Origin of the sequence: Meiothermus sp. CFH 77666, assembly GCF_017497985.1 — a bacterium.
Classification (GTDB): domain Bacteria; phylum Deinococcota; class Deinococci; order Deinococcales; family Thermaceae; genus Meiothermus.
In genome coordinates, this window is sequence record NZ_JAGDFV010000025.1 from 1 (window position 1) to 52,127 (window position 52,127).

44 protein-coding genes and 1 rRNA gene are annotated in these 52,127 nt (G+C 60.4%); 26 read left to right on the forward strand and 19 right to left on the reverse strand.

Features of this window, described 5'->3' with window-relative positions:
- The first annotated feature begins 202 nt into the window (after window positions 1-202).
- The 5 genes from J3L12_RS12520 to J3L12_RS12540 all read left to right on the forward strand — a co-directional run bounded on the left by J3L12_RS12520 (window position 203) and on the right by J3L12_RS12540 (window position 4,689).
- A complete protein-coding gene (locus J3L12_RS12520; protein ID WP_208015398.1) occupies window positions 203-1,105 on the forward strand; it encodes a M23 family metallopeptidase in 903 nt (300 codons plus the stop codon).
- A 161-nt stretch (window positions 1,106-1,266) separates the two neighbouring features.
- Window positions 1,267-1,659, forward strand: a complete 393-nt coding sequence (locus J3L12_RS12525) for a polymer-forming cytoskeletal protein (RefSeq protein ID WP_208015399.1) — start codon at window positions 1,267-1,269, stop codon at window positions 1,657-1,659.
- A gap of 80 nt (window positions 1,660-1,739) precedes the next feature.
- Window positions 1,740-2,708: a M23 family metallopeptidase gene (locus tag J3L12_RS12530; RefSeq protein WP_208015400.1), complete on the forward strand. Its 969-nt coding sequence runs from the start codon at window positions 1,740-1,742 to the stop codon at window positions 2,706-2,708.
- A 95-nt stretch (window positions 2,709-2,803) separates the two neighbouring features.
- Entirely contained in the window at window positions 2,804-3,658 is an 855-nt protein-coding gene (gene accD, locus J3L12_RS12535) for an acetyl-CoA carboxylase, carboxyltransferase subunit beta (RefSeq protein ID WP_208015401.1), read from the forward strand.
- Between the two features lie 83 nt (window positions 3,659-3,741).
- Complete coding sequence (locus tag J3L12_RS12540) at window positions 3,742-4,689, forward strand: acetyl-CoA carboxylase carboxyltransferase subunit alpha (protein ID WP_208015402.1); 948 nt, start codon at window positions 3,742-3,744, stop codon at window positions 4,687-4,689.
- 88 nt (window positions 4,690-4,777) lie between these two features.
- Here the strand turns inward: J3L12_RS12540 and J3L12_RS12545 are convergent, their stop codons facing one another.
- The 4 genes from J3L12_RS12545 to J3L12_RS12560 all read right to left on the reverse strand — a co-directional run bounded on the left by J3L12_RS12545 (window position 4,778) and on the right by J3L12_RS12560 (window position 8,335).
- Window positions 4,778-5,011, reverse strand: coding sequence for a galactose oxidase-like domain-containing protein (locus tag J3L12_RS12545; RefSeq protein ID WP_208015403.1), 234 nt, complete (start codon window positions 5,009-5,011; stop codon window positions 4,778-4,780).
- On the reverse strand, window positions 4,977-6,608 hold the full coding sequence (gene phnE, locus J3L12_RS12550; RefSeq protein ID WP_208015404.1) for a phosphonate ABC transporter, permease protein PhnE: 1,632 nt from the start codon (window positions 6,606-6,608) through the stop codon (window positions 4,977-4,979). Before phnE ends, J3L12_RS12545 begins: the two co-directional genes overlap by 35 nt.
- Window positions 6,605-7,363: a phosphonate ABC transporter ATP-binding protein gene (phnC, locus tag J3L12_RS12555; RefSeq protein WP_208015405.1), complete on the reverse strand. Its 759-nt coding sequence runs from the start codon at window positions 7,361-7,363 to the stop codon at window positions 6,605-6,607. Before phnC ends, phnE begins: the two co-directional genes overlap by 4 nt.
- Before the next feature lie 96 nt (window positions 7,364-7,459).
- Window positions 7,460-8,335, reverse strand: coding sequence for a phosphate/phosphite/phosphonate ABC transporter substrate-binding protein (locus J3L12_RS12560; protein ID WP_208015406.1), 876 nt, complete (start codon window positions 8,333-8,335; stop codon window positions 7,460-7,462).
- 175 nt (window positions 8,336-8,510) lie between these two features.
- On the opposite strand from J3L12_RS12560, the gene J3L12_RS12565 reads away from it, so the two are divergent.
- Window positions 8,511-9,197, forward strand: coding sequence for an HAD family hydrolase (locus tag J3L12_RS12565; RefSeq protein WP_208015407.1), 687 nt, complete (start codon window positions 8,511-8,513; stop codon window positions 9,195-9,197).
- Here J3L12_RS12565 and J3L12_RS12570 read toward each other — a convergent pair.
- The gene (locus J3L12_RS12570) at window positions 9,180-10,262 is read right to left on the reverse strand and encodes an N-acetylmuramoyl-L-alanine amidase (protein WP_208015408.1); all 1,083 of its coding nucleotides are present in this window, start codon (window positions 10,260-10,262) and stop codon (window positions 9,180-9,182) included. The two genes, J3L12_RS12565 and J3L12_RS12570, sit on opposite strands and share 18 nt — an antisense overlap.
- Before the next feature lie 254 nt (window positions 10,263-10,516).
- On the opposite strand from J3L12_RS12570, the gene J3L12_RS12575 reads away from it, so the two are divergent.
- The 5 genes from J3L12_RS12575 (at window position 10,517) to J3L12_RS12595 (ending at window position 17,328) form a co-directional block, all read left to right on the forward strand.
- Entirely contained in the window at window positions 10,517-11,140 is a 624-nt protein-coding gene (locus J3L12_RS12575; RefSeq protein WP_208015409.1) for a hypothetical protein, read from the forward strand.
- Between the two features lie 39 nt (window positions 11,141-11,179).
- The gene (locus J3L12_RS12580; RefSeq protein WP_347708896.1) at window positions 11,180-12,913 is read left to right on the forward strand and encodes a hypothetical protein; all 1,734 of its coding nucleotides are present in this window, start codon (window positions 11,180-11,182) and stop codon (window positions 12,911-12,913) included.
- The gene (locus J3L12_RS12585; protein ID WP_208015410.1) at window positions 12,910-14,043 is read left to right on the forward strand and encodes an LptF/LptG family permease; all 1,134 of its coding nucleotides are present in this window, start codon (window positions 12,910-12,912) and stop codon (window positions 14,041-14,043) included. The genes J3L12_RS12580 and J3L12_RS12585 overlap by 4 nt, the downstream gene beginning before the upstream one ends.
- A gap of 75 nt (window positions 14,044-14,118) precedes the next feature.
- Complete coding sequence (locus J3L12_RS12590; RefSeq protein WP_208015411.1) at window positions 14,119-15,255, forward strand: DegT/DnrJ/EryC1/StrS family aminotransferase; 1,137 nt, start codon at window positions 14,119-14,121, stop codon at window positions 15,253-15,255.
- Window positions 15,256-15,300: 45 nt separating this feature from the next.
- Complete coding sequence (locus tag J3L12_RS12595; protein ID WP_208015412.1) at window positions 15,301-17,328, forward strand: M3 family metallopeptidase; 2,028 nt, start codon at window positions 15,301-15,303, stop codon at window positions 17,326-17,328.
- Window positions 17,329-17,433: 105 nt separating this feature from the next.
- Here the strand turns inward: J3L12_RS12595 and J3L12_RS12600 are convergent, their stop codons facing one another.
- The 12 genes from J3L12_RS12600 to J3L12_RS12655 all read right to left on the reverse strand — a co-directional run bounded on the left by J3L12_RS12600 (window position 17,434) and on the right by J3L12_RS12655 (window position 32,077).
- On the reverse strand, window positions 17,434-19,032 hold the full coding sequence (locus J3L12_RS12600; RefSeq protein WP_243455215.1) for an NAD(P)-dependent oxidoreductase: 1,599 nt from the start codon (window positions 19,030-19,032) through the stop codon (window positions 17,434-17,436).
- 18 nt (window positions 19,033-19,050) lie between these two features.
- On the reverse strand, window positions 19,051-20,241 hold the full coding sequence (locus J3L12_RS12605; protein WP_208015413.1) for a DegT/DnrJ/EryC1/StrS aminotransferase family protein: 1,191 nt from the start codon (window positions 20,239-20,241) through the stop codon (window positions 19,051-19,053).
- Window positions 20,242-20,666: 425 nt separating this feature from the next.
- Window positions 20,667-21,611 carry an MraY family glycosyltransferase gene (locus J3L12_RS12610; protein ID WP_347708897.1) on the reverse strand — a complete coding sequence of 315 codons (945 nt, stop codon included), beginning with the start codon at window positions 21,609-21,611 and terminating at the stop codon, window positions 20,667-20,669.
- A 12-nt stretch (window positions 21,612-21,623) separates the two neighbouring features.
- Window positions 21,624-22,778 (reverse strand): glycosyltransferase family 4 protein, encoded by a 1,155-nt coding sequence (locus J3L12_RS12615; RefSeq protein WP_208015414.1) that lies wholly within the window; start codon window positions 22,776-22,778, stop codon window positions 21,624-21,626.
- The gene (locus J3L12_RS12620; RefSeq protein WP_208015415.1) at window positions 22,778-23,917 is read right to left on the reverse strand and encodes a glycosyltransferase; all 1,140 of its coding nucleotides are present in this window, start codon (window positions 23,915-23,917) and stop codon (window positions 22,778-22,780) included. The genes J3L12_RS12615 and J3L12_RS12620 overlap by 1 nt, the downstream gene beginning before the upstream one ends.
- On the reverse strand, window positions 23,914-25,110 hold the full coding sequence (locus J3L12_RS12625; RefSeq protein ID WP_208015416.1) for an O-antigen ligase family protein: 1,197 nt from the start codon (window positions 25,108-25,110) through the stop codon (window positions 23,914-23,916). Before J3L12_RS12625 ends, J3L12_RS12620 begins: the two co-directional genes overlap by 4 nt.
- A gap of 1 nt (window position 25,111) precedes the next feature.
- The gene (locus J3L12_RS12630; RefSeq protein ID WP_208015417.1) at window positions 25,112-26,209 is read right to left on the reverse strand and encodes a glycosyltransferase; all 1,098 of its coding nucleotides are present in this window, start codon (window positions 26,207-26,209) and stop codon (window positions 25,112-25,114) included.
- A gap of 15 nt (window positions 26,210-26,224) precedes the next feature.
- Window positions 26,225-27,394: a glycosyltransferase gene (locus tag J3L12_RS12635; RefSeq protein WP_208015418.1), complete on the reverse strand. Its 1,170-nt coding sequence runs from the start codon at window positions 27,392-27,394 to the stop codon at window positions 26,225-26,227.
- The gene (locus tag J3L12_RS12640) at window positions 27,391-28,644 is read right to left on the reverse strand and encodes an oligosaccharide flippase family protein (RefSeq protein WP_208015419.1); all 1,254 of its coding nucleotides are present in this window, start codon (window positions 28,642-28,644) and stop codon (window positions 27,391-27,393) included. The genes J3L12_RS12635 and J3L12_RS12640 overlap by 4 nt, the downstream gene beginning before the upstream one ends.
- 277 nt (window positions 28,645-28,921) lie before the next feature.
- Complete coding sequence (locus J3L12_RS12645; protein ID WP_208015420.1) at window positions 28,922-30,028, reverse strand: type IV pilus twitching motility protein PilT; 1,107 nt, start codon at window positions 30,026-30,028, stop codon at window positions 28,922-28,924.
- Window positions 30,029-30,385: 357 nt separating this feature from the next.
- Window positions 30,386-30,925 carry a hypothetical protein gene (locus tag J3L12_RS12650; protein ID WP_208015421.1) on the reverse strand — a complete coding sequence of 180 codons (540 nt, stop codon included), beginning with the start codon at window positions 30,923-30,925 and terminating at the stop codon, window positions 30,386-30,388.
- 444 nt (window positions 30,926-31,369) lie between these two features.
- Window positions 31,370-32,077, reverse strand: a complete 708-nt coding sequence (locus J3L12_RS12655) for an NTP transferase domain-containing protein (RefSeq protein ID WP_208015422.1) — start codon at window positions 32,075-32,077, stop codon at window positions 31,370-31,372.
- 68 nt (window positions 32,078-32,145) lie between these two features.
- Here J3L12_RS12655 and J3L12_RS12660 point away from each other — a divergent pair, with 68 nt between their 5' ends.
- The 5 genes from J3L12_RS12660 to J3L12_RS12680 all read left to right on the forward strand — a co-directional run bounded on the left by J3L12_RS12660 (window position 32,146) and on the right by J3L12_RS12680 (window position 36,636).
- On the forward strand, window positions 32,146-32,349 hold the full coding sequence (locus J3L12_RS12660; RefSeq protein WP_208015423.1) for a DUF3248 domain-containing protein: 204 nt from the start codon (window positions 32,146-32,148) through the stop codon (window positions 32,347-32,349).
- Window positions 32,350-32,781, forward strand: a complete 432-nt coding sequence (locus J3L12_RS12665) for a DUF3809 family protein (RefSeq protein WP_208015424.1) — start codon at window positions 32,350-32,352, stop codon at window positions 32,779-32,781.
- 131 nt (window positions 32,782-32,912) lie between these two features.
- Window positions 32,913-33,590 (forward strand): metal-dependent hydrolase, encoded by a 678-nt coding sequence (locus J3L12_RS12670; RefSeq protein WP_208015425.1) that lies wholly within the window; start codon window positions 32,913-32,915, stop codon window positions 33,588-33,590.
- 40 nt (window positions 33,591-33,630) lie between these two features.
- Window positions 33,631-34,494 (forward strand): serine/threonine-protein kinase, encoded by an 864-nt coding sequence (locus tag J3L12_RS12675; RefSeq protein WP_208015426.1) that lies wholly within the window; start codon window positions 33,631-33,633, stop codon window positions 34,492-34,494.
- Between the two features lie 216 nt (window positions 34,495-34,710).
- Window positions 34,711-36,636 (forward strand): AMP-binding protein, encoded by a 1,926-nt coding sequence (locus J3L12_RS12680; RefSeq protein WP_208015427.1) that lies wholly within the window; start codon window positions 34,711-34,713, stop codon window positions 36,634-36,636.
- Between the two features lie 326 nt (window positions 36,637-36,962).
- Here the strand turns inward: J3L12_RS12680 and J3L12_RS12685 are convergent, their stop codons facing one another.
- Window positions 36,963-37,313 (reverse strand): hypothetical protein, encoded by a 351-nt coding sequence (locus J3L12_RS12685; RefSeq protein WP_208015428.1) that lies wholly within the window; start codon window positions 37,311-37,313, stop codon window positions 36,963-36,965.
- A 692-nt stretch (window positions 37,314-38,005) separates the two neighbouring features.
- Between J3L12_RS12685 and J3L12_RS12690 the strand changes: the two genes are divergently transcribed.
- Window positions 38,006-39,652, forward strand: a complete 1,647-nt coding sequence (locus J3L12_RS12690) for a dynamin family protein (protein ID WP_208015429.1) — start codon at window positions 38,006-38,008, stop codon at window positions 39,650-39,652.
- Between the two features lie 396 nt (window positions 39,653-40,048).
- Here J3L12_RS12690 and J3L12_RS12695 read toward each other — a convergent pair whose 3' ends face one another.
- The gene (locus tag J3L12_RS12695; protein ID WP_208015430.1) at window positions 40,049-40,465 is read right to left on the reverse strand and encodes a universal stress protein; all 417 of its coding nucleotides are present in this window, start codon (window positions 40,463-40,465) and stop codon (window positions 40,049-40,051) included.
- A gap of 338 nt (window positions 40,466-40,803) precedes the next feature.
- On the opposite strand from J3L12_RS12695, the gene J3L12_RS12700 reads away from it, so the two are divergent.
- From J3L12_RS12700 to J3L12_RS12740, 9 genes are all read left to right on the forward strand, one after another.
- The gene (locus J3L12_RS12700; protein WP_208015431.1) at window positions 40,804-41,166 is read left to right on the forward strand and encodes a response regulator; all 363 of its coding nucleotides are present in this window, start codon (window positions 40,804-40,806) and stop codon (window positions 41,164-41,166) included.
- Between the two features lie 50 nt (window positions 41,167-41,216).
- On the forward strand, window positions 41,217-41,687 hold the full coding sequence (locus J3L12_RS12705; protein ID WP_208015432.1) for a chemotaxis protein CheW: 471 nt from the start codon (window positions 41,217-41,219) through the stop codon (window positions 41,685-41,687).
- Between the two features lie 33 nt (window positions 41,688-41,720).
- Window positions 41,721-42,455, forward strand: a complete 735-nt coding sequence (locus J3L12_RS12710; protein WP_347708898.1) for an MHYT domain-containing protein — start codon at window positions 41,721-41,723, stop codon at window positions 42,453-42,455.
- The gene (locus J3L12_RS12715; RefSeq protein WP_208015434.1) at window positions 42,452-44,716 is read left to right on the forward strand and encodes a methyl-accepting chemotaxis protein; all 2,265 of its coding nucleotides are present in this window, start codon (window positions 42,452-42,454) and stop codon (window positions 44,714-44,716) included. Before J3L12_RS12710 ends, J3L12_RS12715 begins: the two co-directional genes overlap by 4 nt.
- Window positions 44,717-44,730: 14 nt before the next feature.
- A complete protein-coding gene (locus J3L12_RS12720) occupies window positions 44,731-47,049 on the forward strand; it encodes a methyl-accepting chemotaxis protein (protein ID WP_208015435.1) in 2,319 nt (772 codons plus the stop codon).
- Between the two features lie 8 nt (window positions 47,050-47,057).
- On the forward strand, window positions 47,058-49,814 hold the full coding sequence (locus J3L12_RS12725) for a response regulator (RefSeq protein ID WP_208015436.1): 2,757 nt from the start codon (window positions 47,058-47,060) through the stop codon (window positions 49,812-49,814).
- Between the two features lie 92 nt (window positions 49,815-49,906).
- The gene (locus tag J3L12_RS12730) at window positions 49,907-50,644 is read left to right on the forward strand and encodes a DUF4388 domain-containing protein (protein ID WP_208015437.1); all 738 of its coding nucleotides are present in this window, start codon (window positions 49,907-49,909) and stop codon (window positions 50,642-50,644) included.
- Window positions 50,645-50,819: 175 nt separating this feature from the next.
- Entirely contained in the window at window positions 50,820-51,773 is a 954-nt protein-coding gene (locus J3L12_RS12735) for a response regulator (RefSeq protein WP_208015438.1), read from the forward strand.
- A 259-nt stretch (window positions 51,774-52,032) separates the two neighbouring features.
- Window positions 52,033-52,127 (forward strand): 23S ribosomal RNA (locus tag J3L12_RS12740); the annotation flags it as partial.

Below are 52,127 nucleotides of genomic sequence, written 5' to 3' on the forward strand. Positions count from 1 at the left end.
GATCAGCAGCAGGTCTTGCCAGCGATGATGGGTTTTCAAGTACTCGCGGGAATCGGGTATCTGGGCTAGATACGGCAACGGACTGGGGATGGAGACAGCTTTCATATGTGATTATGATAAAAGCCTGCAGATGAGAGCTTTAACGTAACGGATTAAAGCTCTCTTGACTTTTGTTACACCTCTGCGTTACTTATAGCACCTGATGCCGCTTCGCCGTCACCCCGTGCGGTACACCCTGTGGTTAGCCCGAACCGGCGCAGCCCCGCGAACCTTATCGTTACCGGTGTGGATTCCGGTGGTAGTAATCGTGGCGTTGCTGGCCTGGAGCGGACTGAATATCTGGCTCTGGCAACGCACGGCTGAGATGCGCAACCTGCAAATTCAGCTCGTTAGCCTCTCAGACCAGGCCCGCAAACTTAACAATCAACTTGCGGCTGAACGCACCCGCAATAATGCCCTGAGTCAGGATGCCCAGAGCATCCTCAGGCAGTTGCAGGTATTGGAAACCGAGATTAACACCCTACGCGAGCGGGCCGGAATGCCCAAAATCAAGCTCGTACCTACCCGCAACGAAAGCGGGGGGCGTGGCGGCGCCTCGGTTCCTGTGGAACTCGAGGATGTTCTCAAGTACGCCAGCCAGCAGACCGCGGCCTTTACCCAAAAGCTGAGCGAAGTCTCCCCTGCCCTCACAGAAACCCTCCAGCGGGAAGCCGCCATGCCCTATGGCTACCCCCTTCGGGGGCACACCCGTATCACCTCGCACTTTGGCTACCGCCGCAGCCCTTTTGGCTGGGGTTTTGAGTTTCACAACGGGATTGATTTCCCCGCCTCCTACGGCACCGCCGTACGGGTAACCGGGGCCGGAGAGGTGATTGAGGCAGGCTGGAAAGGGCCTTTTGGTCTGGCCGTGGTGGTGGATCACGGCTATGGCTACCGCACCCTGTATGGTCATCTGTCCTCTATTTCGGTACGGGTAGGGCAAAGCCTCGAGCGCGGCGACCTGGTGGGGTTGGTCGGCTCGACAGGTCGCTCCACCGGCCCGCACCTGCACTACACGGTCTTCCGCAACGGCGACGAAGTGAATCCCGCCGCGTATCTGGACTGAGCACACAAGATCAAGGTCAAGGGTTTTTGTGTTAACTGTGTGCTGGACGCAATAGTTGTACAAAATTTATAGACAGATTCCGCAGGGTATGATCCAGGGGTTGGTTTGCAAGGGCTCACTTGAAAGTGAAAAGTTCGCAGATGAAAGCAGGGGTGTAGACTATGGCGGTGTTAGGCGGAGGACGTAAACCCAACCCAGCTGCGCTCACCTACGTGAGCGAGGGCAGTGAGATTGAAGGCAACCTGAAGGCGGCGGGTAGCGCCCGCATAGATGGGAAGGTCAAGGGTTCGATCATTGTCGAGGGCGACCTCGAGGTCGGGAGCAACGCCCACATCGAGGGCGAACAGGTGAGGGCTAACAACATCATCGTGCATGGGCAGATCAACGCCCAGGTCATCGCCAGTGGCAAACTACACATCACCAAGAGCGCACGGGTGGAGGGCGATGTGCGGGCCATGTCGCTCGATGTGGAGGCAGGCGCGGTTTTCGTGGGTCGCAGCCAGACCGGCGAACCCAGGGCTTTACCCCAGAGCACCAAGGCCGGTAATAGCTGAGAGCCGAAGAGCAAAAGCTGAGTGAATCCTGGTCAGGCATCACCTGGCCCTGCCTCCTTCCGAAGTAGGCTGGTAGGGTCATGGCGAAAGAGCCTCACCCCCTTGCCTCGAGCGTCACCCTGACAGTACCGCTCTGGGTGGTGGCTATGCTGCCGGTCTTGCTGATTGCGGCGGTGCTTTTTTGGTGGGATCGAAGTTTTAGCGAACGCACCCGTCTGGCCGCGCTGGAAACCCAGGCCCGCAAACTGAGTCTGGAGCTCGAGGCCGAAAAAAGCCGCAACGAGGCCTACAGCATCGAGGCGGTACAGCTGCAGCAAAGCCTGAAGGTGCTGGAGGCCGAAATCAACCGCCTGCGGGTTAAGGCGGGCTTGCCCAGAATTCGCCTGGTGCCCGAACCCGTCCAGCCCAACCAGGCGCCTCCCAGGCCAGAAAATGCCCCCAGGGGTGCGGGCGAACCCATTGAGCTGGGCGAGTTGTTGCTTAGCCTGCGTTCCCAGATAGGGGGTTTTGCGGCGGAGCTCGAGGCCACAGCCCTGGCCCTCCATAACCCCCTCCCCCCCGACCCCAGCCCAGGCCGCATTTTTCGTCGCGCCCCCCCTCCCCTGGCCCGTATACCCCAAACCCCCGACCCGGCGCAGTTTATACCCACCGGCCTGCCCTTGCTGGCCGAGAGCCGTCTCACCTCTACCTTCGGCTACCGCGCCAACCCCTTTGGCGGAGGAGCCTACGAGTTCCACAACGGCGTAGATTTTGCTGCCCCCGAGGGCACGCCGGTGTATGCCACAGCCTCCGGTACGGTGAGCGAGATGGGCTGGAACCCCATCTTTGGGCTGATGGTACTGATTGACCACGGCAACGGCCTGCACACCCTGTACGGCCACCTTTCGTCGTCGTATGTTGAAAAAGGTCAGCAGGTCGAGCAAAGCCGCCTGATTGGGGCTGTGGGCTCTACCGGGCGTTCCACCGGGCCGCACCTGCATTACACGGTTTATCGCTACGGGGTAGCGGTTGACCCCATGCCTTATGTGGGCGATGCCTCTGGCCGGTAGTTTTGCGCGGAACGATTTTTCGGCAAAAATTTGAACCCCGTTCAAGCAGGGGGGGTTTCGCCCCTTTCTCATTCTGCGGTATAAGATAGGGCGTTATGGCCTTAGAGCGGCTTTTCCGCCGTCGCCGGGCTCAGGGCGAGGCGAGGGATATTCCCGAGCTATGGGTCAAGTGCCCCAAGTGCGACGCGCAAATCTACAAGAAAGACCTCGAGACCAACCTGCACGTCTGCCCCAAATGCAACCACCACCTGCGCATGTCCGCCGACAAGCGCATCGAGATGCTCGCAGACGTGGGCACCTTCGAGCAGATCACCGGCCTCAAACCCGCCGACCCCCTGGGCTTTGTAGACACCGAGCCCTATCCCAAGCGCCTCGAGCGCTACCAGAAAGAAGCCGGGCGCCCCGATGCCATCGTGGGTGGGCGTTGCACCATTGGCGGTGTGCCCAGCGTGCTGCTGGCCATGGACTACGCCTTTGCAGGGGGCTCGATGGGTAGCGTGGTGGGCGAGGAAATTACCCGTGGCATCGAGCTGGCCGCCCAGGAAAACCGGGCAGTGGTGATCGTCTCGGTCTCGGGGGGAGCGCGGATGCAGGAAGCCGCTCTCTCGCTGATGCAGATGGCCAAAACCACCCTGGCGCTAGACCGGCTCTGGGCCCAAAAACTGCCCTATGTCTCGATCCTTACCGACCCTACCACGGGCGGGGTAACGGCCAGTTTTGCGGCCATTGCCGACGTGATTCTGGCCGAACCCGGCGCCTTGATTGGCTTTGCCGGGCCGCGGGTCATTAAGCAGACCATCCGCCAGGACTTGCCCGAAGGCTTCCAGCGTTCGGAGTTTCTGCTCAAGCACGGCATGGTAGACCAGGTCGTAGACCGCCGCCAGCTCAAAGAAACGGTTGCGATGGTGCTCAAGCTACTGCATCCCAGGACGGTGAACCATGCTGGATAGGGGTCAGGGGTCAGGGGTCAGGGGTCACAGTATTACCCTCGACCCAGGGTGGCCGACGTCCAGCACGCCCGAAGGGGGTGTCCATGCCGCTTGAGTTTGAAAAGCCCATCGAAGAGCTCGAGGCCAAAATTGCCGAGCTCGAGGGGTTCGCCGCCAGCAGCGGGGTAGACCTCTCGGGGGAGCTACAAGTCCTGCGCGAGCGCCTCGCTCAACTCAAATCGGAAACCTTCGATAACCTCTCGCGCTGGGAGCGGGTGCAACTGGCCCGGGCCCCTGGCCGCCCCACCACCCTGGACGTCATCGGCGGCATCATGACCGATTTTGTCGAACTATCGGGAGATCGCACCTTTGGTGAGGATGCCGCCGTGGTAGGGGGGCTGGCCCGCCTGGAAGGCACCTCCGTGGTGGTGGTAGGCCACCAGAAGGGCCGCGACACCAAGGAAAACATCAAACGCAACTTCGCCATGCCCCATCCCGAGGGCTACCGTAAGGCCATGCGCCTGATGGATCTGGCCGACCGCTTTGGCCGCCCTTTTATCGCCTTTATTGATACCCCCGGTGCATACCCCGGCATCTCCGCAGAGGAGCGTGGCCAGGCCTGGGTGATTGCCCAGAGCATCCAGCGCATGGCCCGCCTTCGGGTGCCGGCCATTGCGATCATTCTGGGCGAAGGAGGTTCGGGGGGCGCCCTGGCCATCGGGGTGGGCAACCGCGTGCTGATTCTGGAAAACGCCTGGTACTCGGTGATCTCCCCCGAATCCTGCGCGGCCATCCTGTGGCGCGACGCCAAAGAGGCCGCCAAAGCTGCCGAAGCCCTCAAACTCTCGGCCCCCGACCTTCTGAGCCTCGGCATCGTAGACCGCATCATCCCCGAACCCGGCGGCGGCGCCCACCGCAACCCCGCCGCCACCCTGGCCAACATCAAGCAAGCCCTGCTGGCCTCGCTGGCGGAACTCAGGAGCCTCGGCCCGGAAGAGCTGTTCGAAGACCGTTACCGGCGTTTCAGGGGCTTAGGGCGCTACCAGACCTGAACTGACCCGCCAGGAGCCCTCTGGTTGCAAAAGCACTGCAACCAGCAGCCCCAGGTGGGTTGACTCTGGGGCTGTTGATGGGCAATCTTTATGGGCCGACCCGCACGATCCGGGCCACCGAGGGCACCCCGCTGGCATTAATGACAGACACCATGTAGAAGTTGGGCGGTGCCAGGTTGGCATTGGCCGGCGCGGCTACGGTCAGGCTGGTGGTATCTCTGGACTGGATCGAGAGGGTCAGGAAGCGCTGGGTGTAGTTGAAGGCGTGGGTGGAATCGCCGTCACGTTCAGACCAATCGGCTGCGCAGCCACGAAGAAGCAAAGTCAATGATATTCACCACAATCACAATCGCAATCACTCCCACGATCATCTGGTCGTACTGCCCCGAGGCCATCTTTTCGTTGATGAAGTAGCCGATGCCGCCGGCCCCTACCAGCCCCAGCACCAGCGAGGAGCGGAAGTTGATCTCGAAGTTGTAGATGGTATAGGACACAAAGAGTGGCAAAACCTGGGGCAAAATGGCCCAGCGCACCACATTCACACCCGAGGCGCCGGTGGACTCGAGAGCCTCCACGGGCCCCTTGTCGGCGTTCTCGATAGCCTCCGAGTACAGCTTGCCCAGTTCGGTGAGGGAGTGGATGGCAATCGCCATCACCCCGGCAAAAGGCCCCAGGCCCACCGCTGCTACCAAAATCAGGGCAATAATCAGGGTAGGCACCCCCCGCAGCACGTTCAAAAAGAGGCGGGTCACATAGAACACCGAGCGCATCAGGGGCGTACCCGAGGTCACGTTGCGGGCCGCCAGAAACGAGAGGGGCATGGCAAAAACGGCGGCCAGAAAGGTGCCTACCAGGGCCATCTGCACCGTGACCGCAATCTGGCTCAAGACCTCCTGCAAGGGATAGCGCTCCGCGCCAGGGTCGGCCAGCAGGGGGGGCCAGGCTTTGTCGGCAAACTGCTGCAAGAAGGGCCAGCCCACCACCAGCTTGTTCAGATCGAACTCGGTGGCATCGAAAGCCGGAATCAGAAAGCTCGCCACCAGGGCAATCAGGATGCCGGCGCGAAAGTCGTCGGGCTCTTGCAGGCTGGCGTTGCGCAGTTGCATGAGCCCGGCCCCCAGCATGAGCCCCGCCAGGAAAAAGACCGCAAAAGCCCCGTACTGAGTGGTAGCCGGCTGCACCAGGCGGTAGCCTTCGCTCGAGGCTTGCTGCGGAATGGCCCCTTGCAGGTCGGCCAGGCTCCGAATGGGTTTCAGCTCGTCCTGGCCCAGTTCCTTGCGGATGGCGTTGAGTTCGGGTAGCGCCCGGTTGTAGGCGTCGGCGATTTCTTGCTGGGTGGTGGGCGGCGTGGGAAAGAGCAGCTTGTAATAGCCCAGGCTCTTGGGCAGGTAGGCCCCACCCCCCTGGGGCGCGTGGAACCACAGGAAGGCCAGCACCCCCGCCACTACCGCCCCGATCAGGATGGGAACCCGCTGCTTTGGGCGACTGAAGGACAGCAGGGCTACCGAGCCCGCCACCCCCAGGGCCAAGAGCAGCTCAATCAGACCCTCGACCGGATAGAGTTTAGCGATCTGCACAGGCTTGGCGTACCACCAACCGGCGGCCGCAAGGGTCGCGGCACCGCCCAGCACCCCGCCCAGCCCTGCCGCCTGCCCACCCCGACGGGCCAGCAGCAGCGCGAGCAGCACCCCCAGCGGAATCAAGAGCAGCAGCGGAAGGGTGGGCACCAGGGCCAGCAGGGTGGGGTCTACGGTATCGCGGCTCAAAAAGCCCCGGGCCCGGCTGAAGGGGAAGGCCGCAAAGACCACCAGCAAGGCCAGCCCGGCGCCAATTATCCAGCGGCGCATGGAACCCTTGGCCACGCCCGCCAGCACCGCCAGCAATACCCCCAACAGGGCGTAAAGGAGTAGCTCGTTCATGCCAGCATCTCCTTGCGTTCGTAGAGGTCGTCCACCATGTCCTCGGAAAGCTCTGCGGGCAGTCCATCGAACACCACCCGCCCCCGCTTGAAGGCAATAATGCGTTTGGCGTATTTGAGGGCCAGGTCGAGGGCGTGAATGTTAATCACCACCGTTACCCTGTCCTGCTCGTTGAAGCGCTTGAGGGTACGCATCACCTCCTCCGACAAAACCGGATCGAGGTTGGCGGCGGGCTCGTCGGCCAGCATCAGGGTGGGTTGCTGGGCCATGGCCCGGGCAATGGCCACCCGTTGTTGCTGTCCTCCCGAGAGCGAGTCCACTCGAGCGTTTTCCTTGGCCGCCAGGTCCACGCGCTGAAGCTGCTCTCGAGCAATCCGATAATCCACTTCGTTGTAAAGGCCCAGCAAACCGCGCCAGGTCGGGAGGTAGCCCAGGCGGCCATGCAGAACGTTGTCCAGGGTGCTCAGGCGGTTGACCAGGTTGAACTGCTGAAAGATAAAGCCCACGGTGCGGCGGTACTTTTGCAACTCGCGCTTGGGCAGCCTGGTAATGTCGGTGCCATTCACCACTACCGATCCAGTGGTGGGAATTAAGAGCCCATTCAGGGTGCGCAGGAAGGTGCTCTTGCCCGCCCCCGAGCGTCCGATAATGGCCACAAAATCGCCCTGGGGGATATCCAGGTTCACATCCATCAGCACCTTGAGCGGTCCCTTGGCGGTACTGAAGGTCTGGTTGAGGTTGCGTATTTCAATCATGCGTCTTCTCCATCAAGCATCGCTTTCATGCCATGCAAATCATAAGCCCCCAGCCAAAACCTGGGGGCATGGGTACTCGGGTAGATTTGCAGGCCTCTACTGCCCGGCCACTTTACGGGCCTGCCGCACCACGTCGTAGTCGGAGTCCTGGGCAGGGATCATGTAGTCAATGCGGTAAAGGTTGAACAGGAGCCTGTTTTCGGGGGTCTTGATACCCTGCAAGGCCGCCGCAATACCCCGTGAAAGGGTGGGGTATTTGGTTATGAACTGCTTAGAGACCGAGAAGGTGTCTCCCGGAATGGGCCTGGAGTAGAAGATAGCCGTCAGCTGGGCAGCTTCCTCGGGTTTGAGGAACTGCGTCCAGGCGCCGCTTTTGTTGCGGGTGTCGTTGGCGAAGGTAGCACAGGCATCCACCGATTTGTTCAGCACGGCCAGTACACAAGCGTCATGGCGACCCGCAAAGGTCTGTTTGGCAAAAAGCTTATCCGGGTCGAGGCCAGCCCCCACCACCGCCGCACGGGGAAAGACATAGCCTGCCGCCGAGTTCTTGTCTACCCAGGCAATGCTCTTGCCGTCCAGGCCCTGCAGGCTCTTGATGCCCGAGTCCTTGCGCACCACAATGGCGCTCCAGTAATAGGGGCTGGTGCCGCGCACGCTCTTGAGGAGCACCTGAGCTCCCACATCCTGGTTGGCAATCACGTAGCCGTCGGGCGGAAAGAAGGCGAAGTCGAGGTTGCCGCCGCGCATGGCCTCGATGAGACCCCGGTACTCGGTGGGGATGAAGATTTCTACCTCGATGGCCCCCTGGAAGCGGCGTTCCAGGTAGTCTGCAATGGCCTGGGCCGCCGGACGAAGCTGGTCGGAGTTCTGGGTGGGGTTGAAGCCGATGCGAATTTTGACCGGGTTTTGTGCCAAACCCACTGACAGGCCAAAGACCAGCAAGGCCAGAAGGAAAAGCAAGTTACGCTTCATACGCCGCCTAGCCTACACCAGCTTCTGTCAAAATTGAATCAGGTCAAAGTTGTACCTGGCCTGAATGTAGTTTGTAAGTTGAAGTGGTTTTGAGAAAAATCCGCGTCGGTTGTGAGACCATCCACTCGAGTTCTCTACCCGCCCAGCCCCAGAACATGAAGTACACTTCACAAAGATGAAAGCTCTTATCTTCGACTTCGACGGCACCATCCTCGACACCGAAAGCACCGAGTTCCAGGCCTGGCAGGAGGTTTACCAGCAGCACGGAGCCGAGCTTTCGCTGGACTACTGGCTCCCCTTTATCGGCAACAACTCGCTTCCTTTCGACCCTGCGGGCCACCTGGAAAAGCTGCTGGGCAGGCTGCTGGACAAGGAGGGCATCGAAGACTGGGTGGGGCAGCGCAAACAATCCCTCAACCAGAGCCTGAAGCCCCTGCCGGGGGTGCTGGACTACCTCGAGGCCGCCCAGGCGATGGGCCTCAAGCTGGCCGTGGCAAGCAGCTCGAGGCGGGCCTGGGTGGAAGGACACCTGGAGCGGCTGGGGTTGCTACCGCACTTCCAGGTGATCCGCACCAAGGAAGATGTGGCCCTGACCAAGCCCGACCCGGCCCTCTTTTTGCGGGCTGCCGAGGGGCTCGGGGTAGCGCCCCACGAAACCATTGTGCTCGAGGACTCCCAGAACGGGGTACGGGCGGCCAGGTCGGCGGGGGCTTTTACGGTGGTCATCCCCAACGCCCTCACCCGGCACCTGGATTTGAGCCAGGCCCACCTGGTGCTGGACTGCCTTTGCAACCTGCCCCTTTGGGATCTGCTGCCCATGGCCCGGGAGTGGGGCCGCGCCCGGCTACCCACCGTTATTTAGAAAACGCAGGATGCCCTTTGCCAGGGCCTCGGCCAGAGCCTGCCGATACTCGCTTTTCTGGAGGCGGCGGCCCTCCTCGGGGTGGTTGGCAAAGCCTACCTCGACCAGAATGGCCGGGATGCGGGCATTGCGAATCACGTAGAACGGGGCCTGGCGCACCCCCCGGTCTACCGCGCCGGTGGCCTGAAGCATGGCCGCCTGTACCAGATGGGCCAGTTGACGGGAGAACTTGAGGTTGGACTGGGCAATCAGATCCCGCACCAGCCGCTCCCCCACGCTCTGAGCCTCGCGGGTCAGGCGGCGGCCCACCTCGCCCCCACCGTTTTCGCGGATCACCTGGGCCAGCAGGCTAGGGTCTATGGTGTGGCCGAAATAGTAGGTCTCGATGCCCTGGGCCGCATTGGGGGCGCTGTTGACGTGAATCGAGATAAAGAGGTTGCGCTTGGAGTTGGCCATCTCGGCCCGCATGCCCAGATCGGTGGCCTTGTCGGGGGAAAGGTGGGTGTCGGTGCTGCGGGTCAGGAGCACCTCGATTCCTTCCTGTTGCAGTAGTTTTTGCAGGCGCAGGGCCAGGTCGAGGGTGACCTCCTTCTCTACCACAAAACCCACCGCGCCGGGGTCTATACCGCCGTGCCCCGCATCAATCACCACAATCTTGGGCTGGGTGCGGGGTTTGGGGGGCTCTGGGCGGGAGGACGCTTGCGGTGGGTTCGGGGCGGGCTGGGTCACGCTCACCACATCCACCACCAGGCGCCGCCGGTTCCCATCGTTCAGCACCGTGGTCTTGACCTCTACATTGGGGCGCAGACGAACAAACACCGTGGCACCCCCCGCCGCAGGCACCACCTGATAAGAGGCGACCTGGGGCGAGCTGACATCGGTATCGCTGGCGCTTGGGGTCACGCCGCTAAAGCGAAGGGTCAGGGTGTCGGGCGTTTGCGAAATCTGGTACTGCGTTTTGGCCTCGAGGTCGAAGACCAATCGGGTGTAGCCTTCGTGCAGGCCCAGCCTGGGGAACGCCAGAGCCGGAGCCAGAATTACGATCAGAAAGGCCAATAACCGCATCTATTTGCGAGTATAGCCGAAAAACCCACGTTCTTTTTGAAGATTTGACCCCGGTCTCCACAGGTTTGCACAGCAATGCCACCTGCGTACACTTCGCCAACGGTTCTTGGCCATCGGCTTCTTTTAGCTTTCAGCCTTCGGCTTTAGGCTTTCCGGTATGTGCCCCGGCTTCTTTTGTGCATCAGGAGTCGGCTTTGTGGCCGTGTTGATGTTTTGCTCATTCGGTTCATCCCGGAGACCCTAGGATGGATGGAATGAAGCGCTGGATGGTTTTGTTTACCCTTCTGTCGTTGGTTGCAGTGGCTTCGCGCTTTGCGGGCTTCGAGGTGAGGCCCAGGGGCAACTCGGAACTGGATGTGGGCACCGGCATCTATACTTTGCCCACCGGCGGCACCATCACCGACAACAAGAGCGGGCTGGTGCTGGAAGCCCGCTACATCCAGTACCGCGACGGCGACTTTATCAAGGCCCAGGGCGCCACCCTCAAGGCCAGGGAGGGCGAGTTTGCCGCTACGAGCCTCGAGTACCTGCAAAAGCCCGATACCCTGCGAATGAACGGGGTGCGCTTTAGCTCCAAAGAGTTCAAGGCCCTCACGGCCCAGCAGGGCTTGCTGCTCAAAGAGGACGTGCTGGTGCTCAAAGGCGAGGTGCGCTCGAGCGACCCGGTGCTCGAGGCCAGTACCCTGGTGGTAGACACCGCCAAAGACCAGGCCCTGGTGCTGGGGGTGTTCACCTATCGGGACGGCGCAAGCACCCTGCGGGGCAACCGCCCCGACAGCAACCTGCTGCTCACCTTTGCCGACGGCAAGGTGCGGGCCAACACCCGCGTGCCTGCCGAGGTCTTGAACCGCCTGCGCCCCTACGCCGATAAACTGTAGGGCGTGTGGATGGGGAGCGAAGGGTACAGGGCTCCGGGCGTGGGGCCCACAACAGGTACAGGAGCAAAGGGCCAGGGGGCAGCAAAACCCCTTCTCCCCTGCGCCCTCTCCCCTTTGCTTTTCCTGACCTTGCTGTTCAGTGGCCTGGCCTGGGCCTCCCCAGCCAGCCCAATCCCCTGTGCGGAGCAGCCCTACACCCTCGAGACCCCCGAGGGGCTGGCGGGTGGGGGGAACCTTGAATTTGATGGCGAGGTGGCCATCTTCAGCGACGGGGCCTGTTTAGAGACCAAAGGTTTGTTGCTGCAGGCCCCCAGCCTGCGCTACGACCAGGCCAGCGGCGAACTGACCGCCCGGCAAATCGAGGTAGAAACCGCTCGCTACCGCTTCTGGGCGGAAGAAAGCCGCATTAAGGGCCAGGTTTTGCAGGCCAGCGGGATTCGGGCCACCACCTGCAAGTGCGGCGACGACCTGCGGCTCCTGTCCGAGACCCTGCGCTTCGATACCCAGAGCGGGGAGATCGTACTGGAGGAAAGTCGGCTCGAGGTCTATGCCTTCGGCCTGGCCCGCTTTAGCGAGCTGCGGCTCAATCCCAACCAGCCCCTTGGCGAGAACCTGGGGCTCACCCCATCGGGCGCCGAAGCCCCCCTGGCCCTGCCGGTTCGCCTCGACTTTGACCAGGGCTTGAATGTGGGCCTGAGTGAGTTTCCCCTGCCCGATGCAGGGGGACGTTCTGGCAAGTTCTCCACCCGAATCACCCTGCTGGGCCTGCGCCTGGGCAGCCCCGACCCCATCCTGCGGCTGGGCCTGGCCGTCCAGGAAAAGAACCGCCGGGCCAGCCTGCAATTCGATAGCAAGCCCAGCGGCGTGGCCAGCCGGGGTGAGGTGGTGGACGGCCCTTTGTTTTTTGTGCACGATAGCGAACTGGGCCGCTATGCCTTCGGGCTCAAACAGGCTTTTGCCCTGGGGCGCTTTACCCTGGTGCCCTATGCCTGGGCCGCCCAGGACTGGCCCGACGGCACCCCCACCAGCCAGACCCAGGGCCTGGCAGCAGGGGCCGAACTGCGCTACACCTTCGAGGTACAGGAGGGGCCCTTTCACTTCCGCCTCGAGCCTTTTGGGGTGCTGGGTTTCTACAACCAGCCCCAGCAGTATGTGGCCTACGGCGGGCAGGCCGAGGGCCGCTACGAGGGCGATTTCGCCCTGCGGATAGGCTATACCTGGGCCATTGAGTCCACCCCCGGGCGCTTCTGGCTCGAGCGCCGCGAGGCCACCCAGAAGCTCTCCGGCAGCCTGCGCTACGCGGGGCTCGGCCTCGAGGCCGGCAAGCGCGAGCATTCTATGAGCACTGGCCTTGGTGATGGGGTTTTGCCAAGGCCTCTTTTGGAGCTCGAGGCTGAACACGATTTCCTGAAGAGCCAGACCGAGGCCAGCCTGCGGATTGGTTTTTCGCGGGACTATGGCGAGGTCTGGGCCAGGCTCCACACCTGCTGGAACTGCGTGGGCAAAACCCTGAGCAACGGGCGCGACGACTGGGAGCGCCGGGAACTGGTGCTGGGCTTCACGCCGGTTCAGCTCTCCTGCACCTACGACCTCAACCTGACCCCCTTCCTCGGGTATGATTTCCTGCGCCAGGGCGTAAGCCGCTGGGGTCTGGAACTGCGCTACGCCGACTGCTGCTTTATCTGGCGGCTGGGCTACCAGGAAATCCGTCTGGCCCAGCAGCCAGGCGAGGTGGCCAGCGGCAAATTTACTTTTGGGCTGGAAATTCGATGACCCACCTGGATCGTTACATCCTCCGCGAAGCCGTGCCGGTTTTTTTGTTCGGGCTGGTGCTGTATGTGGGCTTCGGCCTGATCAGCAATATTCTGCCCAGGGCGCAGTGGATGGGCACCGCCGAGCTGGGTAGCATCCTCAAGTGGCTGGCCTTGCAGGTGCCGGCCGCCTCGGTGCAGGCGCTACCCATTGCGGGTCTCCTTTCGATTCTGCTGACTTTTGGACGACTGGCACGGGAGAACGAGCTCCTGGTGATGCAGGCCGGCGGCATCTCGGTGCTGCGTACCGCCCGACTCTTTTTGCTGGGGGGGCTCCTCTTGAGCGGGCTCTCGCTGGTGCTCTCGGAGTGGGTGGTGCCCTGGGCCAACCGGGCCACGGCGCTGGTGTACTGGAACGAACTCGTACCCGAACGCACCGCTCAGTTTCGCCTGGTCGGGCGTGAGCTTTCGGTGGGTGACTACACCCTGCGCTTTGAGGGTTTCGATGCAGCCAAAGATGAGTTACAGCAGGTGCGCCTCGAGCGCTGGCAGGGCCAGACCATGACCGTAATTCTGGCCCAGAGCGCCCGCTTACAGGGCTCGGTGATGGTGTTTCGGAACTACAAGGTGTTTACCCTGGACTTTGCCCGCCTGCCCCTCCCCGAGTTTGCCACCCTCGAGCAGGCCGAAACCGGCTTGCGAGAGGTCTTCCGGGCCCAGAACATCGGCCAGGCCGGCGCCGAGCTTTCGGTACGGCTCTCCCGTAGCCGCGAAGACCTGGAAGCCCAGTACGCCGGGGGCGGCTTCGAGACGCCGGTCTCGCTTTCGGAGTGGTGGCGCAAACTCCAGGACCCCAGTACCCCGCCCCGCGAACGGCGCGAAGCCAAGGCCCAGTGGCATTCCAGCATTGCCCTGGCCCTGGGCAACCTGATGGTGCTCATCCTGGCCCTGCCCATTGCGGTACGCCGGGCCACCAGCCCCGGTACCGCTCTGGCCCTGGCCCTGGTGCTTACCATTGCCTACTACGTGGCTTTCAGCACCGGCAAGGTGCTGGCCCTCTCGAGCCCCCTGCCCCCCGAACTGGCCGCCTGGGCTGCCAACCTGCTGGGCCTGGCGGCGGGTCTCTGGCTGGGGAAGGGTGTTTATCGCTGAAAACCGCAGGCTGGCAGACGGCCTGTCAGCAAAAAAGTTGCCACCATGTACTAAGCTAAACGCCAGGTGTGTTGAATGATTCCGATATTGGATCTGAAGCAGGAGTACCTCGAGCTCAAAAGTGAAATTGATGCCGCAATGGAACGGGTGCTGTCTTCGGGCGGGTTTGTGGGGGGCCCCGAAGTGGCCGCCCTGGAAAGCGAGCTGGCGGCCTATCTGAAGGTGCCCCATGTGGTGACCTGTGGTTCTGGCACCGACGCGCTCTTCATTGCCCTCAGGGCCATGGGCATTGGGCCGGGGGATGAGGTCATTACCACCCCCTTTACCTTCATTGCCACCCTCGAGGCCATCCTGCATGTGGGGGCCAGGCCGGTGCTGGTGGATATTGACCCCCAGCACTACAACCTGAACCCCGCACTGCTGGAGGCAGCCCTCACCCCGCGCACCAGGGCCATTCTGCCGGTGCACCTCTATGGACAGATCGCGCCCATGCAGGAAATTCGGGCCTTCGCCCAGCAGCATGGTTTGCGGGTACTGGAAGACGCCGCTCAGGCCATCGGGGCCCGCTACTGTGCTTCTGGCTGCCAGCACCCCGTGGGCCGGGCCTGCGACTGCCCCCAGCCGCTGGCCGGAACCCTGGGCGATGCCGGGGCTTTCAGCCTGTACCCCACCAAGAACCTGGGCGCCTATGGCGACGGGGGCTTTATTGCCACCCAAAGCGAGTCCATTGCCGAAGAGTCGCGCCTCCTGGCCGCCCACGGCTCCCGGGTGCGCTACCACCATGTACGGCCCGCCGGCTACACCTCGAGGCTCGACGCCTTGCAGGCGGCCATTCTGCGGGTGAAGCTGCCCTACCTGGACACCTGGAACGCCCGTCGCCGCCAAATTGCCCAGATGTACCACCAGGGGCTTCGGGACAGGGTGCAGGTTCCCTGCGAGATGCCCTACGCCCTGCACATCTACCACCAGTACACCGTGCGCCACCCCGAGCGCGACCGGCTGGCCGCTTACCTGAAAGACCAGGGTATCGGTAGCAGCGTCCACTACCCGGTTCCGGCCCATCTGCAACCGGCCTACCGCGACCTGGCCCCAGAAGGGGCGCTCCCCGCCGCCGAGGCCGCCGCCCGCGAGGTGCTGAGCCTGCCCATGCATCCTTTTTTGCAGGAGGCCCAGGTCGAAGCCGTGATTCAGGCGGTTCGAAGTTACGCCTAAAAGCTGCACATTCTTTATACCCAGTCCCGCTTATACTGGGGTGCTATGTCGGAGAACCCTTTGCTGGAGATTCGCTACGATATTCCGTTTGACGAAATCCAGCCCCAGCACATCGAACCCGCCATCCAGACCCTGCTCGCCCGAGCCGAAGAAGAGTTTCAGGCCATCCTGAAGGTGGAGGGGCCGCGCACCTTCGAGAATACCCTGCTGGCCCTGGATCGGCTGGGAGAGACCCTGGGCTATGCCTTTACCCTGGTAGCCCACCTCGAGAGCGTGGTCTCGAGCCCCGAGCTGCGGGCCGCCTACAATGCCATCATCCCTTCCATCAGCGCCTTCAGCACCAGGGTGCAGATTTCCGCCGAACTGTACGAGGCCCTCAAGGCCTTTGCCGCGACCCCCGAAGCCGCCCAGCTCTCGCCGGACTGGGCCCGTTTCCTCAAGCTCCGCCTGGACGAGTTCCGCCGTCAGGGAGCCGACCTCCCGCCCGATAAAAAGGCCCGCCTCGAGGCCCTCAACACCCGCCTTTCGGAGATTACCACCCAGTTCGAGCAAAACCTCACCGACTCCACCGCCGACTGGGAGCTTTACCTGGACGAAACCCAGGTGGCCGGGCTACCCAGGAGTGCCCTCGAGGCCGCCCGCCAGAGTGCCCGCTCCAGGGGACGGGAGGGCTACCGCTTCACCCTGCAACAGCCCAGCTTTCTGGCCATCCAGACCTATCTGGACGACCCCGCCATCCGCAAACAGGTCTACCTGGCCTACTACACCCGCGCCACCGAACCAGGCCGCGACAACCGCCCGCTGATTGATGAAATCCTGGCCCTGCGACGCGAGAAGGCCGCGCTGCTGGGCTACGCCAATTTTGCCGACTACGTGCTGGAAAACCGCATGGCGGGCAAGGCCGAAACCGCCCTGCGCTTCGAGCAGGACTTGCGGGCCGCCTACGAGCCCTACTTCCACAAGGAAATTGAAGCCTTGCAGGCTTTCCGGCGAGAAATGGAGGGCCCCCAGGCACCCCCCCTGGCGCCCTGGGACATCGCCTACTACGCCGAAAAACAGCGCAAAGCCCTCTACGACTTCGACGAAGAAGAGTTGCGCCCTTACTTTGCCCTGCCACGGGTGCTCGAGGGCCTTTTTGAGATTGTTCGGCGGGTGTTTGGCCTGGAGGTGCTCGAGGTCGAGGGGATCAAAACCTGGCACCCTGAGGTCAAGACCTACGAGATTTACCGCAAGGGCCAGCGAATCTGCCGTTTCTTCACCGACTGGCACCCCCGCGAGAACAAGCGCGGCGGGGCCTGGATGAACTCGCTCATCCGGGGGGTGCGCTCCGGCGAGACCACCGAGCCCCACCTGGGCCTGATGTGCGGCAACCTGACGCCCCCGGTGGGCAACCAGCCCGCCCTGCTCACCCACCGCGAGGTCGAAACCGTCTTCCACGAGTTCGGCCACCTGCTGCACCTGGCCCTCTCGAGCGTCGAGGCGCGGAGCCTGGTAGGCACCCAGGTCGCCCGCGACTTTGTGGAGCTGCCCAGCCAGATCATGGAGAACTGGTGCTGGGAACGCGAGGCCCTGGACCTGTTTGCCCGCCACTACCTGACCGGTGAGCCCATCCCCGATGCACTTTTTGAAAAGATGCTGCGGGCCCGCAACTACTGGGCCGCCAACCTGGGGATGCGGCAGTTGTCCTTTGGCATGCTCGACCTTGCCCTGCATGTGCACTACACCCCCAGCGATGGCGATGTGATGCAGTACGCCCGGCAGGTTATGCAGCCTTTTGTACCGGCTCCCCTCCCCGAGGATTATGCCTTTGTGGCCGGGTTTGCCCATCTCTTCGGACATCCCGTAGGCTATGCGGCGGGCTACTACTCCTATAAATGGTCGGAGGTGCTCGACGCCGACGCTTTCTCGCGCTTCAAGACTGAGGGCATCTTCAATCGCCAGACCGGCGAGGACTTCATTACCCACATCCTGAGCAAGGGCAACGCGGTAGACCCCGCCGAGCTCTTCCGCCGCTTCCTGGGCCGCGACCCCGACTCCAAGGCCCTGCTGGCCCGTTCGGGGTTGTTGGACTGAAAACTTGGGTCGTTTTTGAGCTTGACGAGGGTTCAAAAGAGTTTAGCGATATATGGCTAAGAAAAAAGGGAGGGCTCGAGCCCTCCCTTTTTTCGTTCCAGCAGTTCAAGCCTGGGGGGTCGTGATGGGGGGTTTTTCCTCGGTGATGTTTTGCAGATGGGCCCGCTCGATCAGGTCTTTCTCCCAGCCCAGGTAGTACTGCTTGACCGACTCCGAGGCAGTATCCTCGGTGAGATACTTGACGTTGGAGTACATCGAGGCCCGGTAGTCCCGTACCTTGCCGCTCCGCAGGGCATCAATCACCTGCTGAATGCCTTTTTCTACCGTCCATTCTGGCACAAAACCCAACAGATTACGAATCTTGGAGAAGTCTACGCGGTAGTTGCGCCGGTCACCATCACGGCCCGAATCAATTAGCTCAGCATCAGGCACCAGCTTCTTGACCAGCTCGCCAACCATCCCCAGGGTCATGTTGCCGTCGTTGCCGCCCACATTAAAAGTCTCGTTGTGGACACGCTCCTTTAGAGCCTCCACCGCCAGCATCACCGCCCGCGCAGCATCGTCCACATGGACAAAAGGCCGCCACTGGTCTCCCCCAAACACCGTGATCTTCTTATCCACAACGGCCTTTGCAGTGAGCAGATTGACAACCAAATCAAAGCGGGTGCGGCCCGAGAGGCCGTAGATGGTGCCAAAGCGGAGAATGACCACTGAGAAGTCATCGCTCTGGAGCTTGTGCAGTACCTGCTCAGAGGCAATCTTGCTGCGAGCATACAACGAAACCGGGTTCAAACTGCTCCGCTCGTTGAGCACCATGTCGCTAGCACCGTACACCGAACAGGTACTGGCGAAGATGAAACGCCGTACATGCATACCCTTGGCTATTTCGGCAATAGTGCGGGTAGCTACTAGATTGATTTCGATGGTGAGATTTTCATCCAGTGCACAGGCCGGATCGCCTACCAGGCCACCCAGATGTACCACGGTGTCCACCCCGCGCATGGCCTCCACCACTTTGTCTACCTGGCGGAAGTCGGCCTGAATGATTTCCAGGTTGGGGTGGTGCAGGACGTGCGCAATGGGCTCCTTGCCGAACATCAGCAGGTCTAGCAGGCGCACCTTGTAACCTCGCTCCAACAGCCTTGGCAGCAAGCCAGAGCCGATATAACCCGCACCCCCAATCACCAAGATGGTGCGATCGTTAGTGTAGAGGTTGGGGATGGGACTGGCCTTGGCCTCGGCCCTAGCTTTGCGCCCCAGTTCCACAACAAACCAGTAATGTACCCAGGCACGGGAGCCCAGGGTAAGTGCTAGCGTGAAGAGAAAGCCCAAAAACACCACCAAGCTGGGTGGATCGGTCACGGCAGGAATCATGAAAGCGGTGAAACCATATACCAAGTACGCCAGGGCTACTGCCTGAGCTACCACCAGCATTTTGTAACGACCCCGGTAGGCACGACCCCTGGTATAGAAGCCGTTGGCGGCAAAAATGCCAAAGCTAACCAGCATCAGAATCCAGATGTTTTGGGCATACACCTGAGCATACTGCCCCAACAGGCTGGGATTGGAACCCGCTCCGTTATAGGCCAGGAGCAAGTGAATCAGCAGCGCCGCCGCAAAACTTCCTGCGACCATGAGCTGGTCGGCTAGAACTCGCAGCACCACATCGGGGCTAAAGCGCAATTCCTTCAAATTCTGAATCATTCCTGCTCCTCTCACACTTTAGCGCGAAGCCTCTAGCATCACCTGTTCGACCACATCAGCGGTAGCCTGGATATGCTCCATGCTCAGGGTGGGGTGCACCAGGAACATCAATGAAGTTTCACCTAGCTCCCTGGCCACCGGCAGGCGTTCGGCGGGCTGCCAGCCGCGCTTGGTGAAGGCTTTCTCGAGGTAAATCTCCCCACAGCTTCCTGTAGTGCATGGAATACCGGCTTCGGAAATGGCCACCATGATGCGATCCCGGCTCCAGCCTGGCTTGAGCATCTCGGGGCGCACATAGACGTAATACTTGTAATAAGCATGATATAGCTCAGATGGCACCTCCGGCACACGCAGGGCAGGGATCTGCCGGAAACGTTCGCTCAGGTAATGGGCATTCGCGCGGCGCTTCTCGATCCAGCCATCCAGCTTGCGCAAGATGACCCGGCCAATGGCTGACTGTACCTCGAGCATGCGCCAGTTGGTACCAAAATCTTCGTGTAACCAGCGGAAGCCCGGAGGATGCTGGCGGTTGTAAACCGCATCGTAGCTCTTGCCATGATCCTTGAAGCTCCAGGCCTTGCTCCACAGCTCGTCGTCATTCAGGGTGAGCATCCCGCCCTCGCCGCCGGTGGTGAGAATCTTGTCCTGGCAAAACGACCAGGCCCCCGCATGGCCGATGGAGCCCACACTCTTGCCCTTGTACTTGGCCCCGTGGGCCTGGGCGCAGTCCTCAATCACCCACAGGTTGTGTTTGCGGGCCAGCTCCATGATGGGATCCATGTCCGCAGGCCAGCCTGCCAGGTGCACCACGACGATGGCCTTGGTGCGGGGGGTGATGACCTTCTCGATGGTCTCGGCAGTAATCAAGCCACTTTCGCGATCCACGTCGGCCATGATAGGTCTAGCGCCCCGCATCACCGCGGCGCTGGCCGAGGCAATGAAGGTGCGCGGGGTAGTGATGACTTCATCTCCTTCCCCCACACCCATCGCGTACAGTGCCAGTTCAATCGCTACCGTACCGTTGTGCAGGGCAATGGCGTGCTTGGTACCCACATATTCAGCGAATTCGCGCTCGAACAGGCGGCCTTCCTGGCCCGTCCAGTAATTCACCTTGCCGGACTGAAGCACCCTGACTGCTGCCTCTATTTCATCGGGCTCAAAGTAGGGCCAGGGAGCAAAAGGTGTGATTGTAACGGGATTTTTCAACATCAGTGCGCTCCTTCATGGGCTGGAGACATTTATCTCCGAAGATATGCTATAAAGCGTAGGTCAAATAGCGTTATGACTGCGTTATTCGCCAAAAAGTGCGATTAGTAGTAGCATTGTCGCCTTCGTTACGCCTGTTCGCAAAGCTTTTTCACGCTGCAACACAACAGTAACGTACCTGATAACGAAGCCTGACTCGAGCACAACCCCAAAATTTCCTTCGAAATCTACAAGGAATCCCGTTCAGAACGTTTTTATTTCCAGGCATAGAGCCATTTCGTTTCTAATCATCCGTAACCGAGCGTTACAGATTAACGGGTCATTTATCCCTATTACACAACGGCGGTTCAAGACAGGTACAAAGCACCTGATTGCATTTTCTGAGTTTTTAGAAAGAATGCCGCTGTCCCATTGAGCTGAAATTTGGTTCAGAGGGCCCCTAGCCGATAGGCTGACCAGAATAAAAAAGCCACCACCAAGAAGATCAAAGAAACTCCTACCAGCAAAACAGCGTTGCTGACAATCAGACCCACTTTGACCAAAATGGCCGTAATTGCCCAGACGACCAGCACGGTCTTAGCAGGGTCGCGCACATAAAGCTGATCCAGTCGGTCATAGGTGTGATCGCGATCTCCGTCAAAAATGGGCTTGCCCCGCCGCCAGCGCCGGACAATCCCCACCACCATATCGTAGAGTGGGAAGCTCACCATAACCCCAGCGGCCAGAAAAGTGACCCAGCCGTGGGTAGCGGAGAGCATCAACAGCACGGCCAGCATGTAGCCCGTCGAAAGACTTCCGCAATCGCCCATAAATGTTTTGGCCTTTGGGAAATTCCACACCAGAAAGCCCACCAGACTGCCTACCACAATGATGGCCAGCATGGCCTCCTGTTGCATAGACCAGAGCATAAGGGCTAGCCCGGCAGCTGAGATCATGGCGTTGCCGGAAGCTAAACCGTTCATCCCATCAATCAGGTTGACTGCATTAGACACAACCGGCACCAGAATCACAGCCAACAAGAGTCCAGTCCAGCCCAGCTGGGGCCAGAAATAACCTCCCAGTGCCATTCCGGCTAAAAGCTCTGCCGCCAGGCGCACCTTGGGCGAAAGGTTGTAACGATCGTCGAGGAGGCCGGTGGTGGCGATGATCAACAGGCCCAGCAGGGCCCATCCCGTTAGGGTGCCGGAGTACCAACCCCACAGGACGATGGTGGCCACAATGCCCACTCCCCCCAGACGGGGGGTGGCCTTGGAATGAATCTTGATAGCACCCGGCCGATCCACAATCCCTAAGGCCATGGCCAGAGGAATGGACAGGCCCACCAGCAAAACTGCTGTCAAAATCGTTAAGAACAACAAGTACCAGTCCACCACCAAAAACCTCTCCTAAACCGCCTCGAGCGCTGTCGGTTTCCCCAGCGCTCGAGCGTAAAGCTCCTCATGCAAGCGAAGGATGTTGCGCAAATCGTAGGCTTTCACCCGCTCCTGACCCAGGTGGCCCATCTTCCGGCTCTCCTCGAGGTTTTCCAACACAAAACGCATAGCCCTTGCCAAAGCGGGTACATCGCCCAGCGGATGAAGCAGGCCCGCCCCCCCTTGGAGCAGCTCACGGATACCGCGCACATCGGCCCCGATGACCGGAACCCCCAAGCAAAAAGACTCCATGATGGCCCTGGGCAGGCCCTCCTGCTCGGAAGGTAAGAGCGTCGCTACAGCGCCTTGGATAAGGGTCGGGATGTCCCGGCGGAAACCGAGAAAGTGCACCCGCCTCACCAGACCCAGCCTGGCGGCCAGGGCCTTCATTTCTTCCAGCAAAACCCCCTCTCCGGCCAGAACCAGGTGGGCCGTGGGATGGCCGAGCAGTGCAAAAGCCTCGAGGGCGTCGCGGTGCCGCTTGCGGGGGATGAACTCGGCAATCATGAGCAAGTAGGGCTGTGCCGGGCCCAGCCCCAGCGACTCGCGCAGCCGCGCCACCGCCTCGGGTGGTACCCGGCGGCCGGAGTAGAAGTCCAGATCTACCCCAATCCCCGGCATGTAGACCGTCCGCTCCGGCCCTACCAGACGACACGCCGCTTGGCGATCGGCCTCGTTCATCACCACCAGGTAGTCGGTGTAGCGCGCTCCCAGCCACTCCAGGGCATAAAAAAGCGCGTTCTTCAGGGGGTGCCCCCGGGGGTGGAAGTGAAAGCCATGAGCGGTGTAGATCAGCTTACCCCGGCCCCTAGCCTGCCAGGTGCGCAAGGCCAGCCGGGTGACGAAGGCTGCCACCGGGGTGTGTACGTGGACGATGTCGTAGCCCTCCCTTTCTACCAGGCTGCGCAGCTCGCGCAAACCCAGGAGCAGATTGCGCGGGTCATGGGCCTTGCGTGACATCTGCACTTCGAAAAGCCGGTCGAAAACCGCCCTGGACTGTTCACAGGTAGAAGCCCCGGCGGCAGCCCCATCTACCTGCCAGCCCAGCCGCCGGAAATGCCGGGCGTAGGGCAACAGAAATTCGGTGAAAAATAAGGCGGTGGTAGCGACGATAAGCAGCTTGGGCATCAGCGTTCTCCTAAGGCTTGGGGTATTTTCTGTGCCAGCAGGCGCTCATAGAGGGCCTCCCAGCGGCCGATGACCCCGTGAAGGTCGTAGTGCTCGAGCACCCAGGCGCGCCCTGCCCTGCCCATGCCCGCCCGCTCGGAGGGGGGCATCTGCATCAGCCGCCTCATGGCCGCGGCCAGCCGGGCGCTGTCCTTTGGCGGCACCAGCAGCCCGCTTTGGCCGTGCTGTACCACCTCCCGGTTGCCGCCCACATCGGTAGCGACGATGGGCAACCCTACCGCCGCCGCCTCTAAGAGAACCATGGGCATTCCTTCCCAGGCCGAGGACATCACGTAAGCATCGGCGGCATTTAGCAGGCGAGGCATATCGCTCCTCGCGCCCAGGAACTCCACATGTTCCGCCAGCCGCATCGAGCTGGCCAGCTCGCGCATAGGCAGAAGCAGCTCCCCCTGGCCCACCAGCCACAACCGGGCCTCGGGATAGTCCTCCACCACCTCGGCAAAAGCACGCAGCAGGTTGGGGTAGTCCTTGGCCTCAGTGAACCGCCCCGCCGCCAGCCAGACGAAGACCCCCTCGGCGCCCATCTCCCGTCGCAAAGCCATACGGGCTTCATCGTCGGGGGCAAAGCGCCGGGTGTCCACCCCATTGGGCATGAAGAGGCCCCGGCCTGCTGCAATGGCCCCGATCTCCAGGTAGCGCCGCAGCCCGGCTTGGCTAACCTGGGTGGTCAGGTCGCAAAGAGGGTCGGTCAGGCGGTAGGCCATCTCGCGCCAGCGTCCCCCTTCGTAAATGTTATGGGCCGTACAGATCAGGAGCGGCACCCAAGCCCAAGGTCGGGCCAGCCTGGCTAAAAGGTTAGCGTGCACCATATGAGCGTGCAGCACCAAGGGCCTGAACCCGCGCAGAATCCGCACCAGACGCCAGAACCCCCGCAGGTCGGGGAGACCTGGCCGCATCCCCAGCGAGTCCACCGGAACCCCGGCCGCCTGCAGATCCCGGGCTTTGGGGCCCAGGGGGGTCATGCAGACCACCCGCACCGACCAGCCGGCCCGCGCAAAGCCCAGGGCCAGCTCGACCACCTGCGACTCAGCCCCTCCGTAGGTGAGCGAGGTGATGAGGAACAACAGGCGGCGGTTCATGTAGGCCTCCTCGAGAGCCGATCCCTGTAATCTGCGAGGACGACGCGCCCCCCCTGCAGCAGAACCCCGTAGTGGGCCACGATCATCCCCAATACGAACCAGGTCTGCTTGCGCCACTCCCAGTTCTGGGCCATGCAGGCCAGTAGCAAAACGGCAAAGACCGCTGCCCACAGAAGCCGCTCGAGCCCCGGCATTGGCCGCAAGCAGGCCACCACCCCACCCAAAAGCAATAGCAGCAACAAAAGCCCCGCCATCCCCATCTCGGCGGCAATGGCTACGAACAGGTTGTGGGGGGCTACCCACTGCCGGAACCAAGGGTGAAACTCCAAGCTAACCCCAAAGGTACCCGCGCCGGTGCCCAAGAGGAGATGGTCGGCGAACACCTGCCAACCAGCCGCCCAGATATTGGTGCGGTCGTTGAGGGTGCCGCTGCTGACCTCATCGAGCAGGGTGGCCAGCCGCGAGAAGCTCTCAGGGGGTACCAGAAGCGGGATCAAAACCAGGGCCAGGGCCACCAGAGCCCCGGTCAGCGCCTTGAGCCTCCAGGAGGCCCTGGGCAGGGTCAGCACCACAAATAAAAGCCCTGTCGCCACCCCCAGGAGGCCCGCACGGGCCGCCGTGAGGAAGACCACCCCCAGCGCTATCAGGGGGTAGAGCCGGTAAAGCCAGGCCCAGCGGCTGTTCTCTTCACGCAGGGCCAGGTACCAGGCCAGCGGGATGCCGATAGACAGCACGAACGAAAGGTCACCGGGGTCGAAGTTGGCCGCCGCATAGCGCTGGTAGACCACCTCGCTGCCGCTCAGGTAGTTTTGCACGGTGTTGCCCGCCGCCACATAGGCTCCCAGTACGTAGGCCGCCAGCATTCCGCGCACCGCCCTGTCGTCTTCCAGTACGGCAAACAAGGCCCAGAAGAAGATCCACAGCAAGCCGTACTGGAGAATGCGCTCGAGGGTGTCCTGGGGCGCGATGCTCCAGAAATAGCTGATCACCGCCAAGAGCACGAAGCCCAGGGCAATAAGGTGCACCTGGTGGAGCCGCAGGCGCCCGGAAGTGAATAGATACACCAGCGTGACCATAGCCGCCAGGATGCCCACGTACCGGCTCAGGGTGCCCACTCCGGGGATCAGCAGTACGTTCTCCCAGGGAATGGTGAACACGTACAGCCACAAAACCCCGTAAGCCACTCGAGCCACCCTAATTCCCCCTCAATAGCTCCAGATACTGCCGTATCACCACCGCCAGGGTGTAGCCTGCGTAAGCCTCCGGTGGAACGGGCTGTCTGGGCGCCGACAGGGTGGCTTCAATGGCCCGGGCCAGCGCCGCCGCATCCCGTACCGGCACCAGCCGGCCCAGCCGCCCTTCTTGCAAAATTTCCCTAGGCCCGCTGGGGCAGTCGGTAGCCACCACCGGGGTTCCAAGGGCTAAAGCTTCAATAAGCACCGTAGGCAATCCCTCCCAATCGGAAGATAAGACAAACATAGCAGCCCGCTTCATGTAGGCGTATGGATTTTGCACAAACCCGGGCAGGCCTACCTCGGCCTCCAGGCCCAGCTCCCGGATCAGGCCTTCCAGGGCCGGGCGATCCTCACCCTCACCCAAGATCAACAGCCGAACCGGCCAGTGGCGGCGCACCTCGGCGAAGGCGCGGATCAGGTTGGGAAAGTTCTTCTGCCGGGTCAGGCGGCCCACCCCCAGCAAAACGGGGGGCTGACCGGGTTGGAGCCAGGGGTGCTCGACAGGTTCCTCGGCCCGTCTGAAGAGATCGGGGGTCACGACCGGATTGTGAATGACCCTCACCTTCTGGCGAATCCCGGTCATCTTGATGAAGTCGTCCACCACCCCCTGCGAAACCCCCACAATGCCCTCGGCCCAGGGGTAGAAGAGCCGCATGGCCAAAGGGGTCAGACGGCCCCGCAAGGAGGGGGCATGGCGGGCGTCCTGGGTGGGGGTGTTCTGCATGCAGACCGCCACTCGGGTGCTAACCCCGGCCAAACGGCGGGCCCAGAGCGCCACCACGTTGGCGTGGTCGAGGGCCGAGACCATACCCACCGGTTTTTCTTCCCGCAAATAGCGGGTCAGTGCTGGCAAACTCGACAGCACCCGCCTTGCTTTCAAGTCCACTACCCGAACCTGTGGGGGTACCATCTTCAGGTAGGGGCCTGTAGCTGCAGCCAGCACCAGGTCTACGTCTACATCTTGCTCTGCCATCCCGATGGCCAAGTTGAGCATTGAGCGCTCAGCCCCACCCCCCAACAAGGCTGGGAGATAGACCGCAAATCGTTCTCTAGTCATTTATTGCCTCCCAACTCATACGCTTTTGAGGGCCGCTGTGGGCTGACCCAGCACTTCCTCAAAGAGGGCCGCATAATGGGCCACCGCCCGCTCCACCGAAAAGCGTTCCTTAACTTTGGCCCTGGCTTTTGCACCAAATTCTGCTTGCAGCTGTGGGTCTTGCAAAACCCCGATCAGCCCATCCGCTAGGGCTTGCGGGTTACCGGTGTCCACCAACAGCCCATCCACCCCCGAGTTCACGAACTCCGGGGCCGTCGCAAAGCGGGTCAGCACCACCGGCTTACCCAGGTACATGGCCTCCGAAAGAACCAGTGGTGAAGCTTCACCAAAGGCGGAAGACATCGTGAAAACCGTAGCTCTGGCCATGTACTTGTAGGGGTTGGCCTGAAAACCGGGCATCCAAACCTGTTCCCCGATACCCAGCTCAGCTACTAGCGACTCCAACTGGGGGCGCAGCTCACCTTCACCCAGGATGACCAGCCGGGCCTGGGGGATTCGTTCCAGAACCCGTTGGAAGGCCCTCAGCAGCGTGGGAAAATCCTTCATGATGTCCATGCGACCCACCGAGAGGACAACGGGGCTCTGGCCCTGAAACCAGGGGTGTTCTACCGGCTCCTGGGCTTTGCGCTCGAGGTCGGGGGCAATGGCCGGGTTGTAGATGACGCGGAAGTTGGAACCGGGATACACCGCCCCGGACAGGCGGGCCACCTTTTCCGAAACCGCCACATAGGCGTCGGCATTACGCACCAGCAGGCGTATCAGGGCCATTTTGAGTGCCCCTCGCAAGCCCGACCCGAGGTAACCCTGTATCTCATTGTGTTCGGTGAGAATCCACCTGGGCCGCCGTGTCTTAGGCAACAACCGAAAAGCCGTTCCCACCGTTAGGTGAACCCTGGGCCAGGCGGAGAGAAGCAGGTCGGGTTGGTGCTCGTCCAGTATGGACAGCAACCGCCGCACCTGCCAGGGAATTGCTCGGTGCTTCATGGCCGAGCGCTCGGTAGGCGCGGGCAAGATGGTGACATTGGCGGGTAACGTGGCCTGGGAAAGCAGGTCGCCCGGTTCGGAGCCCTGGGCCGCGATCAGGATCTCGTAGTGGGCGGCCAGCCCGCACGAGAGGTACTGCACCACCCGCTCGACCCCGCCGTAGCCGAGGATGGGTAGGTAGAAGAGAATTCGTCGCCTCATAAGATTCCTCTGAGCTTAAGGAGGGCAAAACGAAACCCCGCCGCCCAGGCTTCGGCCGAGACCACTGCGATGGCCATGCCTAAAGCCCCCAGCCGGGGAGCCAACAGAATGGCCAGCACCAGGTTGATCAGGCCGGCGCTGAGCACCGAGTACATCACCTCGCGATCCATCTGCCGGGGAAACATGTACTGCATGGAAAGCGAGTAGCCTAAGGCCACCACGGGAAGGAGCAAGGCCAGCACCTGCAGCACCACCACCGAGGATCGATACGGCTCGCCAAACAGCAAGTCGATCAGGAAGGGAGCCAGCCCGGCCAGCAACATCCCTCCCGCCGTCCCGATCCCTACCGTAGCCCATAGGGCTAGGCGGCTCAGACGCATGGCCGCCTCGGCATCACGCTTGATCAGATGGTTGATGCGGGGATAGATGGCCTGAGCCAGCGGCCAAAGAATCGAGAGCCCCGGACGCACCAGCCGGTTGCCGGCCTCAAAGAACCCCACCTGTAGAGGCGAGGCCAAAAGGCCTAGAATCACCCCATTGGCCGAGGAGTAGAGGCTGTCCGAGGCCCGTGAAAGAAAAAGGCTCCAGCTCACCTTTAGCGCCACCCAGCTCAGGCTCAGGTTGGGCAGCTTAAAGGGAACCTGCCGGTACATCAGGTAAAGCTCGAGCCCCGCCACCAGCCCGGTGGCCAAGGCCTGGGCGGCCAAGGTGACCCAGGCGTCCTCGGGGCGGCGCACAAAAGCAAAAATCCCGACCAGATGGCCCAGGCGGATCAGGCCTTCCATCAGCGCCACCACCCAGGAGCGCTCGATAGCCTGGAAGTACCACAGGGGTCTCAGCCCGGTGAAAACCGCAATCATCAGGGCCCAGAAGGCCAGCTCGGCCTGGGTGCGAAAGCTCTCGATGAAAAACCCGGCCACCAGGGTCATCAGAACCATCCCTAGCATCAAGAGCAGCTTGGCGCCCATGATGGACATCACGATACCGGCCACCGCATCTGACCGGTCGCGCAGACGGGCCAGGGAACGGGTAGCCGAGTAGTTGAAGCCGTACTCGCCCACCACCGCCAGCCAGTTGGCAAAGCTCTGGGCAAAAGCCACTAGGCCAAAGCTGGGGGGCTCGAGTACCCGTGCCAGGTAGGGCAGTGAAATTAACGGGAGGACATATGAGAGGATCTGCACAGCATACAAAGCTGCCGCATTCTGTGCAATGCGGTTACCCAGTACCCGACGAATTCTCGCTAAAGCCACGCGACAAGCCCCCTGCCAACCGCTAATGCTCAGAAAGTTTCATCATATCCCTTCAAGCCTACGCGCTAAGGCGTTCCCAAGAAACCAATTATTCACACCTTAACGGCAGGAACGCTCAGATTACGCGCAAAGTATCGAATGCCATTCACTCCCGTATGTGAAGCTAGTGGCGCCCAGGCTCTGACTTTATAAATGCTTTGCATCAAAGTCACCCTTCGGCAGACTCAGGACAGCCTGCACGCAATCTCCCTTTGTTAGGCAATACAGCTACAGTAACTTACGCTCGGCGCATACCACTTGCCTGGGGCGAGGCACTGCCCGCGCCTGCCAGACGAGCAAACTCCTTGGGGTCTACCGAGCGCGATTGCCCCACCTCATAGGTGATGAGCTTGCGCTTGAAGAGGTCGGCCAGGTAGGCATCCATGGTAATCATGCCGTACTGCCCACCGGTCTGGATCACGCTGACCAACTGATGGCTCTTGCCTTCACGGATAAGCGCCCGCACCGCTGGTGTCGCAATCATGAGTTCGTAGGCCAGGACACGCCCGCCCCCAAAAGCCTTGGGCAAAAGCTGCTGGGTCAGGACGGCCACCAGGTTGTTGGAAAGCTGTACCCGTACCTGTTCCTGCTGGGCCTGGGGGAAAACGTCAATGATGCGGTCAATGGTCTCGGGAGCGCTGTTGGTGTGCAAGGTTCCCATTACCAGGTGACCGGTTTCGGCAGCGGTGATGGCCGCAGAAATTGTTTCATAATCGCGCATCTCCCCCACCAGAATCACATCGGGAGCCTGACGCAACACCGAGCGCAGGGCCTTATCGAAGCCGTGGGTATCGGAGCCAATTTCGCGCTGGTTGATGATGGAGGATTTGTGGCGATGGAAGAACTCAATTGGGTCTTCAATGGTGACAATGTGGCAGCGCTTGCGCTCGTTGATGTAGTCGATCATCGAGGCCAGGGTAGTGGACTTTCCCGAGCCGGTAGGCCCAGTCACCAGTACCAAACCTCGAGGGCTCATGGCAATATCGGCCACATTCTTGGGCAGGCCCAGTTCCTCGAAGCTCTTGACGTTGGAAGGCACCACCCGCAACACCCCGCCCACGCTACCGCGCTGCAAGAAGATATTGACGCGGAAGCGGCCCTTGCCCGGCAGGCTGAAAGAGAAGTCGAGTTCCTTCTCTTCCTCAAAGACCCGTTGCTGTTTTTCGTCCATCAGGGCATAGGTCAGGCGGCGGGTTTCCTGCGGGGTCAGGGGTTCATATTCGGTGGGGTGGAACTCACCATCAATCTTGACCATAGGGGGCAGACCGACCGTGATGACCAGGTCGCTCGAGTTGCGATCTACGGCCAGGTTGAGCAAATCTACAATGTCTGGGGCTTTGGTCATGTGTATCTCTCCAGTTAGCAATCAGAATACGCCAAACCACCTACCGGATATGTTCATCTGCCATTTCCAGCTTCGGAACCAAGCAACCCCCTAACAAAAGGTACTGTGATATCGGCTTTACGCATACGCTCAACTCTCAGGCAAGTAATGAATCTCTGCTTCTGGTGACACCTCTGGCGCAACCCATCTCGCGGCCGTCGTTTCATATGACCAGAGCGGGTGGGCGTCGCCACCTTCGCTCACACAGGGAAGGCGAGAGAAACCATGTGGAAAAGAGGATTCTTATGCGTTCAGCTTTCGGCTTTGAGCTTTTGGCCACAAAACAATGGCTTTAGTTACCCCTCTAGCAGGAGCACTTTACTTGGCCCCCAAATATTTGAAGTAGCGCTCGCGGGTAATCATGCCGTGAACGGTGTCCCCATCGGCCACAAACACGATCTGGTGCTGGCGGAATAGGGAGCTCAGTTCGCTGGCCGCCGTCTCGCCAGGCACCACCGGGGCCTCGTCCCAGGGAACCAGCGAATCGGCAATGCCGATGATGCCTACCGGATGCCCTGCCTCGAGCAGTACCGCGATGCTGCCCTCGAAGGACTGTAGCGCATTGATGACCGGCACGGGCCGGGCCAGCCTGCGCGCCGAGGTAGGGGCGAAAATCCCGGCAGAGAGCAGGGTGGTAGTGGTCACCTTGACGGCCCGCTTGGCAATCCAGAGCGTCAGGGTAAAGACCAGCAAGAAAAAAAGCCCCTCTAAAAGACCAAAAAAGTTCACCCCTTCCCAACCGAACTGGCCCCGCCCACCAAAAGCCAGGTGCACGAGTCCAGAAACGATTAGCCCTGCAATGAGGGCGGCAAGATAAGCAATTAGACCCGCCAGGCGTAAATCTCGAACCGTTCGCATCTGGCTTCTAGTCTACACTGGTTAGAGGGGCAACTTCAGGTTAGTAGATTAGGGGGGGTGCGTCCCAAAATCAACCAATGAACCAGACGGTCAATCCCCCTTGGGGTGCTGCACAAAGCTCTATCCAAGCCCCCGTAGGGGTACTCGGTCTGCGCCGGAAGGTCAGTGCCGCTATGGTGATCGGCATCCAGAGGGGTTTCACGGCGAGTTGGGGTTGTTGAGGCTGGTTGAAACAGGGACACACCCGATTAGGGGTCGGCGCTTTGCGGCAGCTCAAAGGGGAGCCGAAAGCCTAAAGCTGAAGGCTGAAAGCTCAAGGAATGCAGTCGGTAAATGGGCGGCACTTGATTGTAGCATCACAATCCCTGCCGCTCGAGCCCTGAAGCACTTTTGTCTTACTGCTCGAGCGTGCAACCTCTACGCCAGACCCAGCAACCAAACAAACTACCCCAACCACTGCAAATCTTCTTCCTTGTCTATATCTACCCCCACCTCGGCATAGGGGGTGATGAGCGCCTTGGCCGGAACCCCAATGATTTGCGAGACCTTGGCCTCGAGCCCGGCCATATCGGCCTGGCCTAAAAGCACCTTCAGGAGGGTTCCGAAGCCAATCATCTGGGCCAGGGCCAGGGGCTTTTTTCGCAGTTCCAGCGCCCGTTTGAGCAATGGAAGGGCCGTATAAAAGAGCTTTTTGTCAATCAGAACGATGTTGCCCCCCGTAAAGGAACCCTCCCGGATGCGGGCATAGGTGCGCCGCATCTTGGGAAAGCGTTGCTCGATGGTGGGCCTGGCAATAATGGTATATACAAAACCCGCCTGGGGCGCATGTTCCAGCACCCAGCGCACGGCTTCCCCGCTTAGAAAGGGCATATCACCGGTTGCAACCAGCACTTTTTCGTTCTCTGCAGCCTGGAGCCCAGCCTCGAGGTTGGCCACCAGGCTGCCGTGGTCGGGCAGGAATACCTTGGGGGGTGGGTTCAAGGGGGCTGGAGGGCCCACCAAAATCACTTCCAGCCCCGCCTGCGCCAGGGCTTCCAGGGTGTACTCCACCAGCGGACGACCCCGGTAGGGCACCAGGGTCTTGCTGGCAACGCCGAACTTCAGGGCCAGTGGGTCATCGGCTTTGCCTCCGGCCAGCACAATCGCTTCCACTGGCCTAGTTTACCCTCCGTTACCCGGCTCTCTTTACCCAACCCCCGCCACCCGATAGGCTATGGGTTATGGAGGATCTGCTCGAGCGGCTGGGGAATCATCTGGTCTGGCGCATCGGCAAGGCCGAAGGCGAGGAGGTGCTGGTCGTACGGGTCGGGCTGGCCTCGGCAGCCCCGGAGTTTGGCCACCTGGCCCGCCTGCGAAACGTAACCGACGAGGAAATCGAGCAACTCGCGCAAGCCGGACAGCTACGGGTCGAGTGGGTCAACTAAATGGTGCTGGAAAAGGCGTTTCAACTGCGGCTGGCCGAACCCCCCGAGCATCTGCTACAGCCCGAGCGGGTGTTCGCCGGCAAGCCCCCTTTTGGCGAGCTGACCCGCCAGGACACCAGTCTGAAGGGCTATCTGGTGGCCGAGGCCCCGCTGTTTGGGGAAATCCATTTTCCCTTCCAGAGCCGTATTCATCCAGAGGGCAGCAAAGCCCGCCTGGAGGCCCTGCCCCTCCCCGACCCCCCGGCCTTCTGGGCCGAGCTCGAGGGCCTGGGCGAGGTGGTAGAAGGCGGGATTGCCTACCAGCTCACCCTCCGCATCCACGCTACCCTACCCCAGGGGGAAAAATGGGGCGGGCGGGCATTGGGGCGGCTGGCCGAAGCCGCCTTCGAGCGCAATGTGGAGCGTGTTTTAGAGCGGTTGACCCAAGCCTGATCCGGGTGAGCCCAGCCCCAGCCATCCCCAGGGTGCAAATGGGCGCTACCCCCTTCCTGCCGCCAAGGAGCACTGGAGACAAACCTGAAACTTGAAGGGAGCATATACTGGAAGCATTCGGAGGTGGAACCGTGGTCGAAGTACGCTACCTGGGACACTCAGCACTGCTCATCAGTGACGGCACCACCCGCATTGTGGTGGATCCCTTCCTTACCGGCAACCCCAAAGCGGCCCTCTCCGCCGACCAGGTCGAAGCCGACCTGATTGTGCTCACCCATGCCCACGGCGACCATTACGGCGACAGTGTAGCCATCAGTCAGCGCACCGGAGCTCCCATCCTCTCCAACTACGAGATCGTTAGCTATGCTGAAAAGCATGGAGGCAAGGGCGTGGGTATGAACCTGGGGGGCACCTACCGGTTCAAGGGCGGCTGGCTCAAATGGTTTCCGGCCCAGCACTCCTCGTCGTTCCCGGACGGAACCTACGGCGGTGTGGCCCAGGGCTTTGTGCTGGAGCTGGGCGGCAAGCGAATCTACAACGCTGGCGACACGGCCCTCTTCAGCGATATGGCGCTGGTGGCCCCGTATAGTGTGGATCTGGCCATTCTGCCCATCGGCGACCACTTCACCATGGGCCCCGACGATGCCCTACAGGCCCTCGAGCTGACCCGCGCCAAGCAGGTTTTACCCGTGCACTACAACACCTTTCCCCCCATTGCCCAGGACGGCGCGGCCTTTGTCCAGCGGGCCGGCCTGCTGGGGGTAGGTGGAAAGGCCCTCCAACCAGGGGAACACATAACCCTTTCGTAACGCATCCTGTGCTGAAATACCAAGCGTACCTGGAATCTACATGGACTATCGCCGACTGACCCGACAACACTACAAGCTCGAGATGCTCCTGGGCTTGGGGCGGTCGTCGCAGGTGTACCTGGCCCATGCCCCCGACGGCACCAAGGTAGCCCTCAAGGTACCCCGACGCGAGGTTCGCACCGACCGGGCCCTTACCGAGCGCTTTGCCCAGGAAGTAGCCCTATCCCTGACCCTCAACCACCCCAACCTGGTGCGAGGGCTTTCGGGTCGCCCTGAAGGAGACGGGGCTTTTTTGGCGCTGGAGTATTTCGAGGAAGGCACCCTCGAGGACAGTCTCAAAAAAGGTTCCCTGAGCCGCGAGATGGCCCTCGAGTGCCTGTGTCAAATTGCCGAGGCCCTCATCTATCTCCACGACCGGGGCATCATCCACCAGGATGTCAAGCCCTCCAACATCTTCATTGACGGTCTGCTGTTCAAACTGGGCGACTTTGGCGTGGCCAAAACCCGCGAAAACCCCAAACCCCTGGAGCGGGCCGGGAGCCCTTTCTACATGGCCCCTGAGCTCTTCATGGGCGAGCCCGCGACCCCCGCATCGGACGCCTATTCGTTTGGGGTGATGGCCTTCGAGTTGCTGGTAGGCAAAAGACCCTATGTAGGCGAGACCCTCGAGGAGATCAGCCATGCCCACCTGCATAAGCTCCCCCCTCCGACCAACCTTCCCCCTCATCTGGATCGAATCGTGCGCAACCTCCTGGCCAAAGACCCCGCCATTCGCGCCACCCCCAAAGCCTTTCTCCAGATTGTACGCGGCACCCCCCAGGCCGAGCCCACTTCTAACAAAACCGCCGGAGAAGGCAAGCCCACCAAAGGCAAAGGGTTGTTTGGGCTGTTTCGTAAGCGGTAGAGCACGCCTATAGCACCCTCCAAACGCAGTTCCCATGAACGGTGTATCGCGCTCTTCACAGAAGTAGCCGCCCATACCGGCGGCCACTGTTTTGTTCTGGATAAGGTTTCCTTGGATTCGATAACTCAACTCAAGTGAAGAGCGCTCTGGTAGCTCACCCAGCTCGCTCATTGCCTTGTACCCGATAAACTGTAAGCAAGCAAAGTGAGGCCGGACATGAGCGAACCCATCTGGTTTCCATCGGACAATTACAAACACGGCAGCCACATCGAAGCCATGCTGCGACACCTGAACCTGGATAGCTACGAGGCCCTTTACACCTTCAGCATCCAGCAGCCGGAGGCTTTCTGGGAGGCCACCTTACAGCTTCTGGGCATCGAGTGGTTTGTCCCCTATCGTCAGGTGTTAGATGTTTCGCAGGGGCCACAGTGGCCCCACTGGTTTGTGGGGGGGCGGCTGAACCTGGCCCACAACGCCCTCCACCATGCCAAAACCCGGCCCCACGACCCGGCCCTTATCTGGGAAGGGGAAGACGGCGCTGTGGTGAGGTTGAGTTATGGCGAACTCGAGGCCGCCGTAGCCCAGACGGCCCATGCGCTCAGATCGCTGGGTATTGGCAAGGGCGACCGGGTAGGCCTCTTCCTGCCCATGCTGCCCGAGACCGCTATCAGCGCCCTGGCTCTGGCCCAGATCGGTGCGATTTTTGTACCTATCTTTTCTGGTTATGCCGCCGAGGCAGCGGCCACCCGCCTTCAGGATGCCGAGGCCAGGCTTATCCTCACCGCCGATGGCTTTTACCGCCGGGGCAGCCAGGTCAAGCTATTGGACAACGCCCGTGCTGCTGCGGCGCTTTCACCCAGCGTGCAACAGCTTTTGGTGATCCGCCGTTTTGGAAATGTGGAGCTAGCACCCAACGAGGTGGCCTGGGATCAAATCGTTCCACAGCAACCCTCCACAGCCCCTTATGAACCCATGGACAGCATGGATCCCTTCATGCTGATCTACACCTCCGGCACCACCGGCAAACCCAAGGGCACCGTGCACTACCACGCGGGCTTTCCCATCAAAGCCGCACAGGACATGGCTCATCTCTTCGACCTGCGAAAGCACGAGACCCTGTTCTGGTTCACCGATATGGGCTGGATGATGGGCCCGTGGGCCATCCTGGGAGCCCTGACCATCGGAGGCACTGTGCTGCTCTATGAAGGCGCCCCCGATTACCCCGATGCAAGCCGGCTATGGTCTATTTGTGAGCGGCACGGGGTCACCCACCTGGGCCTCTCCCCCACCCTGGTACGGGCCCTGATGCCCCTGGGCGACGAGCCCGTTCGCAAGCATGACTTGTCCAGGCTGCGGATGCTGGGCTCCACCGGCGAACCCTGGAACCTGGAGCCCTATCTGTGGTTTGCTCGAACTGTAGGTCAGAATCGCGTACCCATCATCAACTACTCCGGCGGTACAGAAATTGGCGGTGGCATCCTGGGCTGCACGGCCTGGCGGCCCATCAAGCCCATGGGGTTCAACACTGCTGTTCCAGGGATTCACGCCGAGGTGCTGGACAGTACCGGACAGCCCGTGCGGGACGAGGTAGGTGAGCTGGCCGTGATGGGGCCCTGGCCTGGGCAGACTAAAGGTTTTTGGAAGGCCCCCGAGCGCTACCTGGACACCTATTGGAGCCGATTTGAAAACATCTGGGTGCATGGCGACTGGGCCATTCTGGATCGGGAGGGCCACTGGATGATCCAGGGACGCAGTGACGACACCCTCAAAATTGCCGGGAAGCGGGTGGGCCCCGCTGAATACGAAAGCGCCGCCGTCGAGCACCCGGCAGTGAAGGAAGCCGCTGCCATTGGCATTCCCCATCCCGTCAAGGGCGAGGCAGCGGTGGTGTTTGTGGTGCTGCGAACCGAGCACGCTCCGAGCAAGGAAATGGAACAGGCCATTGCAGAAACCATTGCCGCTCGGCTGGGCAAAGCGCTCAAGCCCGAAAAAATTCTTTTTGTCCCCGACCTGCCCAAAACCCGCAATGCCAAAGTGATGCGACGGGTGATTCGAGCCGCCTACCTGGGACAAAACCCTGGCGACCTGTCGGCCCTCGAGAACCCACAAGCCGTGGAAGCTATTCAGAATTCCTCGAGGTGATACCGGGTTCAAAAAGACAGTTGACAAAGCCAAAAGCCCGCCAGATCGTCTTACAGCGCTCTTCACAGACGTGGCCGCCCGCGAAAACGAAAAAGCGCCTGGCCCAGACGCGCATTACGCACTCGAGCGTGATCCGGGTTCGGCCCACGGTTGCTTGGGTTTCGAGTTTCCAGGCGACCATCGTTCTATCCAGGACAAATCTTTCTTGCAATCGGATGGCTTGAATTTTGTGAAGAGTGCTCCATATAGCGTTGTATTATCCCAACCTCCTCGAGACCAAAAAAATAACCGACTCCAGAGCGGAGTCGGTTTACTAAACTTGCGCCTTACTGCTTGGCAGCCGCTTTCTTGGGAGCAGCCTTTTTCGCGGCGGGCTTGGCAGTAGCCTTGGCCGCAGGCTTGGCAGCGGCTTTTTTGGGGGCCGCTTTGGTCGCAGCCGGCTTGGCAGCAGACTTAGCGGTAGACTTCGCAGCCGGCTTGGCAGCAGCCTTGGCAGCGGCTTTTTTGGGGGCCGCTTTGGTCGCAGCCGGCTTGGCAGCAGACTTAGCGGTAGACTTCGCAGCAGCCTTGGCCGCAGGCTTGGCGGCAGTTTTTTTGGCGGCAGGCTTCTTGGCTGCGGGCTTGGCGGCGGCTTTCTTAGCAGCAGGCTTCTTGGCGGTTTCTTGGTTTTCAGGCATGTATGTTCCTCCTTAGTTCAGAGTGGAGTCATCTGAGCAGAAACTCCCGAATCATGCGCTATCCAGCGGACGATTCGCCCATTGCACATAACCAGGTTTCTGGCATTGCGCGTAATGTGGACGAGCGTTTCTGTTAGATTGTGGCTCCACTGAACCCAACTATACAACATGTTGTGTGGTTTTTGCACGTCAAATACAACTTATGGGTGAATTTTCGATTCGTCCGATTGGCATCGAAGCATCGAGTTTTTTCCTTTATTATCGCGTTTTTGTGATGTTGCATTTTCGCTCGAGGGTATCTTAATCAATTGCGCCCGCATCGAGTGAATTGGGTGGTTGGCATTTCAGCATATTCAGACTTCAGCCATCACCTCCCTCCATTTATGCCGTTTCCACCGAGACAAAAAGCATCCCAAGAATTCCGTCTTAAAACTGTCTCACCCAAGCGCAGATGAAGTAAAGATGGCGATAATTTTACCAACTGCTGCAACGCCCACAGCCTGGCGCAAAGTAGCAACACACAACCCAGGTCAATAATAAGGGGCAAATAAGCCCGTTTTCATCGCATAATCTCGCGCAGCTATTTGACCCCTCTGCGGTCAGTGATGTTCGTTGCTTTCTCCAAACCAGTCTCCCGACCCAAAGCGCGATGCTGTACGGCCTTTACAAATCCCTACGATAGAATACAGAGCATGTTGGATTCCAACACATTGGCCCTGGCCCAGGATGTGCGTGCGTTGCTGACCAGAGGGCTGGATGCATTGGCTCGAGTGGGGATCGAAACCAAGCCGCTCAAGCAAGCCTTGCTGGATCTGGATGGCCCCTTCTTGTTGGTGGTAGCGGGCGAGTTTAACAGCGGTAAGTCGTCATTACTCAATGCGCTCCTGGGGGGCGATTTTTTGAAGGAGGGGGTCACGCCCACCACCGACCGCATTAATCTGATCGGCTACGGCCCCGAACCCAAGCTACAGCCGCAGTCCCCCGAGTTGGTGCTCATTCAGTTGCCGCATCCACTGCTCAAAGATGTACGGCTGGTAGACACCCCTGGCACCAACGCGATCCTGCAACATCATCAGGTTCTGACCCAGAAATTTCTCCCCCGCGCCGACCTGATACTGTTCGTCACCAGTGCCGACCGGCCCTTCACCCAGTCCGAAGCCGACTTCCTAAATTTCATTCGGGCCTGGGGCAAGAAGGTGGTGCTCATCATCAACAAAATGGATTTACTCACCGAGCCCGAGTTGCAGCAGGTGCTCGAGTTCGTCCAGAAAGGTGCCGACCAGACTCTGGGACACATCCCGCCTATCTTCCCGGTATCGGCCCGTCGGGCACGGCAAGGCAACGTGGCTCAAAGCCATATTCCCGAGCTCGAGGCCCACATCCGGCAAGTGCTCACCCACGAGGCCGCCCTCCTCAAGCTAGGTTCGCCCCTGGGGGTGTTGGCGCGGCTCAGCGAAGAAGCCAAACCCGCCCTGGAAACCAGGCTCAAAGAAGCCGAGAAGCAGCTTGCCACTTGCCGTGAGCTGGATAGCCTACTCCAGCGTCATGAAGAACGCACCCGCCGCGACTTCAACGGGCAGGTCGCGTTGGCGCTGCAAGCCATTGACGAGGTGCGCAGCAGGGGTGAACGCTGGCTGGACGAAAAAGTGCGTTTCTCCAAATTTCTCGAGCTGCTGCAATCCAGCAAGCTCAAGCAGAGTTTTATTGATGATGTGGTCAAAGGGGCCAACCAGGAGATCGAGCGCCGCGTACTCGAGGCCATGAACTGGCTGGCCAAGCGTGACCGCGAACTGCTCGAGGATGCCCTCTCGCTGCTGCGGGAAGCGCCCGGCCTGCGGCAAACCGAGCAGGTCGGCCCGGAAGAGCGCACCATTGCGGGCAACCTGGAAGAAGCCCTGCGCTCCTTTGATGCCGAGGCCGAGGCCATTCAGTTGCGCGATTTCATCCAGGAGAGCCTGCGCGGCACCGCCCTGGCAGAAGTGGGGGTGATGGGGCTGGGCCTGACCATCCTGCTGGTCGCCCAGAAAATTGCCTTCGATATTCTGGGTATTTTTGCCACGGTGTTTGGCGCTATTCTGGCTACCTCCATCCTGCCCCGCCGCAAAGAAACTGCCAAAGCCCGCCTGCGCGAACGGCTGGCGGAGTTACGCAGCACCCTCGAGCGGGCCTTGAGCGAGACCCTGAACACCGAGATGCAGCGCACCCGCGAACGTTTCAATAGTCTGTACCGCACCCCCTGCACCCGGCTGGAAAGCAGCCGCGACACTACTCTGGCCCAACTGCAACAAACGGAGCAATTAAGAACGGAAGCCCTCGAGCTGCGCCGTCGGCTGGGCTGATACTGCAAAAGCCCAAGGCTGTGTCTTGGGGTTGGTCATGTTGCTACTACACGGTCGTACAAATATCTTTACAGATGTGTCCATTTCGGTTGAGCTGCACGCGTGCTGTGTTCACTGGCAGAAGCCGAAGCAGACGTCTTTTCGTTCCTCCTCTACATCGTAGGGGAGGTCAGGTGGGGTTGCTGAACAGCGCCTTCACACAGCAGGTCAGTTCAGGGCCTTGCCTAATACCCTCCCCACCCTCCCTGCGTGGTAGGGAGGGGTTTTAAGGGCCATAGCTCATGGAAGCCGTCGAAGTGTATGGGTATCTCTACGACGCCGTAATAGCCCACCCCCATCACAAATCCCGGCAGCCTCGAGCCTAGCCTAGCGGCTTTCTGAGGGCTTAGTGTCCCTCTAGCGCACCAGCAATACCGGACACTGGGCATGGGTCACCACTTTCTGACTCTGGCTGCCGAGCAGTAAACCACTCAACTGTCCCAAGCCTCTGGTACCCATCACGATCAGATCTACGTGTCGCACCTGGGCTACTCGCAAAATGACCTCTGCTGCGGGCCCTTCCAGCACCTCGGTTTCAACTTTTGGAAGCTCCCCCAGCAAAGCCTGGGCCTGCTCCATAACCCGGTCTGCGGCCTCGGTTCGCCTGGAGATCACCTCTTGCAGGTAGGGCTCACCCAGATAGTCGGGAACCGGATCGTAGGTGTGAACCACGCAAAGAGCAGCCTGGTACTGCCGGGCCAGATCGGCAGCCAGGCGGGCTGCTTTCTGGGCATGGGTGGAGCCATCGAACGCCATCAAGATATTGTTGAACATGGCGACCTCCTCGGCAAAAAAAGCCCCCAGCAACCTTTCCTTTCGGATGAAGCTGCTGAGGTCGGAAGCAGGAAACCCGTTACCGACTTTCCTGCTTTCAATGTAAATATACGCCCATCCTGGCCCCTCCACCAGGGACTTTTATCCCGGTTTGCCCAAATCAGGGAACCAGGCTATACCCCCATTTGGGGGTATTCGCACGTAACGCCCAGTAGCCCACGGCATGTGCAACCATCACAGGGGCCATGTAACGCTTCGCATAACTTATGGTTACATTGCGGGCGGAAATACCTCTCAGCAGACATGTCTGTCTTCGCTCGCAAACACGGAGGAAAAATATGGCAAAACTGATCGCAGTAGATGACTCTCTGGCCGACCTGAAGCTCATTGAACAATCGCTTTCGCAGTATCACCAGGTCGTGTTGTACCAGGGTAGCGAAAACGTAGAGCAACGTATCGAAGCCGAAAAGCCGGACGCGGTGCTGCTGGATGTAGTCATGCCGGGCCGCAACGGCTACGAGGTGCTGCGTTCACTGCGCCGAAGCGAGGCCACCAAACACATCCCGGTGCTGGTCATCAGCTCCAAAGGCGAACCCACCGACATCGAGTGGGGCAAACGCCAGGGCGCTAATGGCTACCTGACCAAACCCTACACCCCCGAAGCCCTGCGCAAGGCCGTGCAGGAAATACTTCAAGCCTAGCTCCATCCAAGCCGTTGGGCCACGCCCCTCGAGGCATCAAGGATCTAGCCATGATCAATACCGCCATTAGCAAAGTATGGGTGCTGCGCCTGGGCAGCACCTATCTTGGCGTGGAACCCAAAGCATTCAAGGAAGTGCTGGAAGTCACCCAGCCCACTCCCGTCCCGCTGGCCCCCGCCCCCTTGATGGGACTGTTGAGCAACCAGGGCCAGATTGTGCCGGTGTTCGATCTGTGTCACGTTTTGCAAATTGCACCCTCTGGTTCTGGGATTGCGGCCTTGCTCGAGTTTGAAGGGCAGCCACTGGCTTTCCTAATTGACGAGGTGGTGGGGCTCCGTACCAACTTGAGTGGAGCCTGGATGGCCCCCAGCCAGCACCCACTATTCAGCGCCATTCTGGAAGAGGACGGCAAAAGCGTGCAGATCCTCGAGGTGCGCAATCTCTTCGCGCATCTATCTGAACAAATGTCCACCCTGGCACAAGCCTCGGCTATTCCTGGTCGGGCCCAAGCCCAAGCCTAAGGAGTTGTCTCAATGGAACAAACCCATCTGCCCATGAACCATGACCCCTTTTTAGTAGGGGTTTCTTTCTTGGTCGCCATCTTCGCGTCTTATGCCGCATTGGCTACCATCAATTATTTGCGACAAGGAGTCGCCGGTAGAGCCTGGCTCTGGCTTGGTGCCACCACATTCGGGTTGGGGGTGTGGGCCATGCATTTTACCGCCATGACCGCCCTTCAACTCGAAATGGTGGTGGCTTACGATCCCCTCATCACCCTAATCTCGGTTTTCTTCGCTGTACTTGGTGCGGCGGCGGCTTTCCAGTTGGTCAGCAAGCCCAAGGTGGGCCTGGCTCAGGTGCTGGGCTCCGGCTTTTTTCTGGGGGCGGGCATCGGTGTGATGCACTACGTGGGCATGTTCGCCATGCGCTTGAATGCCAAACTAACCTTTGATCTTGCCTTGGTTGCAGTCTCGGTACTGGTAGCCGTAGCACTGGGTACATTTGGTATCTGGACACTCACCAGCCAGGCTTTTAATCTGGTTCCCTTCCGTCACCTGATCACCGCTGTCATCACCGGCTCGGCCATCCCATTCATGCACTACACCGCCATGCTAGCGGCCAAATTTACCGCAACCGATGGCGACAGCATGCACAGCATGATCGCCAGTGGAAATCTGCTTTCACTCAACATTTTCTTGCTGCTAGCGGTAGTGGTTATAGGATTGCCCATGTTCCTGAGTTCCTTGCTCGAGACTTCTGCAGACAAAGTACCGGAGGCCGAAGCATGACCCACCGTACGCCCAAAACCGTCGTTCGACCCGTCCGACGCCCTGCTCCAGCAGCACCCACCCAGGTGATTCGCGCCGGCGGCTTCCTGGGGTCGCTCCGTATCTGGCAAAAACTTTTGCTCATCGTACTGGCTTTCTCAGTAGCCGGAATCGTTCCTCTAACAACCATTTATTTATCTGAGCAGCGCCAGTCTGAAGGCATTTACAATCAAATTTTGGGGTTACAGCTTGCACAGGGTTTCTTTGGTCTTATTCAGCAGGTTAGCGAGTATCGGCGCCATAGCCTGGACAATAAAATCCTGGGCAGCAACGCGGATCTGGCTAAGGAAGCTGAAGATGTAGACAAGGCCTTTCAGCAAATTACCCAGATGAACGAGAGTATTCGGGATCGCTTCGGTCTGGGCAGAACTATCGAAGAAATCCAGCAAGAATGGACAGGTATCAAAAACAAAAGCCTGGCCGCAGGCAATGAGGCGATTTTTGAGATGCACCACGAGCTAATCGCGCATTTGCGCCAAGCTCTGGAGCAACTTAGCCTGTCTTCAGGCCTACTCCTCAGCTCAAGTTCCGATGTGTTTCTCTTTACCGAAACGACTTTGCGTCATTTGCCCGAGCTACGCGAGACGCTGGCCCAGCTTCGTTTCCTCGGCATGAAGGTACTTGCCCGCGGATCGGCCCTCATTTACGAACGAGAGCAAATCATTAACTTGCTCAGACAAGCTGAAGGCATCAGCGAAAAAATCTTGCTAAGCCTAACCCAGACCAAGCTGCGAGAATCGCGCGACCTCGAGGCCATAGCGCTGGAAATGGAGCAGCTATCAGCTGAAGTCGGATTCATGAACACTTTGGTTACCAACTCCATTCTGGCCACAGCCCGCCCTGTCCTTCGCCCTGCCGAGTATGGAAATGCATTTGTACAGACCAACTCCAACATCACACGTCTAGGCCAGGATTCACTCGAGGTACTTGGCAGGTATATCGCAAAACAGTGGAGCAACGCTCAGCAGCGGCAAACTCTTGTGTTTGTAATGGTTGCTATAGCGCTGGTTCTGGCCCTGGGCATCGTAGGAACGGTGGCTCGTTCGATCACTGGGCCAGTAGGGCAGTTGTTTGCGGCTTCTCTGCGCTTGCGCAAAGGCGACCTTGGGGTTCAGGTGCCGGTTCAGTCCTCCGACGAACTCGGTTCACTGGCCCGCACCTTCAACGAAACCACTATGCAGCTCAAGGCCAAAGCGGAGGCCGATGCCGAGCAGCTTCGCCAGAGCCAGCTTTTGCAAGAAAACATCGGCGCTTTCCTGAACGTGGCCATGGACATTGCCCAGGGCGACCTGACCAAGCGCGGGCGGGTGACCGAAGATGTACTGGGCAACGTGGTAGACGCGGTAAACCTGACGGTCGAAGAGATTGCTTACCTCCTCAAGCAGGTGCAGACGGCTACCGAGATGGTCAACCAGGGCGCTGCACAGATGGCCCAGATCTCAGAAAGCGTGCTCGAGAAAGCCGAGTCGCAGGCCGAACTTTCGGCCAGAGCCCGGATCGAAGCCCTGGACGCTTCCGAAACCATCCGTGACATGGCCAACCAGATCGTGCAGGGCACGGGTCTGGTGATGCAGGCTAAAGAAGCCGCGCTGGAAGGCAAAGATGCGGTACAAAACACCCTGAGCGGCATGCAAAACATCCGCCGCGAGGTACAGAGCATCGCCAAAAACATCAAGGGGCTTTCGGATCGCTCCCTGGAGATTTCTGAAGTGGTAGATACCATCACGCGCATCGCCAAGCAAACCAACCTGCTGGCCCTGAATGCCGCTATCGAAGCGGCCGGCGCCGGTGAGGCGGGGGCTCGCTTCGCGGTGGTGGCCGACCAGGTACGTAAACTGGCCGAGGACTCCGCCCGTGCGGCCCAGCGCGTGAGTCTTCTGGTCAAGGGGATTCAAACCGAGATTCAAGGGGTGGTGATCTCGGTAGAAGGCGGCACCCGCGAGGTGGAGCAGGGTTACCGCATCGCTACCGAGGCCGGTAGCAAGCTGGAACAGATCGCCCTCCTGGCCCAACAATCTGCCGATGCCGCGCGCTATGTGGCGCAAGCTGCCCAGGCACAGGTGAACCGGGTCGAAGAAGTAACGGGCGTGGTGCAGGACATCTACAACACCGCCCTGCAAACCGACGAGGAAAGCCGCAAAGGCCGCCAGACTGCCGAGGAACTGCGCGCTCTGGCCCAGCAACTGAGCCAGAGCCTGACCCGCTTCCGGCTGCCAGCCTAAGCAGGGGAACACATATGGCTTTGCAACGCAACCTCCGAGAAGTAGAAGTCAAACAACTGGGACTCCTGGGCGCCCAGAGCCGGAAGGTGCGGGTAGATGCCGAGACCGTCGAGGCCACCAACACCGGGTTCTTTGGCAATCTCCGCATTCCCTACAAGCTGGCTTTGCTGGTCATCCCCCTCCTCTTCCCCATCTTTTACCTGCTCTTCTCGCTGGTTTCTGAGCAGCGCAGCGACATCAACTTTGTGCGGGCGGAAAAGCAAGGGGTGCTTTTCTTGCAGCAAACCAGCACCCTGATCAAGGCTATCGCCGAACACCGCGGCATGAGCGCTGCGGTACTGTCTGGTAACCGTGATTTGGCCATAGACAGGAGCAAAAAGGCCGAGGAAATCAGGCGCAATTTGCAGCTTATTCAACAGACGAATCGGGCCCAGGGCGACCCTTTTGGCCTGGGAAAAGACCTCGAGGCCCTGGAAGCTAGCTGGAACACCCTTCAAGCCGTAAACTACAGCGCCAACCGCAGCTTTATCGAGCATACCCGCCTCATTCAGCAGCTTACCGGCATCAACGAGAAGATCGCCTCTGGCTCCAACCTGTTGCTCGATCCCACCAAGCAGAGCTACTGGCTGGTGGACACCGTAGTCTATCGCCTGCCGCCGGTGGTAGAAACGTTGAGTCAGGTACAGGGTCTCGGCGCTGCCGCACTGCAATCAAAAACCCTTTCTCCCGAACACGAAAAACGCTTGAGCGGCCTGCTGGCCTCCCTGGCAATCCGGGGCACCAATTTAGGCGAAATCCCTTCGCTTACAGCCCCCCTGGAGCGAACGGTGCGAAATGCACTGGCTGCCAATCCTGTACTCGGAAACGCATTGAGCGAGCAGGTCAATTCAGCCCGCGCCATTACCGAGTCGGCAGTCGATTTAACCCGGCGGGAGGTTCTGAGCAAGCAGTTAGCGCTGGAGCCTGCGATATATTTTGAGCAACTAAGCCGTCCATTAGATGCCTACTTTGCCGTGAACCACGCTGGCTTGTCGCAGCTCAACACCGTACTCGAGCAACGCCTGGGTCAACTGGTCAACAACCAAGTGCTCAGCTTGTTCATCGTGATCTCCACCCTGGTACTTGCGCTGTTGCTGATTGTGGGGGTACTGAACTCCATCCTGGCGCCGGTGCGCGAACTCACCAAAACAGCCCGGCATCTGGGGGAGGGTAATCTTTCGTCGCTGGTACATTTGCGCTCCAACGACGAGCTGGGGCTGGTCGGCAAAACCCTCAACCAGTCCATCCTTACCCTGCGAAGCCTGCTAGAGCAACGAGAGGAAGAACGTCAAAGGGGTCTACAGCTACAACAAAGCGTGCGGCGTTTTCTCGACGTTGCTTCTGAGATCGCCCAGGGCGATCTGACCAAGCGCGGTGAGGTGAGCAACGATGTACTGGGCAACGTAGTGGATGCGGTAAACCTCACTGTGGAGGAGATTGCCCTGCTGCTCAAGGAAGTCAAGCAAGCCGCCGAGTCAGTAAACCAGAGCGCGGCTCAGATGGATCAGCTCACCTCCTCCATTGCCAGAGGCGCCCTCTCACAGGCCAGGGAAGTGAGTCAGGTGCAGCAAGAGACTCGAGTAGTGACCTCGAGCATCCGCCAGATGGCCGAAAGCGCGGGTCTCACCGCTCAGGCTGCGCAGCAAACCCTCGAGTCGGCCCAGCAAGGCCGTCAGGCCGTGACCCAGACCCTCTCGGGCATGAGCGACATCCGCCGGGAGATGCAGGCCATCGCCGAGAACATCGGCGGGCTGGCCCGGCGCTCCGCCGAAATCGAGAACATTACCCGGGTACTCGAGGACTTCGCTTCCCAAACCAACCTGCTGGCCCTGAACGCCTCTTTCGAGGCCGCCGGGGCCGGGGCCGCAGGCCGACGCTTTGCCATCATTGCCGAGGAGATTCGCAAGCTGGCCGAGGAGTCGGCCCGCGAAACCAACCGCGTAAGCCTGCTGGTGCAGCAGGTGCAAAGTGATATTGCCAGGGTGGTCGAGCAGGTACAGGAGGGGGTACGCGAGGTAGAGACCGGCTATGGGGTAGCCCAAAATGCAGGGAGCCGCCTCGAGGAAATCGCCAGACTGGCCGCGCAATCCGCAAGCCTGGCCCAGGAAATCTCGGGGCTGGCCCAGAGCCAGGTATCGGTGGTGGAACGGGTGGATCAGGCCGTGCAGAAAATCGCTCTCACCGCCCAACAAACCGGAAACGAGAGCCAGGAGGGCCGTCAGTCCGCCGAGGCCATGCGTGTTCTGGCCCAGGAGCTTTCCCGAAACCTGAGCCGCTTCCGCCTGCCCGATTAGGAGTCTGTATGTCTGCCCCAACCACCCCCGATCTGCTGCAAAGTTTCCTCGATGAGGCCTGGGAAACCGTGGCGGTGTTTGAGCAGGCTGCCGAGTTCCTGGCCATCCAGCGCCACGAACCGCTGGTGGTCATGGCGCACCGGCTGAAGGGTTCGGCGGGGCTGTACGGCTTTCCGCAAACCTCCAACCTGGGGGCCCTGGCCGAACGCATCCTGGAAGCAGCACCGCACTACACCCAGAGCCAGCAGGCCAAGGTGGTGGAGTTCATGGGTCAGGTGACGGCGGTGCTGATCACAGCCCTGGAGAACATCGCCATTCACGGCGAGGAGGGCCGGGTGGGCCTCGAGCTAGGCCGCCTGGGAGCCGCCGAGCTAATCCGGGAGCTTACCGCCCTCAACCCCGAGGCCTTTGTCCGCGAGACCCCCGAGCCCACCAAAGAAGCCGCCCCACCCCCCCCAAGCGGCGTGGTAGCGGAGCTGCAAAGTTTCTATCGGCAAAACGCCGAGTTCTGGGAGTTTTTTGCCCCCGAAGCCCTGGAAAACCTCGACCATGTGGGCAACGCGCTGGTGAGCCTGCAGTCCGGCGATGAGACCGGTGAACACCTGCGGGCGCTGTTCCGGGCCATGCACACGGTCAAGGGCGCGGCCTACTCGGTGGGCTGTAAACCCATCGGCGCCCTGGCCCACCAGCTCGAGGATCTGATGGTAGCAGTACGCGAAGGGCACAAACCCTGGAGCCACGAAATAGCCCAGGTGATGCTGGAAGGAGCGCAGGTACTGGGCAGGATGATTGCAGTGGCTGAGGGCAAAGACCCCCAGGCCCAAAGCCTGGACGGCCAGCTCTTTGAGCTACAAAGCCAGCTGGCGCTTTTGCTGGGCAAAGAAGCCCCCGCCAACCCCCAGGCCCAGCCAGCCCCCGCCAATCCCCCTTCGGCGCCCGCAGCCTCTCCCCAACGGGCCCGCCCCAGCAGCACGGCTTCGGTGCGGGTCAGCCTCGAGCGCCTCGATGCCCTGCTCAACCTGGCCGGCGAGACCCTGGTCACCCGCTCGCGCCTGGAGCTACTGGCCCAGCGCTTCGAGGAGATGGATCACCTGCTGGAGACGGCCCGCCAGCGGCTCTTGCGCACCACCACCGACTTTGAAAATCGCTACCTCAACCCCCGCCTTTCGCTGGCGCAGGAAGCCCCACACCCCGGTCAAACCCCCCAGGCCCAGAGCACCCTGGGCAAGACCGTGCAGGAGCTTTTTTCCGAGCTCGAGTTCGACCGCTACGACGACCTCAACATCCTGGCCCGCTCCATCCAGGAGATGACCAGCGACCTGGCCGAGGTTCGCAACAGCCTGAGCGAACAGATCAAAGCTTTCCGCCAGGAAACCGAACAGTTCGAAAAGCTCTCCCAAAGCTTGCGCGAGGAAGTTAACCGCGCTCGTCTGATTCCCATTGGCCGCTTCTATCAGCGTCTCACCCGCCAGATACAGCAAATCGCCGGTGAGAAACCCGTCCAGATACGGTTCCTGGGAGAGCAGGTCGAGATTGACTCGGTGCTGCTCGACGGCCTGTCCGAAGCCCTCATCCACCTGGTCAACAACGCGGTCATTCACGGGCTGGAGAGCCCCGAGGAACGCCGAGCCAAAGGCAAGGAAGCCCAGGGCACCCTGACCATCCGCACCCTGCAGCAGCGCAACACCCTGGTGCTGGAAATCAGCGACGATGGCCGGGGTATCAACCTCGAGGCGGTCAAGCAAAAAGCCTTAGAAAAGGGGCTACGTACCCAGGAGCAGATTGAGGCCATGCGCCCCGAGGAAGCCGTTCAGCTCATTTTTATTCCTGGGCTCTCCACCGCCGAGGTGGTCTCGGATGTGGCCGGGCGCGGGGTAGGCATGGATGCTGTAGCGGCCACCATCCGTCGTCTGCGCGGCGATCTGACCGTGGAAACCCGCAGTGGGCTGGGCACTACCGTCCGCCTGCGCGTCCCGCAGAACCTGGTGGTTTCGGACATTCTGCTGCTCCAGACCGGCGGCCAGGTGATCGCCCTTCCCCGCGAGAGCCTCCTGACCCTGCTCACCGCACCGGCCGACCAACAGACCGTCACCTACGAAGGCAACCCCATCCCCATCAAACCCCTCAGCACGCTGCTGGGCTTGCCTCCCGTAACGCAGGAAGAGTATGCCCTGGCGGTGGTGGAAGGTCGGGGTGGGGCCCTGGTCGCGCTGGCCGTCGAGCGTTTCATTGGCTTGCAGCAAGCCCTGGTCAAACCCCTCACCGCCCCCCTCTCGGAGTTACCCCACCTGATGGGTGCGACCATCTCGGCGAGCGGCGAGGTCATCCTGGTCTTGAGCCCGAGCGGCCTCCTCTCGCTGGACACTGCCATGCCCATCCACACCCGCATCGAGACCGCCCCCACCCAACGGCATCCGGTGTTGTTGGTGGACGACTCACTCTCGGTTCGCAAGGTGGTGGCGCAGATGCTGCGCAAGGCCGGGCATCAGGTGGTTACCGCAGCCGATGGGCAGGAAGCCCTCGAGCTCCTGGAACAGCAACCCTTCCAGGCCGTGGTTACCGACCTCGAGATGCCCCGCATGTCGGGCTTCGAACTGCTGGAAGAAGTGCGGCGTCGCCCCAACCTCGCCCACTTGCCCATCGCGGTGCTGACCACCCGGGCCTCCTCCAAACACCGCGACCTGGCCGTCGAGCTTGGTGCAAATGCCTACCTGACCAAGCCCGCCGACGAGGTAGAATTGGAAAAGTTTCTGCAGGGGGTGTAGCTAGAGCCTTATCCGGCATCCCTGATAAGATCTTCATCAGAAACGCTATTTACAGGCATCAGGAGTACTGTCTTGACAAAGGAGATTCTTTGATGAAAGCTCTGATCCTCACCGGTCAACCCAAGCGGGGTGTCGCACTCAAAGACAGCTTTACCCTGTCGGGGTTTGACGTTCAGGTCGAGGATAGCGCCCTTTATGCCATGACCCTTCTGGAGCGCAGCCGACCCGATGTGATCGTCAGTACCGCCTCGCTCAGCGACCTGAGCGGGGCGGAGTTCTTCGACATGGTGCGCTCCGACCCCCAGCTTGCTCTGGTGCCGTTTGTCCTGCTCGACGACAGTACTGCTCCCAGAGCCAGCGACCTGGATCTGGTACTGCCCCTTGAAACGCCTGTGGCCGAGGTTGTTCGCAGCGCTTACAAGCTGATTCTCGAACTCACCCGCAAGACCTACATCTCCGAACCTGCCAATCCCGTCGCACAACACGGCATCCAGGGTCAGCTGGGCGATATGAGCCTGTTTGAGCTGGCCCAGTGGCTGGCCAAGTCGGCCAAGACCGGGCGCTTGCGGGTCGAGGTTGAAGGCGACAGCGCCAGTTGGCTCTTTAGCAAAGGCCAGCTCATCCATGCCGAGTACGCCGGCAAGAGCGGCGAAGATGCCGTGTTACACCTGCTGCTCGAGGCTGAGCAGCAACAAAAAGGGCACTTTCACTTTGAACCCCTGACCGAAGCCGATTTCTTCCTGGAGCCCGTCACGATTCGCAAAAGCACCGACCAGCTCCTACTTTCCCTAGCTGTAGAAATGGATCATCGGCAACACGGCATCAACTAGGTGCGCGTACCCTATCCAGTGCGTTCGTTGACCCCCAGGCATACACTGGAAGGAAAGTGCTCCTTGGATTTGGTATGAGAAATGGGTGCCTGGTCAGTAGCCTTTGCTTCATTCTTGCAGTAATGGTCACACATCACCAGTTCAGGCCGCTTATGGTTCTACCATTGAGGTAGTTATGCAAGGAGCCAAGGTTCTAGTTGTTGACGACAGCACCAGCGTACGGAAAGTGCTGGAGAAGCTGTTGTCCACCCGTGGCCTGGTCGTCACGACCAGCGAGTCTGCCGAACAGGGCCTCGAGGCGGTCAGCCACAACCCACCCCACCTGGTAATCGCCGATGTGGTCATGCCCGGCATGAGCGGTTTTGAACTCTGTCAGATGCTCAAAATGCGCGAGTCCACTAAAGGGGTGCCGGTCATTCTGATTTCGGGCATCATCAACGAGGGCGTGGTGGCTCAGGCCCAACAGGCGGGTGCCTTCGATGTGGTCTCCAAACCCTTCACCCCCGACGACCTTTTCCCCAAAATCGAGCGTGCCCTCAATGCCGCTAAAGAGGCAATTCGCAACGTAAGTGAGCCTTCACCAGCCCCCAGTCTAACTGCAACGCCGGCTTTCACACTAGCCCCAGCCCCAACCCCTGTTGCGTCAGCCCCGGCTTCTAGCGCACCTGCACCGATTGCAGCCGGCCAGGCCGAGCCCCCAACCCTCCCCCAACCGGCCCCTGCGCCGATTTCGCCTACGCCCAACATACCCGCCAACGCACAACCCTCCCATCCAGCGCTGCTGGATGGGCTAAAGCCTTTTTTAGAAAAGCCCGAGATTGAAAGTGTTCTGGTAATAAGCAATACGGGCCAGTTGCTGGGCTGGGTGGGCCAAACCATCGAAGAGCCCGACCTGCTGGCTACCTACCTCCACACCATGCTCTCCATCTCGGGCGTGATGGGTGAAAAATACCACCTCTCTTCTATCCAAAGTCTGGGCCTCGAGTATCTCGGCAAAACCGTCATGGTAAACCGCATCAGCGATAAGGCTGCACTGGTACTCATGCTGCGGGGCACCGGCGGAACGGGTGTCATTCGCTATCTGGTACTCAAACAAATGCCGCAACTCAAAGCCGTGTTGGGCGAGTAACCCAAATTGTATAGCCCACGCAGGAGACCCCAACCTCCTGCGTGTTTTGCTGCTCAGGGGGTGTTGACAGAATTTGGAGTATTCGGTACTCTCTTCGTTGCGCCCCAATAGGCAAGCGGGTGCGAGGATCATGAAAAAGGGGTAGTAGGCAAGAGAGGGAAGTCCATCCTGGACGTCATCTATTGTGCAAGCGATAGAGCGGTTTAGGGTGGGTGTGAATAGACCTGATCTCTGGGGGGAACCCTGGAGAGGGAATAAAGGTCAAGATAGAACGGGCACACGGTGGATGCCCTGGCACCTAAGCCGATGAAGGACGTGATTACCTGCGAAAAGCCCGGTGGAGCTGGTAGTAAG

Excerpts from the sequence above, each read along its gene's own strand:
- J3L12_RS12730 (WP_208015437.1), top strand. The coding sequence starts at position 49,907 with ATGAAAGCTCTGATCCTCACCGGTCAACCCAAGCGGGGTGTCGCACTC.
- J3L12_RS12615 (WP_208015414.1), bottom strand. The coding sequence starts at position 22,778 with ATGCCCAAGCTGCTTATCGTCGCTACCACCGCCTTATTTTTCACCGAA.
- J3L12_RS12695 (WP_208015430.1), bottom strand. The coding sequence starts at position 40,465 with ATGTTCAACAATATCTTGATGGCGTTCGATGGCTCCACCCATGCCCAG.
- J3L12_RS12565 (WP_208015407.1), top strand. The coding sequence starts at position 8,511 with ATGAAAGCTCTTATCTTCGACTTCGACGGCACCATCCTCGACACCGAA.
- J3L12_RS12725 (WP_208015436.1), top strand. The coding sequence starts at position 47,058 with ATGTCTGCCCCAACCACCCCCGATCTGCTGCAAAGTTTCCTCGATGAG.
- accD (WP_208015401.1), top strand. The coding sequence starts at position 2,804 with ATGGCCTTAGAGCGGCTTTTCCGCCGTCGCCGGGCTCAGGGCGAGGCG.
- J3L12_RS12680 (WP_208015427.1), top strand. The coding sequence starts at position 34,711 with ATGAGCGAACCCATCTGGTTTCCATCGGACAATTACAAACACGGCAGC.
- phnC (WP_208015405.1), bottom strand. The coding sequence starts at position 7,363 with ATGATTGAAATACGCAACCTCAACCAGACCTTCAGTACCGCCAAGGGA.
- J3L12_RS12690 (WP_208015429.1), top strand. The coding sequence starts at position 38,006 with ATGTTGGATTCCAACACATTGGCCCTGGCCCAGGATGTGCGTGCGTTG.
- J3L12_RS12570 (WP_208015408.1), bottom strand. The coding sequence starts at position 10,262 with ATGCGGTTATTGGCCTTTCTGATCGTAATTCTGGCTCCGGCTCTGGCG.
- J3L12_RS12720 (WP_208015435.1), top strand. The coding sequence starts at position 44,731 with ATGGCTTTGCAACGCAACCTCCGAGAAGTAGAAGTCAAACAACTGGGA.
- J3L12_RS12605 (WP_208015413.1), bottom strand. The coding sequence starts at position 20,241 with ATGTTGAAAAATCCCGTTACAATCACACCTTTTGCTCCCTGGCCCTAC.
- J3L12_RS12735 (WP_208015438.1), top strand. The coding sequence starts at position 50,820 with ATGCAAGGAGCCAAGGTTCTAGTTGTTGACGACAGCACCAGCGTACGG.
- J3L12_RS12650 (WP_208015421.1), bottom strand. The coding sequence starts at position 30,925 with ATGCGAACGGTTCGAGATTTACGCCTGGCGGGTCTAATTGCTTATCTT.
- J3L12_RS12540 (WP_208015402.1), top strand. The coding sequence starts at position 3,742 with ATGCCGCTTGAGTTTGAAAAGCCCATCGAAGAGCTCGAGGCCAAAATT.
- J3L12_RS12645 (WP_208015420.1), bottom strand. The coding sequence starts at position 30,028 with ATGACCAAAGCCCCAGACATTGTAGATTTGCTCAACCTGGCCGTAGAT.
- J3L12_RS12685 (WP_208015428.1), bottom strand. The coding sequence starts at position 37,313 with ATGCCTGAAAACCAAGAAACCGCCAAGAAGCCTGCTGCTAAGAAAGCC.
- J3L12_RS12595 (WP_208015412.1), top strand. The coding sequence starts at position 15,301 with ATGTCGGAGAACCCTTTGCTGGAGATTCGCTACGATATTCCGTTTGAC.
- J3L12_RS12560 (WP_208015406.1), bottom strand. The coding sequence starts at position 8,335 with ATGAAGCGTAACTTGCTTTTCCTTCTGGCCTTGCTGGTCTTTGGCCTG.
- J3L12_RS12620 (WP_208015415.1), bottom strand. The coding sequence starts at position 23,917 with ATGAACCGCCGCCTGTTGTTCCTCATCACCTCGCTCACCTACGGAGGG.
- J3L12_RS12635 (WP_208015418.1), bottom strand. The coding sequence starts at position 27,394 with ATGAGGCGACGAATTCTCTTCTACCTACCCATCCTCGGCTACGGCGGG.
- J3L12_RS12525 (WP_208015399.1), top strand. The coding sequence starts at position 1,267 with ATGGCGGTGTTAGGCGGAGGACGTAAACCCAACCCAGCTGCGCTCACC.
- J3L12_RS12590 (WP_208015411.1), top strand. The coding sequence starts at position 14,119 with ATGATTCCGATATTGGATCTGAAGCAGGAGTACCTCGAGCTCAAAAGT.
- J3L12_RS12665 (WP_208015424.1), top strand. The coding sequence starts at position 32,350 with ATGGTGCTGGAAAAGGCGTTTCAACTGCGGCTGGCCGAACCCCCCGAG.
- J3L12_RS12675 (WP_208015426.1), top strand. The coding sequence starts at position 33,631 with ATGGACTATCGCCGACTGACCCGACAACACTACAAGCTCGAGATGCTC.
- J3L12_RS12530 (WP_208015400.1), top strand. The coding sequence starts at position 1,740 with ATGGCGAAAGAGCCTCACCCCCTTGCCTCGAGCGTCACCCTGACAGTA.
- J3L12_RS12600 (WP_243455215.1), bottom strand. The coding sequence starts at position 19,032 with ATGATTCAGAATTTGAAGGAATTGCGCTTTAGCCCCGATGTGGTGCTG.
- J3L12_RS12630 (WP_208015417.1), bottom strand. The coding sequence starts at position 26,209 with ATGACTAGAGAACGATTTGCGGTCTATCTCCCAGCCTTGTTGGGGGGT.
- J3L12_RS12575 (WP_208015409.1), top strand. The coding sequence starts at position 10,517 with ATGAAGCGCTGGATGGTTTTGTTTACCCTTCTGTCGTTGGTTGCAGTG.
- J3L12_RS12705 (WP_208015432.1), top strand. The coding sequence starts at position 41,217 with ATGATCAATACCGCCATTAGCAAAGTATGGGTGCTGCGCCTGGGCAGC.
- J3L12_RS12700 (WP_208015431.1), top strand. The coding sequence starts at position 40,804 with ATGGCAAAACTGATCGCAGTAGATGACTCTCTGGCCGACCTGAAGCTC.
- J3L12_RS12520 (WP_208015398.1), top strand. The coding sequence starts at position 203 with ATGCCGCTTCGCCGTCACCCCGTGCGGTACACCCTGTGGTTAGCCCGA.
- J3L12_RS12715 (WP_208015434.1), top strand. The coding sequence starts at position 42,452 with ATGACCCACCGTACGCCCAAAACCGTCGTTCGACCCGTCCGACGCCCT.
- J3L12_RS12660 (WP_208015423.1), top strand. The coding sequence starts at position 32,146 with ATGGAGGATCTGCTCGAGCGGCTGGGGAATCATCTGGTCTGGCGCATC.
- J3L12_RS12585 (WP_208015410.1), top strand. The coding sequence starts at position 12,910 with ATGACCCACCTGGATCGTTACATCCTCCGCGAAGCCGTGCCGGTTTTT.
- phnE (WP_208015404.1), bottom strand. The coding sequence starts at position 6,608 with ATGAACGAGCTACTCCTTTACGCCCTGTTGGGGGTATTGCTGGCGGTG.
- J3L12_RS12710 (WP_347708898.1), top strand. The coding sequence starts at position 41,721 with ATGAACCATGACCCCTTTTTAGTAGGGGTTTCTTTCTTGGTCGCCATC.